General features: G+C 69.5%; 53 protein-coding genes (2 of these 53 running past the window's edge). 15 read left to right on the forward strand and 38 right to left on the reverse strand.

The window, feature by feature from the left end; genetic code table 11:
• The 3 genes from OJF58_RS01500 to OJF58_RS01510 form a co-directional block, all read left to right on the forward strand.
• Positions 1-489, forward strand: partial view of an SDR family oxidoreductase gene (locus tag OJF58_RS01500; protein WP_300781307.1) — the 3' portion only. It extends 291 nt beyond the left edge of the window; only the last 489 of its 780 coding nucleotides appear in the window; the start codon falls outside the window, past its left edge; the stop codon is at positions 487-489.
• A 154-nt stretch (positions 490-643) separates the two neighbouring features.
• Positions 644-1,243 (forward strand): PadR family transcriptional regulator, encoded by a 600-nt coding sequence (locus tag OJF58_RS01505; RefSeq protein ID WP_300781308.1) that lies wholly within the window; start codon positions 644-646, stop codon positions 1,241-1,243.
• Complete coding sequence (locus tag OJF58_RS01510; RefSeq protein WP_300781310.1) at positions 1,240-1,560, forward strand: DUF2218 domain-containing protein; 321 nt, start codon at positions 1,240-1,242, stop codon at positions 1,558-1,560. The genes OJF58_RS01505 and OJF58_RS01510 overlap by 4 nt, the downstream gene beginning before the upstream one ends.
• A 189-nt stretch (positions 1,561-1,749) precedes the next feature.
• On the opposite strand, the gene OJF58_RS01515 is transcribed toward OJF58_RS01510, so the two are convergent.
• Positions 1,750-2,703 carry an IS110 family transposase gene (locus OJF58_RS01515; RefSeq protein ID WP_300781024.1) on the reverse strand — a complete coding sequence of 318 codons (954 nt, stop codon included), beginning with the start codon at positions 2,701-2,703 and terminating at the stop codon, positions 1,750-1,752.
• A gap of 294 nt (positions 2,704-2,997) precedes the next feature.
• Entirely contained in the window at positions 2,998-3,450 is a 453-nt protein-coding gene (locus OJF58_RS01520) for an OsmC family protein (RefSeq protein ID WP_366526807.1), read from the reverse strand.
• Positions 3,451-3,577: 127 nt separating this feature from the next.
• On the opposite strand from OJF58_RS01520, the gene OJF58_RS01525 reads away from it, so the two are divergent.
• Entirely contained in the window at positions 3,578-4,123 is a 546-nt protein-coding gene (locus OJF58_RS01525) for a VOC family protein (RefSeq protein WP_300781312.1), read from the forward strand.
• A gap of 98 nt (positions 4,124-4,221) precedes the next feature.
• Here OJF58_RS01525 and OJF58_RS01530 read toward each other — a convergent pair whose 3' ends face one another.
• Positions 4,222-4,632: a DUF2000 domain-containing protein gene (locus tag OJF58_RS01530; protein WP_300781313.1), complete on the reverse strand. Its 411-nt coding sequence runs from the start codon at positions 4,630-4,632 to the stop codon at positions 4,222-4,224.
• A 60-nt stretch (positions 4,633-4,692) separates the two neighbouring features.
• On the opposite strand from OJF58_RS01530, the gene OJF58_RS01535 reads away from it, so the two are divergent.
• Positions 4,693-5,514: an AraC family transcriptional regulator gene (locus tag OJF58_RS01535; RefSeq protein WP_300781314.1), complete on the forward strand. Its 822-nt coding sequence runs from the start codon at positions 4,693-4,695 to the stop codon at positions 5,512-5,514.
• 63 nt (positions 5,515-5,577) lie between these two features.
• Positions 5,578-5,892, forward strand: coding sequence for a GIY-YIG nuclease family protein (locus OJF58_RS01540; RefSeq protein ID WP_300781315.1), 315 nt, complete (start codon positions 5,578-5,580; stop codon positions 5,890-5,892).
• Positions 5,893-5,952: 60 nt separating this feature from the next.
• Here the strand turns inward: OJF58_RS01540 and OJF58_RS01545 are convergent, their stop codons facing one another.
• The 6 genes from OJF58_RS01545 to OJF58_RS01570 all read right to left on the reverse strand — a co-directional run bounded on the left by OJF58_RS01545 (position 5,953) and on the right by OJF58_RS01570 (position 11,629).
• Complete coding sequence (locus OJF58_RS01545) at positions 5,953-6,777, reverse strand: SDR family NAD(P)-dependent oxidoreductase (RefSeq protein ID WP_300781316.1); 825 nt, start codon at positions 6,775-6,777, stop codon at positions 5,953-5,955.
• Positions 6,778-6,857: 80 nt separating this feature from the next.
• Positions 6,858-7,280: a MaoC family dehydratase gene (locus OJF58_RS01550; RefSeq protein ID WP_300781317.1), complete on the reverse strand. Its 423-nt coding sequence runs from the start codon at positions 7,278-7,280 to the stop codon at positions 6,858-6,860.
• A gap of 11 nt (positions 7,281-7,291) precedes the next feature.
• Complete coding sequence (locus OJF58_RS01555; RefSeq protein WP_300781318.1) at positions 7,292-7,753, reverse strand: MaoC family dehydratase N-terminal domain-containing protein; 462 nt, start codon at positions 7,751-7,753, stop codon at positions 7,292-7,294.
• Positions 7,754-7,885: 132 nt separating this feature from the next.
• Positions 7,886-9,085, reverse strand: coding sequence for an acetyl-CoA acetyltransferase (locus tag OJF58_RS01560; RefSeq protein ID WP_300781319.1), 1,200 nt, complete (start codon positions 9,083-9,085; stop codon positions 7,886-7,888).
• A 131-nt stretch (positions 9,086-9,216) separates the two neighbouring features.
• Positions 9,217-10,662: an OB-fold domain-containing protein gene (locus OJF58_RS01565; protein WP_300781320.1), complete on the reverse strand. Its 1,446-nt coding sequence runs from the start codon at positions 10,660-10,662 to the stop codon at positions 9,217-9,219.
• 124 nt (positions 10,663-10,786) lie between these two features.
• Positions 10,787-11,629: an NUDIX hydrolase gene (locus OJF58_RS01570; protein WP_300781321.1), complete on the reverse strand. Its 843-nt coding sequence runs from the start codon at positions 11,627-11,629 to the stop codon at positions 10,787-10,789.
• Between the two features lie 86 nt (positions 11,630-11,715).
• Here OJF58_RS01570 and OJF58_RS01575 point away from each other — a divergent pair, with 86 nt between their 5' ends.
• A complete protein-coding gene (locus OJF58_RS01575) occupies positions 11,716-12,291 on the forward strand; it encodes an HdeD family acid-resistance protein (protein WP_300781322.1) in 576 nt (191 codons plus the stop codon).
• A 71-nt stretch (positions 12,292-12,362) separates the two neighbouring features.
• On the opposite strand, the gene OJF58_RS01580 is transcribed toward OJF58_RS01575, so the two are convergent.
• Entirely contained in the window at positions 12,363-13,463 is a 1,101-nt protein-coding gene (locus OJF58_RS01580; RefSeq protein ID WP_300781323.1) for an FUSC family protein, read from the reverse strand.
• Positions 13,464-13,607: 144 nt separating this feature from the next.
• Between OJF58_RS01580 and OJF58_RS01585 the strand changes: the two genes are divergently transcribed.
• The gene (locus tag OJF58_RS01585) at positions 13,608-14,333 is read left to right on the forward strand and encodes an alpha/beta hydrolase (RefSeq protein ID WP_300781324.1); all 726 of its coding nucleotides are present in this window, start codon (positions 13,608-13,610) and stop codon (positions 14,331-14,333) included.
• A gap of 74 nt (positions 14,334-14,407) precedes the next feature.
• Here the strand turns inward: OJF58_RS01585 and OJF58_RS01590 are convergent, their stop codons facing one another.
• Positions 14,408-15,433 carry an NADP-dependent oxidoreductase gene (locus tag OJF58_RS01590; protein ID WP_300781325.1) on the reverse strand — a complete coding sequence of 342 codons (1,026 nt, stop codon included), beginning with the start codon at positions 15,431-15,433 and terminating at the stop codon, positions 14,408-14,410.
• Positions 15,434-15,648: 215 nt separating this feature from the next.
• On the opposite strand from OJF58_RS01590, the gene OJF58_RS01595 reads away from it, so the two are divergent.
• The 3 genes from OJF58_RS01595 to OJF58_RS01605 all read left to right on the forward strand — a co-directional run bounded on the left by OJF58_RS01595 (position 15,649) and on the right by OJF58_RS01605 (position 18,234).
• Positions 15,649-16,164 carry a thioesterase family protein gene (locus OJF58_RS01595; RefSeq protein ID WP_300781326.1) on the forward strand — a complete coding sequence of 172 codons (516 nt, stop codon included), beginning with the start codon at positions 15,649-15,651 and terminating at the stop codon, positions 16,162-16,164.
• A gap of 5 nt (positions 16,165-16,169) precedes the next feature.
• Positions 16,170-16,685 carry a thioesterase family protein gene (locus OJF58_RS01600; RefSeq protein WP_300781327.1) on the forward strand — a complete coding sequence of 172 codons (516 nt, stop codon included), beginning with the start codon at positions 16,170-16,172 and terminating at the stop codon, positions 16,683-16,685.
• Between the two features lie 160 nt (positions 16,686-16,845).
• Positions 16,846-18,234 carry an MFS transporter gene (locus OJF58_RS01605; RefSeq protein WP_300781328.1) on the forward strand — a complete coding sequence of 463 codons (1,389 nt, stop codon included), beginning with the start codon at positions 16,846-16,848 and terminating at the stop codon, positions 18,232-18,234.
• Here the strand turns inward: OJF58_RS01605 and OJF58_RS01610 are convergent.
• The 4 genes from OJF58_RS01610 to OJF58_RS01625 form a co-directional block, all read right to left on the reverse strand.
• Positions 18,155-18,646, reverse strand: coding sequence for a GNAT family N-acetyltransferase (locus tag OJF58_RS01610; RefSeq protein ID WP_300781329.1), 492 nt, complete (start codon positions 18,644-18,646; stop codon positions 18,155-18,157). The genes OJF58_RS01605 and OJF58_RS01610 overlap by 80 nt on opposite strands.
• Positions 18,636-19,397: a glucose 1-dehydrogenase gene (locus tag OJF58_RS01615; RefSeq protein ID WP_300781330.1), complete on the reverse strand. Its 762-nt coding sequence runs from the start codon at positions 19,395-19,397 to the stop codon at positions 18,636-18,638. Before OJF58_RS01615 ends, OJF58_RS01610 begins: the two co-directional genes overlap by 11 nt.
• On the reverse strand, positions 19,394-20,365 hold the full coding sequence (locus tag OJF58_RS01620; RefSeq protein ID WP_300781331.1) for an MBL fold metallo-hydrolase: 972 nt from the start codon (positions 20,363-20,365) through the stop codon (positions 19,394-19,396). Before OJF58_RS01620 ends, OJF58_RS01615 begins: the two co-directional genes overlap by 4 nt.
• A gap of 231 nt (positions 20,366-20,596) precedes the next feature.
• The gene (locus OJF58_RS01625) at positions 20,597-21,601 is read right to left on the reverse strand and encodes a S1C family serine protease (protein ID WP_300781332.1); all 1,005 of its coding nucleotides are present in this window, start codon (positions 21,599-21,601) and stop codon (positions 20,597-20,599) included.
• 74 nt (positions 21,602-21,675) lie between these two features.
• Between OJF58_RS01625 and OJF58_RS01630 the strand changes: the two genes are divergently transcribed.
• Both OJF58_RS01630 and OJF58_RS01635 read left to right on the forward strand, forming a co-directional pair.
• A complete protein-coding gene (locus tag OJF58_RS01630; RefSeq protein ID WP_300781333.1) occupies positions 21,676-23,991 on the forward strand; it encodes a UvrD-helicase domain-containing protein in 2,316 nt (771 codons plus the stop codon).
• Complete coding sequence (locus OJF58_RS01635) at positions 23,988-24,839, forward strand: 50S ribosomal protein L11 methyltransferase (RefSeq protein WP_300781334.1); 852 nt, start codon at positions 23,988-23,990, stop codon at positions 24,837-24,839. Before OJF58_RS01630 ends, OJF58_RS01635 begins: the two co-directional genes overlap by 4 nt.
• Before the next feature lie 29 nt (positions 24,840-24,868).
• On the opposite strand, the gene OJF58_RS01640 is transcribed toward OJF58_RS01635, so the two are convergent.
• The 3 genes from OJF58_RS01640 to OJF58_RS27055 all read right to left on the reverse strand — a co-directional run bounded on the left by OJF58_RS01640 (position 24,869) and on the right by OJF58_RS27055 (position 26,002).
• On the reverse strand, positions 24,869-25,318 hold the full coding sequence (locus OJF58_RS01640; protein ID WP_300781335.1) for a PIN domain-containing protein: 450 nt from the start codon (positions 25,316-25,318) through the stop codon (positions 24,869-24,871).
• Entirely contained in the window at positions 25,309-25,539 is a 231-nt protein-coding gene (locus OJF58_RS01645; protein ID WP_300781336.1) for a hypothetical protein, read from the reverse strand. The genes OJF58_RS01640 and OJF58_RS01645 overlap by 10 nt, the downstream gene beginning before the upstream one ends.
• Positions 25,540-25,663: 124 nt before the next feature.
• Positions 25,664-26,002, reverse strand: a complete 339-nt coding sequence (locus tag OJF58_RS27055; protein ID WP_366526808.1) for a DUF1127 domain-containing protein — start codon at positions 26,000-26,002, stop codon at positions 25,664-25,666.
• A gap of 211 nt (positions 26,003-26,213) precedes the next feature.
• Here OJF58_RS27055 and OJF58_RS01655 point away from each other — a divergent pair, with 211 nt between their 5' ends.
• The gene (locus OJF58_RS01655) at positions 26,214-28,223 is read left to right on the forward strand and encodes an aminopeptidase P family protein (RefSeq protein ID WP_300781337.1); all 2,010 of its coding nucleotides are present in this window, start codon (positions 26,214-26,216) and stop codon (positions 28,221-28,223) included.
• Positions 28,224-28,352: 129 nt separating this feature from the next.
• The gene (locus OJF58_RS01660; protein WP_300781338.1) at positions 28,353-29,585 is read left to right on the forward strand and encodes a threonine synthase; all 1,233 of its coding nucleotides are present in this window, start codon (positions 28,353-28,355) and stop codon (positions 29,583-29,585) included.
• A 108-nt stretch (positions 29,586-29,693) separates the two neighbouring features.
• Here OJF58_RS01660 and OJF58_RS01665 read toward each other — a convergent pair whose 3' ends face one another.
• From OJF58_RS01665 to OJF58_RS01760, 20 genes are all read right to left on the reverse strand, one after another.
• A complete protein-coding gene (locus tag OJF58_RS01665; protein ID WP_300781339.1) occupies positions 29,694-31,001 on the reverse strand; it encodes a TRAP transporter large permease in 1,308 nt (435 codons plus the stop codon).
• Positions 30,998-31,558 carry a TRAP transporter small permease gene (locus OJF58_RS01670; RefSeq protein WP_300781340.1) on the reverse strand — a complete coding sequence of 187 codons (561 nt, stop codon included), beginning with the start codon at positions 31,556-31,558 and terminating at the stop codon, positions 30,998-31,000. Before OJF58_RS01670 ends, OJF58_RS01665 begins: the two co-directional genes overlap by 4 nt.
• A 6-nt stretch (positions 31,559-31,564) precedes the next feature.
• Complete coding sequence (locus OJF58_RS01675; protein WP_300781341.1) at positions 31,565-32,560, reverse strand: TRAP transporter substrate-binding protein; 996 nt, start codon at positions 32,558-32,560, stop codon at positions 31,565-31,567.
• Between the two features lie 458 nt (positions 32,561-33,018).
• Positions 33,019-35,178 carry an NAD-dependent DNA ligase LigA gene (gene ligA / locus OJF58_RS01680; protein WP_300781342.1) on the reverse strand — a complete coding sequence of 720 codons (2,160 nt, stop codon included), beginning with the start codon at positions 35,176-35,178 and terminating at the stop codon, positions 33,019-33,021.
• A gap of 98 nt (positions 35,179-35,276) precedes the next feature.
• Complete coding sequence (gene recN / locus OJF58_RS01685) at positions 35,277-36,965, reverse strand: DNA repair protein RecN (protein WP_300781343.1); 1,689 nt, start codon at positions 36,963-36,965, stop codon at positions 35,277-35,279.
• 10 nt (positions 36,966-36,975) lie between these two features.
• Positions 36,976-37,797: an outer membrane protein assembly factor BamD gene (locus tag OJF58_RS01690; protein ID WP_300781344.1), complete on the reverse strand. Its 822-nt coding sequence runs from the start codon at positions 37,795-37,797 to the stop codon at positions 36,976-36,978.
• A 197-nt stretch (positions 37,798-37,994) separates the two neighbouring features.
• A complete protein-coding gene (gene ftsZ, locus OJF58_RS01695) occupies positions 37,995-39,800 on the reverse strand; it encodes a cell division protein FtsZ (protein ID WP_300781345.1) in 1,806 nt (601 codons plus the stop codon).
• 144 nt (positions 39,801-39,944) lie between these two features.
• Positions 39,945-41,180: a cell division protein FtsA gene (gene ftsA, locus OJF58_RS01700; protein ID WP_300781346.1), complete on the reverse strand. Its 1,236-nt coding sequence runs from the start codon at positions 41,178-41,180 to the stop codon at positions 39,945-39,947.
• A 21-nt stretch (positions 41,181-41,201) separates the two neighbouring features.
• The gene (locus OJF58_RS01705) at positions 41,202-42,116 is read right to left on the reverse strand and encodes an FtsQ-type POTRA domain-containing protein (RefSeq protein ID WP_300781347.1); all 915 of its coding nucleotides are present in this window, start codon (positions 42,114-42,116) and stop codon (positions 41,202-41,204) included.
• Positions 42,113-43,042, reverse strand: a complete 930-nt coding sequence (locus OJF58_RS01710) for a D-alanine--D-alanine ligase (RefSeq protein WP_300781348.1) — start codon at positions 43,040-43,042, stop codon at positions 42,113-42,115. The genes OJF58_RS01705 and OJF58_RS01710 overlap by 4 nt, the downstream gene beginning before the upstream one ends.
• Positions 43,039-43,983, reverse strand: a complete 945-nt coding sequence (gene murB / locus OJF58_RS01715; RefSeq protein WP_300781349.1) for a UDP-N-acetylmuramate dehydrogenase — start codon at positions 43,981-43,983, stop codon at positions 43,039-43,041. The genes OJF58_RS01710 and murB overlap by 4 nt, the downstream gene beginning before the upstream one ends.
• Positions 43,980-45,458, reverse strand: coding sequence for a UDP-N-acetylmuramate--L-alanine ligase (gene murC, locus OJF58_RS01720; protein WP_300781350.1), 1,479 nt, complete (start codon positions 45,456-45,458; stop codon positions 43,980-43,982). Before murC ends, murB begins: the two co-directional genes overlap by 4 nt.
• On the reverse strand, positions 45,455-46,576 hold the full coding sequence (gene murG, locus OJF58_RS01725; protein ID WP_300781351.1) for an undecaprenyldiphospho-muramoylpentapeptide beta-N-acetylglucosaminyltransferase: 1,122 nt from the start codon (positions 46,574-46,576) through the stop codon (positions 45,455-45,457). Before murG ends, murC begins: the two co-directional genes overlap by 4 nt.
• Complete coding sequence (locus OJF58_RS01730) at positions 46,576-47,703, reverse strand: putative peptidoglycan glycosyltransferase FtsW (RefSeq protein ID WP_300781352.1); 1,128 nt, start codon at positions 47,701-47,703, stop codon at positions 46,576-46,578. The genes murG and OJF58_RS01730 overlap by 1 nt, the downstream gene beginning before the upstream one ends.
• Positions 47,700-49,091, reverse strand: a complete 1,392-nt coding sequence (murD, locus tag OJF58_RS01735; RefSeq protein WP_300781353.1) for a UDP-N-acetylmuramoyl-L-alanine--D-glutamate ligase — start codon at positions 49,089-49,091, stop codon at positions 47,700-47,702. The genes OJF58_RS01730 and murD overlap by 4 nt, the downstream gene beginning before the upstream one ends.
• 3 nt (positions 49,092-49,094) lie before the next feature.
• The gene (gene mraY / locus OJF58_RS01740) at positions 49,095-50,186 is read right to left on the reverse strand and encodes a phospho-N-acetylmuramoyl-pentapeptide-transferase (RefSeq protein ID WP_300781354.1); all 1,092 of its coding nucleotides are present in this window, start codon (positions 50,184-50,186) and stop codon (positions 49,095-49,097) included.
• A 1-nt stretch (position 50,187) separates the two neighbouring features.
• Complete coding sequence (locus OJF58_RS01745; RefSeq protein WP_300781355.1) at positions 50,188-51,597, reverse strand: UDP-N-acetylmuramoylalanyl-D-glutamyl-2,6-diaminopimelate--D-alanyl-D-alanine ligase; 1,410 nt, start codon at positions 51,595-51,597, stop codon at positions 50,188-50,190.
• Complete coding sequence (locus OJF58_RS01750; RefSeq protein ID WP_300781356.1) at positions 51,594-53,081, reverse strand: UDP-N-acetylmuramoyl-L-alanyl-D-glutamate--2,6-diaminopimelate ligase; 1,488 nt, start codon at positions 53,079-53,081, stop codon at positions 51,594-51,596. The genes OJF58_RS01745 and OJF58_RS01750 overlap by 4 nt, the downstream gene beginning before the upstream one ends.
• Positions 53,065-54,915 (reverse strand): penicillin-binding protein 2, encoded by a 1,851-nt coding sequence (locus OJF58_RS01755; protein WP_300781357.1) that lies wholly within the window; start codon positions 54,913-54,915, stop codon positions 53,065-53,067. Before OJF58_RS01755 ends, OJF58_RS01750 begins: the two co-directional genes overlap by 17 nt.
• A protein-coding gene (locus tag OJF58_RS01760) for a hypothetical protein (RefSeq protein ID WP_300781358.1) crosses the window boundary here: on the reverse strand, positions 54,912-55,452 show its 3' portion. 14 nt of this gene lie beyond the right edge of the window; the window shows 541 of its 555 coding nt (coding positions 15-555); its start codon lies off the right edge, out of view — the gene reads right to left on this strand; it ends in the stop codon at positions 54,912-54,914. Before OJF58_RS01760 ends, OJF58_RS01755 begins: the two co-directional genes overlap by 4 nt.

Genomic DNA, 55,452 nt, shown 5'->3' on the forward strand with positions numbered 1-55,452 from the left:
GTCGAGGGCATCGACATGGCCGACTTCGCGACCGCGGTCGACCTCAACCTGCGCTCCCAGCTCGTCACCACCGAGGCGGCGCTGCCCGAGCTGCGCGCCCGCGGCGGCGGCAGCCTGCTCTACACCGCCTCGACCTCGGGCCTGCAGGGCTCGATCTTCAGCCCAGTCTATTCGGCGGTGAAGTTCGGCGTCGTGGGCTTCGCCCGGGCGCTGGCCAAGCGCGTCGCCAAGGACGGCATCCGCGTCAACGTGATCTGCCCCGGCGCCACCGACACGCCGATGCTGCGCGTGTTCGTGAACCGCCCCGACCAGCAGAGCACCCGTGGCCGCGATTCAGAGGAGCTGGTGAAGCAGCGCGCCGGCCAGAACCCGATGGGCCGCCCCGCCCGGCCCGAGGAGATCGCCAATGCCGCCCTCTTCCTCCTCTCGGACGAGGCCTCCTTCGTCACCGGCGCCGCCCTGCCCGTCGACGGCGGCACGACGGCCTGAGCCTCATCGGAGCGCGCTGCTCCGGTTGCGCTCATAAGCCACTGAAATAAAGAGGAAAATATCGGTCGAACGCAAACCCTCCGCATTCGGCTCTTGCATCTTCGATAATTCAAGATATATCTTGATCATGTCGAAACGTACAGGAGCACGACACGTGCATCATCATCAGGAACACGACCCACGGCCGCATCGCTTCGGCCACAGGCACCACGCCGGACCCGGCCGCTTCGGCCACCATGGCTACGGTCGCGGCTGGGGAGGCGAACCGGGCGAAGGCCATGGCCGACGCCGGCGGCGGGTCTTCGATTCGGGCGAGCTGCGGCTCGTCCTGCTCAAGCTGATCGCCGACCAGCCGCGCCACGGCTACGAGCTGATCCGCGCGATCGAGGAGCTGTCGGGCGGGTCCTATGTCCCGAGCCCGGGCGTCGTCTATCCCACGCTCACCCTGCTGCAGGACATGGGCCAGATCGAGGAGGCGCTGTCGGAAGGCCCGCGCAAGGCCTTCGCCGCCACCGCCGACGGCACCGCCGAGCTCGCGGCGAGGAAGGACGAGGTCGAGGCGCTGTTCGCGCGGCTCGCCCAGCTCGCGGGCGCCCGCGGCCGCACCGACGCCGCCCCGATCCGCCGCGCCATGGCCAACCTGCGCACGGTGCTGATGTATCGCCTCGACCGCGAGCAGGTGCGGCCCGAGGCGCTGCACGAGATCGCCGCCATCCTCGACGAGGCGGCGCAGAAGATCGAGCGGCTGCCATGACCGTCGCCAGCACCGTCCGCGTGCCGACGGCCAAAGGCAGCCGCTACCTCCAGCGGCTCTGCAAGCACTGGAGCCACAATCTCGCGGTCGAGTTCAGCGAGACCGAGGGCAAGGTGGTCTTCCCGCGCAATGCCCGCGGCGCCGACTGGCCGGGCGACGGCGTTCTTACGATGCAGGCGCATGGCGACGGCCTCGACTGCCGCCTCGAGGCGAGCGCGCCGGGCCAGCTCGAGGCGCTGAAGGGCGCCGTCGCCCGCCATCTCGACCGCTTCGCCTTCCGCGAGGCCCCGCTCGCCTTCGACTGGCGGGACGGCTGAGAAACGAATCGCAACAGGCTGTGTCATCCCGAGCACAGCGAGCAACTGTGATGTTGAGGTAGCCCGGTGATCGTTCGGGCTCAAGGCAGGCGCTATGCGCCTCCGCCTTCGGCGGCTGCGGCCTTGACCCCGCCCGCTCACCGGGCTGATCGGCTTTCAGGCCGTCGGCGCGGAGCGCCGACGGCGGGCTCAGGCGATGGCGTGTTTGACTGGGTCCCATGTCTGGGAGCGCTGCAGCATGGTGTTGAGGATGCCGATCAGCTTGCGCATGCAGGCGATCAAGGCGACCTTGGGCTTCTTGCCCCTGGCGCGCAGCCGCTGGTAGTGGGCCTTGAGCACCGGATTGTGCTGGATGGCGCTGAGGATCGGCATGTACAGCAGCGTGCGCAGCTTGCGACGCCCGCCCTGAATATGGCGTTGGCCGCGCCGCTCACCGCTGTCGTCGGCGAAGGGCGCCACCCCGAGCAAGGCGGCCGCGGCCTGGCGGTCGACGCGGCCGAGCTCGGGCAGCAAGGCGATCAGGCCGGCAACCGCCGCGTCGCCCAGCCCCGGCACGCTGTGGAGGATCTCGGCCTGCCGCGCGAAGCGCTCGACCGTGGCGATCCTGGCGGCGATGACGGCCTCGAGCTTGGCCAGCTGAGCGCCCACCGCCTCGAGCAGCGCCTGATGGATCTTGCGCACCGCCTTGGGCTGCTCGTGCTCATTCCAGCTCTCGATCTGCCCCTTCAGCCGCACCATGCCGAGACGGGCCGTGACCAGCTGGTCGAGTTCCTGGCGCTCCTCGTCCCGGGCCTGGCCGGTAAGATCCTCGAATACCTCGCCGAACCAGGCGATCATGCGGGCGTCGATGGCATCGGTCTTGGCCCGCTGTCCGGCCGACCGGGCGAAGTGGCGCACCCGCTGGGGGTCGACGATCACCACTGCCAGCCCAGCCTCGCGCAACAGGCCGGCCCAGCTCCTCTCGTAGCCGCCGCTGGCCTCCATCACCGCCGTGGCGACGCCATGTTCGGCCAGCCACTCCAGCAGCCGCCGACGCCCCGCGGCGTCATGGGCGAACGACGCTTCCGCGCCCGCCGACCGGATCGCCGCATCGATCTTTCCCTTGGCAATGTCGAGGCCGACAAGCGTCCGCTTCTGTGTCATCCTCCGTCTCCCTTCCTTGCTCGTCCGGGCTTCGCGCCCAGGCAACTGTTCGGGTTTAAGGAAGACACCGGCCCTGGCCCTCGCTCGCTGGCAGGCTCTTGCCTTAGGGATCTCCGGGCTCAGGGCCGGCGACGGGCGGCTGCTCAAACGGCCGCCCGTTCGCTTATTCTCGCAAATCACAAAGACACAAGGGATCTTTGGCTGGCGCCGATCGAGGATCCCTCGCGTTCGCTCGGGATGGCACGACGCTGGGCATCTGCTCTTGTTTGTTGTCAGTTGCGCCCGCCGCTCGGGCTAGGCAAGCCGCGTCGGAATGAAAATCTCGGAGCTCAGCGTGCGGTGGACCGGGCACCGGTTGGCGATCTCCAGCAGGCGCTGACGCTGCTCGTCGCTCAACGGGCCTTCGAGTGCGATCAGCCGCTCGATGCGGTCGATCTTTCCTTCCCTGGTCTCGCATTCCGCACAATCCGTGGCGTGGATCTTGTCGTGCTTCAGCCGCACCGTGACCTTGAGCAACGGCCATTTCTTGAGGCGCGCGTACATGCGCAGCGTCATCGCCGTGCAGGAACCGAGCGCCGCGAGCAGATAGTCGTAGGGACCCGGCCCGGTATCGTTGCCGCCGGCCGCCACCGGCTCGTCGGCCCGCAGCACGTGGACGCCGCTGCGGATCGTCTCCGCAAGCGGCCCGGCGTCGCTGTCCTCGACGATCACGACGCCCGGGAGAATCGCTTCCGCGACAGCATTCATGGCCGATTTCCTTTCCGCGGCCCCGCCGCATCGCGCATTCTAGGCGTCGAATGCGCGTTGGAACCAGCCCGGCCGGTCGCTCGACCATGTCGGGCGTAGAGAGGACAAGAGAGAGGAGGAAGCCGTCATGACCGACCCTGCTCCCGCGCTGCCGTTGCGGCTGCATCACAACGCCTATGTCTGCGCCGACCAGGAACGGACGCGGCATTTCTACGAGGACATCCTCGGCCTGCCGCTGGTGGCGACCTGGATCGAGGAGGCGGAGTTCCCCGAGTTCCCCGGCCGCCGGCTTTCCTACAGCCACACCTTCTACGGCATCGGCGACGGCGGCGCGCTCGCCTTCTTCGCCTTCGCCGATGCCGACGCCGCGGCCGCCTACACGGCGAAGAAGCAGCCGCTGTTCGTGCATATCGCGCTCGCCGTCAGCGAGGCGACGCAGGATGGCATCAAGCAGCGTCTTGCGGCGGCGGACCTGCCGGTGCGCGAGCGCGACCACGGCTACTGCAAGTCGATCTACGTGCAGGACCCGGACGGGCTGATCGTGGAGTTCACCTCCGACCCGCCCGATGCCGGAGACATCGCCGCGCGACAACGCGCCAGCGCGCACGAGACGCTGCGCCGCTGGCAGGCCGGCGACCGCCGCGTCAACAACACCATCCGCCCGCACTGGTAGCGCCGCAATGGAAAGATTCCTCGCTATGCTCGGGATGACACGACTTCTTTGATTCAAAAAACAGTGTCATCCCGAGGCGAAGCCGAGGGATCTTTCCGCTACGCCAAGAACTTCAGTCCCTGGATCACCTTGTCGATGGTCTTGCGCGGGCCGTGGACCGCCACGCCGACCAGATCGAGCGCGTCGGCGGGCGCGGCGGCGAAGGCGGCGCGGTTGTCGATGTCGTTGCTGGTCTCGAACATGCGCTCGATGTAGATCGCGGGCCGGAGCGAGCGCGCCAGCGCGCGCTGGTGGGTGCGGCGCAATTCGTCGAGCGTCCCGCCATAGACGAACACCGGCTCGCGCACGAGCGCGGAGTGGAAGCGGCCGGCCGAGTCGCAGTAGGGCTCGCCGATCATTTCGGGCGTCGTGCCGGCCAGCCCGCCGGCCAGGAAGGCGGCCACATTGGCGAGCCGCCAGCCGGCGAGGTCGGTGCGCAGGACGAGCGCGGTCTTGGTGTCGTAGATCATGCTCCCCATATCGGGCACGATGGCGCCCCGGTCTTGAACGTTCGTGCGAGCGCGACCCGAATGACCCGATCCGACGAGATCCGCTTCGACGCGCCGCGCGACGGGCTGCAGCGCCTGTCCGCGCAGTTCGCCGGCCATGCCTACGACCTGCACCGCCACGAGACCTACGGCGTCGGGCTCACCCTGTCGGGCGCGCAGTCCTTCCACTATCGCGGCGCGCTCAGGACCAGCCGCGCCGGCCAGGTGATGGTGCTGCATCCCGACGAGACGCATGACGGCCACGCCGGCGTCCCCGACGGTTTCGCCTACCGCATGCTCTATGTCGAGCCGGCCGCCGTCGGGCGCGCGCTCGCCGGTGCCGCCGTGCCCTACGTGCCCGATGTCGTCGCCGACGATGCCGGCATGGCGCTGATCCTGCGCGAGGCCTTCACCGATTTCCCGCGCCCGCTCGAGCCGCTCGCCGTCGATGCGATCGTCGCGCGCCTCGCCGAGCTGCTGGCCGCGCGCAGCGATGCGCCGCCTCCGCCGCGAAAGACGGCCACCGCGCGCAGGGCGGTCGAGCGCGCCCGCGATTTCCTGATCGCCGAGGCGCCGCGCATCGTGGCGTCGGAGGAGCTGGAATCGGTGACCGGGCTCGATCGCTTCGCGCTGGCCCGCCACTTCCGCGCCGCCTACGCCACCTCGCCGCACCGCTTCCAGGTCGGCCGCCGCCTCGCCCGCGCACAGACCCTGATCGCGCGCGGCCAGCCCTTGTCGGAAGTGGCCGCCGCCACCGGCTTCGCCGACCAGAGCCACCTCACCCGCCACTTCTCCAGCCGCTTCGGCCTCACCCCCGGCCGCTGGGCCGCGCTGACGAAAGATTCCTCGCTGCGCTCGGAATGACACGATGTTGTTGACGAAAAAGATGGTGTCATCCCGAGCGTAAGCGAGGGATCTTCGGCGACGATGCCCAGCTACTACGTTTACATTCTGACCAACGCCAGCCGACAGGTCATGTATGTCGGCGTAACCAACAATCTCGAGAATCGGGTTGCCGAGCATCGCGAGGGCAAAGGCGGCGACTTCACCCGGAGGTACCGCGTCGGCACGTTGGTCTACGCCGAGGACTACAAATACGTCGAGGACGCGATCGCTCGTGAGAAGGAAATCAAGGGCTGGCGGCGATCGAAGAAGGATGCGCTCGTCGAAGCAGTGAATCCGAGCTGGGCGGACCTGCTTGAGGTCAGCATCCTCAAGGATTCCTCGCTACGCTCGGAATGACACGGTTCTTTGCGGTCAACAAAGTCGTGTCATCCCGAGCGACAGCGAGGGATCTTTAGCTCACAGCCCGCCGTTCACCACGAGGCACTGGCCGCTGACATAGTCGCTGTCGGGGCTGCAGAAGAGGTAGACCGAGCCCGCGGCCTCCTCGGGCAGGCCGCCGCGGCCGAGCGGGATCATCTGGTTCATGGCGGCGATGCGGCCGCCCTGCACGCCGATCTTGACCTTGCGGCCCTGGACCTCGATCTCGCCCGCGTCGCCCTGGCTCAGGGGCTTGGTGAGGCGCGTCTGGATGTAGCCGAAGGCGACCGCGTTCACCGTCACGTCGTAGCGGCCGAACTCCTTGGCCAGCGTCTTGGTGAGGCCGACGATGCCCGCCTTGCCGGCCGAGTAGTTCGACTGGCCGGCGTTGCCGTTCACGCCCGAGGTCGAGGAGATGTTCACCACCTTGCGCACGATGCGCTTGCCCTCGGCGCGCTCCTTCTCGACCGCGCCCTTGAAGTGCTGCTGGAAGGCGCGAAGGATGCGGAACGGCGCGGTGAGATGCACGTCGAGGATGGCGTACCACTGCTCGTCGGTCATCTTCTGGATCACCGAATCCCAGGTGTAGCCGGCGTTGTTCACCACGACATGGCAGCCGCCGAAGGCGTCGACGGCGGTCTTGACGATGCGGTCGCCGAAGTCGGGCTTGGCGACGTCGCCGTTGCAGGCCACCGCCTTGCCGCCCATCTTCTCGATCGCGGCGATGGTCTCCTTCGCCGGCGCCTCGTCGATGTCGTTGATCACCACCCTGGCGCCGTCGCGCACCAGCCGGAGCGCGATCTCGCGCCCGATGCCGCGCCCCGACCCGGTGACGATCGCGACCTTGCCGTCCATCTGACCCATTTGCCTCTTCTCCTTCTTTCTTCCGGACCGCGCGCATCTTGCGCGCTCATGAGCGAACTGGATGCTCGCGGTCCACCTGACTAGTTGAGCGCCACCGTTGCGTTGCCCTGCAGCGTGTCCTGGCCGTTCTGGTTGGTGCACCTGACCTCGAGGTCGACCAGCTTCTGGCCGCCCTCCTCGCGCTTGCCCGTGACCTTGCCGCTGACGGTGATCACGTCGCCCACCCAGGTGATCGAGGTGAAGCGCGTGCCGAGGCTGCGCACCTGCGTCTGCGGCACCCACGAGGTGACCAGCCGGCCGAGGAAGGCCATCGACAGCATGCCGTGGGCGAACACGTCCTTGAAGCCGAACTTCTTCGCGAAGTCGATGTCGACATGGATCGGGTTGTGGTCGCCCGAGCCGCCGCAATAGAGCGCGAGCTGGTGGCGGCTGATCGGCGGCAGCTTCAATGGCGGCAGCGCGTCGCCGACCTTGACCTGATCGAACCTGGGAGCGGTCGTCATCTTCTCCTCCCTCACTTCTTCGCCGCGTCGGGGTTGCGCACGACGGTGATGCCCTTCGCCTTGGCGACCGGCTTGCCGTCCTGGCCCTTGAGCTCGGTCTCCGACACCACGAACCAGAGCGCGCCGCCCTTCTTGTCGTAGATGTCGACCACCTTCTGCTGGCAGGTGATCCGGTCGCCGACATGGACCGGCGCGAGATACTCGTAGTGCTGCTCGCCGTGCAGGATCAGGCCGATATCGACGTTCAGGAGCCGCAGCAGCCCGCCCTTGTCGGGATCGTCGTTGGTGACGGCGGTGAGGAACGTGGGCGGCACGGGAATGGCGCGATAGCCCGCCTTCTTCGCCGCCGCCTCGTCGGTATAGATCGGATCGTCCTCGCCGATGGCCTTGCAGAACAGCCGCACCTTGCCGGCCTCGACCGTGGTGGTGAACGGCTTGAACGCGTGGCCGATGAGTTTCCTGTCGAGCTGCATGAGCCCGTTCCCTCCTCCTCGAAATCTGAAAGAAGCGCCCTCGCCCGAGCCGGGAGAGGGCGCAACGGTTCATTGGACCGCGGGCTTCCAGCCCGCTCATGAGGCGAGCTGGAAGCTCGCGGTCCGCCTGAGCTACTCGAACCGGCCGACGATCGCCACGCTCGACACGTTCTCGCGCGGCGCGCCGCCGAGGTTGTGCGTCATGCCGATCCTGGGGTCCTTGAGCTGGCGCTTGCCGGCGCGGCCCTGGAACTGCAGGTACATCTCGTAGAGCATGCGCAGGCCCGAGGCCCCGATCGGATGGCCGAAGCACTTCAGGCCGCCGTCGATCTGGCACGGGATCTTGCCGTCGGCGTCGTAGAAGCCGTCGAGCACGTCCTTCCAGCCCTTGCCGGTCTCGGAGATGTGCAGGTCCTCCATGGTGACGAGCTCGGTCACCGAGAAGCAGTCGTGCACCTCGAACATCGAGACCTCGTCGCGCGGGTTCTTGATGCCGGCCTCCTCGTAGGCCTTCTTCGAGGCGATGCGGGTGGTGTGGAAGTAGCTGCCGTCCCACGAGTTGTGGCCCGATTCAGAGCCGTTGGAGACGGAGAGCTGCAGCGCCTTCACGCTCACGATGTTGCTCTTGCCGAGCGACTTGGCGATCTCCGGCGTGGTCACGATCGCGGCCGCCGCGCCGTCGGAGACGCCGCAGCAGTCGAACAGGCCGAGCGGCGAGGCGATCATCGGCGCGTTCAGGATGGTGTCCATCTCGACCGCCTTCTGCAGATGCGCCTTGGGGTTCTTGGCGCCGTTCTGGTGGCTCTTCCACGAGACGTGACCGATCGCCTTCTTGAGGTCCTCGCCCGACACGCCGTGCGCGGCCATGTAGGCGGTGGCGAGCTGGGCGAAGTTGCCCGGCGCCGTGCCGTTGGCGCTCCACAGCGCCTGCAGCGGGCCGCCGCGGCCGCCCGGCAGGCCGCCGTAGCCGGTGTCCTTCAGCTTCTCGACGCCGAGCGCCAGCGCGAAGTCGGCGGCGCCGGAGGCGACCGCATAGCAGGCACCGCGGAACGCCTCGGTGCCCGACGCGCACATGTTCTCGACATGCGTCACCGGAATGTTGGGCAGGCGCAGCGTGGTCGAGAGCGGGATGCCCGACTTGCCGACATGGACCTCGTCGATCGCGGTCGAGAACCAGGCGGCGTTGATCTGCTTGGAATCGATGCCGGCGTCGGCGACGCATTCCTTGTACGCCTCGAGCATCAGCTCCTCGGCGCCGCTGTCCCAGCGTTCGCCGAACTTGGAGCAGCCCATGCCGAGAATGGCGACCTTGTCCTTGATACCACGAGCCATTGCAGGTCTCCTTGGTGAGGGTGGAACGTTTGACTCTAAGAACTCTCTAGCCGTGTCATCCTGAGCGAAGCGAAGGATCTTTCATCGACGTCGCCAAAGATCCCTCGCTGCGCTCGGGATGACACCGTTTGTCACACCGGCGCGGCCTTCCAGAAGTAGCGCTTGAAGCCGCCGCGCATCGTGTCGTTGTCGCGGATGCGGAAGGTCATGCGCATCTTGGTGCCGACCTTCACCTGTTCCTTGTCGCTGTCCGTGAAGTCGGCCATGAAGCGGCCGCCCTCGGGGAAGGTGATCATGCCGTAGTAGGCCGGCGGATCGGGCGAGTAGGTGAGCGAGTCGGCGGTGAACGACATCACCGACGCCTCGAGCCCCGCCATCGCGTACGGCTCCTGGCTGTCGACGGCGTGGCAGTTGGGATTGACGCAGACCTGGCTGCGCGGGAACTGCACGGTGCCGCACACCTTGCACTTGCCGCCGACCAGGCCGTAGATCATGTCGCGCTTGCGCCACAGGACCGAGAGCGCGGTCTTCTTGTCGAACTCGGCGCGCATGCCCTTCTCGATCGGCAGCATCTCGTTGAAGGCGAGGAACTTCATGTAGTTCTTCTCCTCCTTGCGCCGCGCCATCCAGCCCGACAGGCCCTTGCGCTTGGGCAGCCTGGCGTTCTCCGCCGTCACCTCGAACACCAGCACGTCGACGCCCTGGCCGAACGCCACGACCATGATCTTGTCGCCGGCCTTCGCGGTCTCCAGCGCATCGACCAGCATCACCAGCGCATGGGCCGCGCCGGTGTCGCCGAGGTTGGCGTTCAGCAGATCGCGCACCGCGCCCTCGCCGATGCCGCAGATCTTGGCCATCTGCTTGGGCACCGCCGGCATCAGGCTCGGCATGATGAAATGGGTGACCTCGGCGCCCTTGAGCTTGCAGGCGGCCAGCGCCGCCTTGATCGCGGGCGGCACGATCTTGGAGTAGCCCTCGTCGCGGATCCAGCGCTCCTCCCAGCCGTAGTCGAACTCCGCCTCCTCGCCGCGGAAATGGTCGACGAAGTCCATCGACACCGAGTGGTGGCCGACCAGCTTGGCGATCACGTTCTCGGTGCCGCAGAGCAGCGCTGCCGCGCCGTCGCCGTAGTTCAGCTCCTGCGACGAGGCGACCTTGGCGAGCCGCTTGTCGGCCGCCGCGACCAGCGCCGGGCCGCCGCCGTTCTTGGAGGCGTTGAGGCCGGCGATCAGGGCCGAGGTGCCGGCCTTCTGCGAGCCGCCGACGTCGGACGCCAGCAGGTTCTGCTCGATCGAGAGCGCTGTGCCGACCACGCCCGCATTCTGGCGGTCCTTGAAGGGATGGGTGGTCGAGGCGAAGTAGAGCGAGCGAACGTCCTCGGCCTTGTGGCTGGTCAGGCAGTCGCGCGCCGCCTCGACCGCCATGGTGATGGAGTCCTCGTCCCAGTTGGCCATCGAGCGCTCGCCCTTGGCGAGACCGCGCAGGCCGCCGGCGAACCACTTGTTGGCGTCGTACACCGCCTGACGGCTGAGCCGCAGGCGCGGCACATAGGCTCCATAGGCCACGATTCCGACCATTCCCTATCTTCCTCCAGCTGGCCGGCCGAGGAAGCCGGCTCCATGAACGGTTGTTCATTCGGTCTTAGCGCGCCGGCCCGCCAGGCGCGAGCCGGTTTTGGACATGGCTGCCCAGAAAACGAAACTATCTTCCGGCTTGCGGAACCGCTTCCTGAGGCGGCATCTCGCGCACGAGGTTGCGGTAGCCCGCTCCTTCGGGAATGTGCAGGAAGCGCTTGCCGTCGCGCGTCTCGACCCAGGGCTGCACGGTGACGATCTTGCGCTCGGTGGCTTGCGAGATCGCGCCCACCACGGTGCGGCCCTCGGCCAGCAGCTCGAGGTTCTTCAGCGTGGCATGCACCAGCGTGCGCTTGCCGGCCTTCGCTTCCGCGATTGCCTCCGACGCGCCGATCCAGACCGAATCCACGGACTCCGAGCCGTCGTGCAGCGCCACCTGGTCCTGCGGCGCCTCGGCGAGGAAGAACCAGGTGTCGAAGCGCTTGGGCGCGAAGGTGGGCGTGATCCAGTGCGCGAACGGCGTCATGAGATCGGTCGCGAGCTCGAGCGTCTCGGCCTCCACGAGATCGACGATGCTCGCCTCGTCCTTCGCGAGCTTCGCGCGCCAGCGCGCCTCGATGCCCCCGAGATCGGCGGCGCCGACCAGCGCGCGCTGGCCGGGCTTGCGGGCGAGCAGGATGCCGCACTCCTCGAACGCCTCGCGCACGCCGGCGACCCGGAACTTCAGCTCCTCGTCGCTGATGCCGCCGGCGCCGCCGCACCGGTTGCGCAGCCGCGGATCGCCGTCGGCCGCCTCGAGCTTGCCGCCCGGAAAGACCAGCGCGCCGGAGAAGGAATCGATCTGGTGATGGCGCACCACCATGAACACCTCGAGCGGCGAGGCGGCATTGCCGGCCTCGGACGGACGCAGCAGCAGCACGGTTGTGGCAGGACGCGGTGGCGGCGGCTCGTTATGCGGCGTATCCTTCATGCCGTCATTGTCACACAGCCGGTGGAACTGTGCCATCGGCGCAGGCGTAAACTTCCCGCGGCCGTTCCGCACTGAGGAGGGCGACCATGGCAGCGACCGACAATACCGGCACCGGCCCGCACAGCCTGGGCGAAGGCATGCGCGCGCTGCGCGACAAGTGGGGCTGGATCGTGGCCTTCGGCGTGATCGCGCTGATCGCCGGCATCATCGCGCTGGGCAGCGTCGTGGTGGCGACCGCGTCGGCGGTCATCATCGTCGGCTTCATGATGCTGATGGTGGGCGCGGTCGAGATCGTCTCGGCCTTCAACGTGCGAAGCTGGGGCCGCTTCGCCTTCTGGCTGCTGATCGGCATCCTCTACGTGATCGCCGGTTTCATCTGCCTGCAGAACCCGTTCGCCGCCGCCACCATCCTGACCCTGCTGCTGGGCATCGCGCTGATCGTGTCCGGCCTGCTGCGCATCTTCCTCGCGACCCAGATGAAGCAGGGCACGCCGTGGGGCTGGGTCGTGTTCTCGGGGCTCATCAGCTTCTTCCTCGGCCTGATCATCGTCGCCCACTGGCCGGTCTCGAGCTTCTACGTGCTCGGCCTCTTCCTCGGCATCGACCTCGTCTTCATCGGCAGCGGCTGGATCGCCATGGGCCTCGCGCTCAGGCGAAGGTGACCTTTCTATTGTGTCATCCCGAGCGTGGCGAGCGAGGGATCTTTGGTCGGCGCTGCCAAAAGATTCCTCACTCACTTCGTTCGGGATGACACCGTCTTTTGCGGCTCGTCCTTGCGCGACGGCGCCACGATGTGCCACGCGACCAGCACCGGCTCCATCAGGGCGCTGCCGATCAGGATGCCGATCAGCCGGTGCAGGCCGGGATCGATGGCGGCGGCGGCGTAGCTGTCGGGCACCAGCGTCACCAGGATCGCGAGGGTGAACTGCGTGCCGGCATAGGCGACCGGCCCGCGGCCGTTCTCGATGTGGCGGCCGATCATCACGCCCGCCGCCGTCGCCGCGATCAGCACCGGCGCATGGCCGTGCGCGGCGAGCAGGATCAGCGCCGCCACGGCGCCGCCCGCGAGGCAGCCCGCGGCGCGATGCAGCACCCGTTGCGTCACCAGCCACAGGCTGTTCACGCCGAGCGTCGACACCGGCACGATCATCACCGCCATGATGGTGATGGCGCTCTGCGCGAGATCGCCGATCCCGAACAGCGTCGAGATCGGCGGCAGCAGGACGAGCGCGACCGCCGCCTGCGCGGCATGGCGCGCCGCCCCCGCATGCCAGCCGAGGCTCGGCGCCGGCGGCGTCGGCGGCGCGGGCCAGCGCCGTCGTGCGGTGAGGCTCGAAGCGGCGCTCACCACGACGCAGGCGACGGTGCCGGCGATCACCTCGAGCAGGCGCGTCTCGGCGAAGTCGACGACGGCGAGGCCGGGATGGGCGAGCTTGTCCAGCATCACCATCTCGAACGTGAGGCCGACGAACAGCCAGCCATAGGCGCGGCGGCTGGTCAGCGCGCCGTAGAGCGAGAGGCCGCCGATCGCGGCGCCCGCCAGCGACGAGGCGGCGAGCGACGGCAGCAGCACCGGCACCAGCAGCAGCGCGAGCGCCGCGCCGGCGGTCGTGCCGGCGATGCGCAGCGCGCCGCGCAGCAGGCTCTCCGAGAGATGGCCGCGCATCACCATGTAGCCCGAGAACGCCGCCCACGAGACGTTGCGGACATCCAGCGCGTGGGCGAACACGATCGCCAGCAGCACCGACGCCACGCACTCGAGCTCGTCGACCAGCCGCGGCCCGGGCTCGACGAACGTCTTTGCTTCGACGCGAAGGCGCCTTCCCCACTCCATGCGCGGGAAGGATACCCCCTCCCCGGCTCCGCTGGGGAGGTATCGCGTCATACGCGACGAAGGGGTCGGAAGCGTCGCGACGGTTACCCATGACCTTCCGGCCTTCGGCCACCTCCCTACGCGTCGCGTGGGGAGGAACCGGATGTGCTAAGAACCCGCCGCATGCGGACCTATGTCTGTCTTCCCGGCGCGTGGATGGGCGCCTGGTCGTGGCAATTCGTGCTCGGGAAGCTGCGCGCGGCCGGCCACGACGCCCGCGCGCTGCCCTTTCGCGGCGTCGGCGAGCGCGCGGCCGAGCTGTCGCCCGAGATCGACAACGACCTGCTGCTCGCCGACACGCTGGCGACGCTGGAGAAGGACGACCTGCGCGACGTCGTGCTGGTGGGCCACAGCTTCGGCAGCCTGATCGCGGGCATGGTCACGGACCGCGCGCCCGAGCGCATCGCCCATCTCGTGATCATCGACGGCGGGCTGCCGCAGGACGGCCAGTCGATCTTCGGCCGCATCCCGCCCGAGATCGCGGCCAAGCGGAAGAAGCTGGTGAAGATCGTGAACGGCACCGAGGTGCTGCCCTTCGCGCCGGTGGGCAGCCTGATCATCGACGATCCCGCGCTCGCCGCCTGGACGCACCGCCAGCTCACGCCGCATCCGCTCGCCTGCTACACGAGGCCGATCCGGCTCCATCATCCGGCCGGCAACGGAAGGCCGATGACCTACATCGCCTGCACCAGGCCGCGCTATCCCGTCTCCGCCGGCATGCACGAGAAGGTGCAGGCCCTGCCGCACGTCCGCTTCCGGCCGATCGAGGCCGGCCACAACTGCATCATCTCCGCGCCCGATCTGGTGGCCCAGGAGCTGCTGGCTGTGTGACGTGATCTTGTGGACCGCGCGCATCCTGCGCGCTCATGACCTCGAGCGCGCAGGATGCGCGCGGTCCAGGAGAGCTACTTCCGCGTCGGATCGTCCGACACCTGCACGAGCAGCTTGCCGAAGTTGCGGCCCTTGAGCAGGCCGATGAACGCCTCGGGCGCGTTCTCGAGGCCCTGCACGATGTCCTCGCGATACTTGATCCTGCCTGCCTTCACCGCCGGCGGCACTTCCTTCCGGAAGCCCTCCATCTCGCCGAAGTGGTCCGACACGATGAAGCCCTGCACCGTGACCCGGCGCACCAGCAGCAGCCGCCAGTCGGGTCCGGGCGACATCTGCATCTCGTTGTACTGCGAGACCAGGCCGCAGAGGGGCACGCGTGCGAAGTCGTTGAGTTGCGGCAGGACCGCCGCCTGCACCGCGCCGCCGACATTCTCGAAATAGACGTCGATGCCCTTGGGCGCCGCGGCGCGCAGCTCCCTGAACAGGTCCTTGCCGGCGGCGCGATAGTCGACGCAGGCGTCGAAGCCAAGCTCCTTCACGACGTAGTCGCACTTCGCCTTGCCGCCGGCGATGCCGACCGCGCGGCAGCCGTGCAGCCTGGCGAGCTGGCCGACGACGGAGCCGACGGCGCCCGAGGCCGCCGAGACCACGACCGTCTCGCCGGCCTTCGGCTTGCCGATCTGCATCAGGCCCCACCAGGCCGTCATGCCCGGCATGCCGAGCACCGAGAGCGCGGCCGAGAGCGGCGCGGCGTTCGGGTCGAGCTTCGTCACGCCTGCGCCGGTCGACACCGCGTAGCTCTGCCAGCCCGACTGCTCGACCACGAAGTCGCCTTCCTTGAAGCCGGGATTACGCGACTTCACCACCTGCCCGACCGTGCCGCCCACCATCGGATCGCCGAGCTCGACGTTGCTGGCGTAGCCGCGCGCCTCCGACATGCGGCCGCGCATATAGGGATCGAGCGACAGCCAGATCGTGCGCGAGAGGTACTCGCCCTCCTTCGGCTCCGGGATCGGCGCCTCGACGAGGTCGAAGTTGGCCGGCGTCGGCTCCCCCTGCGGACGCGATTTCAGCAGCACACGGCGGTTCGATGCGGACATGAGGACCTCCTGCTCGATGAATTGAAAGATCCCTCGCTCACGCTCGGGACGACACATCCTTTTGCCGTGTCATCCCGGGCGAAGCGAGGGATCTTTGCGCCCGGCGCCCACGCCCGGGATCGATGCTTTCGGTTTCTTGGCCATGTCCGCTCCTCGACAGAAGATGTGGGCGGGAACTTGCGGCGGAGGGCGGGGCTTCGCTACGGTCCGCCCGCATGAAACTGCCTCCCTACCCCATGATCGAACCCGATCTCGGCGCGCCGCTCGACATCCACCGCGCCAGGGTCCTGCCCGAATGGATCGACTGGAACGGCCACATGAACGTGGGCTTCTACGTCGTGGCCTTCGACAAGGCGACCGATACGCTCTGCAACCAGCTCGGCGTGAGCTGGGAGTACACGCGTGAGAAGATCGGCATGACCTTCGTGCTCGAGGCGCACGTCACCTACGACCGCGAGGTAAAGGAGGGCGATCCGCTGCGCATCACCACACAGCTCCTCGACCATGACCAAAAGCGCCTGCACTACATCCACATGATGTATCACGAGAGCGAGGGCTGGCTCGCCGCCACCAACGAGCTGATGCTGATGAACATCGACTATGCGACCCGTCGCGCCGCGCCGTGGCCCGACTGGGCGATGGAGCGCATCGAGAAGCTCGCCGCCCTCCACGCCACGCTCCCCCGCCCGCCCCAGGCCGGCCGCCTTATCGGCATCAAGAGGAATCAATAGACACCATGCTCGTCACGCTTCCCTATCAAATGCCGGCCCTGGTCACGCGCGCGCCGCTCGACATCCATCGCGCAGCCGTGCTGCCCGAATGGGTCGACTGGAACGGCCACATGAACGTCGCCTTCTACGTCGCGGCCTTCGACCAGGCGTCGGGCGCCTTCATGCGCAACATGGGACTCGGCCGCAATTACGTCGACAGCAAGCTCGGCATGACCTTCGTGCTGGAGACCCACGTCACCTACGACCGCGAGATGAAGGGCGGCGCACCGATGCGCTTCACGACGCAGCTGCTCGACTGCGACGCCAAGCGGGTCCATCTGTTCCACGAGATGCACCACGAGGAGGAGGACTACCTCGCCGCCACCAACGAGGTGATCGTGATGAACATCGACTACGCCTCGCGCCGCTCCGCACCCTGGCCGATGCAGGCCGCCGAGCGGCTGGAGGCGGTGTGGGCCGAGCACCGGCGCCTGCCGCGCCCGGCGAAGGCGGGACGCGTGATGGGGCTGGGGAAGAGGTAAGACTTCGGCCGGCCTGTAAAGATCCCTCGCTGCGCTCGGGATGACACCGTCCTTTGTGTCATCCCGAGCGCAGCGAGGGATCTTTCGTCGGCCTGCGCAACCGGCGACGCTTCGTCCCTTTCCGAAGCATCGTGCGGCGATGCCGTGCGTTGTTTGTCGCGTGACCCGCGACCGGCATCCCCTCACCCTCGCGACGCTCTGCCTCGCCGTGCTGGTGGCGCAGCTCGACACCGCCGTCGTCAACCTCGCGACACGGCCGATCGGCGCGCACTTCCACGCCGGCGTCGATGCGCTGCAGTGGGTGCTCGACAGCTACAACCTCGTCTATGCGGTGCTGCTGCTGAGCGGCGGCCTGCTGGCCGACCTTTATGGCCGACGGCGCGTCTTCATGGCGGGCCTCGCGATCTTCGTCGCCGCGTCGCTGGTCTGCGCCGCCGCGCCCGACATCGGCGTGCTGATCGCCGGCCGGGCCGGCACCGGCCTCGGCGCGGCGCTGCTGGTGCCGGCGTCGCTCGCCGTCATCCGCGTCGCCTGGCGCGACGAGACGGCGCGCGGCCGCGCGCTCGGCGTGTGGGCCGCCTGCAACGGGCTCGCGATGGCGATCGGTCCGACGCTGGGCGGGCTGCTGATCCACGCCTTCGGCTGGCGCAGCATCTTCCTGGTGGTGATCCCGGTCGGCGTGGCGGCGCTCGCACTGGCGCCGCGCGCGATCGAGGAAACGGCCGATCCGCGCGGCCGCAGCTTCGACGCGCCGGCGCAGGTGCTGGGCGCGGTTGCGCTGGGCGGGCTCGCGCTGGCCGCCATCGAATCGCATGGCCGTCCGGTGGTCGCGGCGATCGCCGCAATTGCCGCCCTGGTCGCGCTCGTCCTGTTCCTGCGCGTCGAGCGCCGGCAGGGCGACGCAGCGCTGGTGCCGCTCGGGATCTTCCACGCCGACGCTTTCCGCGGCGCCATCGCCGCCACGACGGCCATGACCTTCGGCATGTACGGCGTGCTGTTCCTGTTGCCGCTCAGCTGGCAGGGCAGCGGTGCGCTGTCGGCCATCCAGGCCGGCCTCGCCCTGATGCCGATGGCGCTGGTCTTCGTGCTGCTCTCGCCCGTCTCGGGCCGGCTGACCGAAACGGTCGGGCTGCGCGTCACGACCGCTGGCGGCGTGGCCGTGATCGGCCTCGGCCTGCTGGTGATCGCACTCGGCGCCGACCGCAGCTCCATCGCCGTCGACGAGATCGGCCTGGTGCTGACCGGGCTCGGCATGGGCATCGCCACCGGCCCGCTGATGGCGGCGGCCGTCGGCGCTGTCGGCCATGCGCGCTCGGGCACCGCCTCGGCGCTGATCAATGTCGCGCGCATGGCGGGCGCCACGATCGGCGTCGCCGTGCTGGGCGCGGCCTATGCGCTGGCCGGCGGCGGCGCGGACGGGCTCGCGCTCGCCATGCTGGCGGGCGGCGCGGTGCAGCTCGCCGGCGCCGCTACCGCCTGGACGGCGATGCGAGAGCGGCGAGCGCCGCGCCGGCCAGCCGGTAGGGCAGCCAGGTCCGGATCCACCTGAAGCCGAGCTTCTCGTAGAAGCCGCGCGCCGGATTCCAGTCGAGCACGTTGAGGTCGATGCGCCTGAAGCCCTTGGCGGCGCACTCCTTCGCAAGCGCCGTCATCAGGGCGCGCGCGACGCCGCCGCGCCGCTCCTCCGGCACGACCCAGATATCCTCGACGAAGATGCCGCGCGCCGCCGTCCAGACCGAGTAGTTGAAGGTGTAGAGCGCAAAGCCCACCGGCTTGCCGGCGCGCTCGGCGATCAGCGCGGCGAACTGCGGGTCCCTGCCGAAGCCGTCGCGCGCCAGCGTCTGCGGCGTGGCGGTGACGGCCTCCGGCGCGTCCTCGTAGGTCGCGAGATCGATCGAGAAGCGATGCAGCAGCTCGACGTCGTCGACGGTGGCGGCGCGCACGGTGACCTCAGACGCCAAGGTAGCCCCCGTCGACCGGCAGGATGGCGCCGGTGATGTAGCTCGCCGCATCGGAGCACAGGAACACGACCGGCCCCACCAGCTCCTCGGGCTGGCCGACGCGCTTCATCGGCACGTGGGCGAGGAAGGCGTCGAGCCGCTTGGGGTCGGCGCGCGTGGCTTCGGTCATGGCGGTGGCGATGATACCGGGCGCCAGCGCATTCACCCGCACGCCCTCGGGCGCCAGCTCCGAAGCCAGCGCGCGCGTGAACTGGGCCAGCGCGCCCTTGGACACCGGATAGGCGCCGCTGCCGGCGGGAGCGATGAAGGAGTTGATCGAGGCGATGTTCACGATCGCGCCGCGCGTGCGCCTGAGCTGGTCGGCGAAGGCGGTGGTGACGTTGAAGGCGCCCTCGACGTTCACCGCCATGGTCCTGGCCCAGCGCGCGCGCCCGTCCTCGGCCAGCAGGTTGCCGCGGAGGAAGATGCCGGCGTTGTTCACCAGGATGCGGATCGGCCCGACCAGCAGCGACACGTCCTGCGCCAGCTTGCGGCAGCCCTCCTCGTCGGTGACGTCGAGCATGAAGCCGCGCGCCTTGCCGCCCTCCCTGGCGATCGAATCGGCGATGGCGCGCGCGGCGTCGCGGTCGATGTCGGTCACGATGACCTCGGCGCCGGCGGCGCCGAGGCCGCGCGCGATCGCCGCGCCGTTGCCACGGCCCGCGCCCGTCACCAGGGCCAGCCGTCCGGCGAGCGCGTCCTTCGCGATCACGATGGCGGCTCCGGCGGGGGCGGCTCCAGCAGGTTCCAGGTCTCGAGGTCGCGCTCGGCAGTCCAGATCCTCGGATGGTCGAGCCCCTTGGCTTCGTCGTAAGCGCGCGCCACGCCGAAGGGCAGGCCGTGATCGAACAGCATGCGCTTGCCGTAGCGCGGCTCGAGCGCCGCGCGCGCCTTGTCGTAGGCCTGCTTCAGCGTCTCGTCCGCCGCGGCCGCCGCCGCGACCACGCGATGGAGCTCTTCGACGAAGGCCTGCGTGTCGGCGATCCCCTGCGCGATCGCCTCGGGACCGGCCAGCGGATCGCCGCGGCCGGGCAGCAGCGCCTCGGGATGGAGGTCGGCGAGCTTCCGCAGCGTCGCCGGCCAGTCCGCGAGATGCGCGTCCCCGGCGTATGGCGCTGCCTGCGAGACCACGAGGGCGCCGGCGAAAAGCGTGCGCTCGCCCGGCAGCCAGACGATCGTGTCGCCCTTGGTATGGCCGCGACCGATCTGGACGATCTCGACCTGCAGGCCGCCCAGCCAGAGCGTCATGCGCTCCTTGAAGGTGAGCGTGGGCATCGTGAGGCCGGGAATGGTGTCGGCCGCCTTGAAAAGCCGCGGCAAGCGCTGCAGCTCGGACTTGTAGTCGTGCGCGCCGCGCTCGACGATCATCTCGCGCGTGGCCTCGCTGCAGATCACCTGGTCGGCGCCATAGGCCGAGGCGCCGAGGGTGCGCAGCGCATGGTAGTTCGAGAGCACCACGTGCCGGATCGGCTTGTCGGTGACGCTTCTCACGCGCTCGATCACCGCCTGCGCCGCCTTGGGCGTCGCCTGGGCGTCGATCACCATCACCGCGTTGTCGCCGATCACCACGCCGCTGTTGGGATCGCCCTCCGCCGTGAAGGCGTAGGCGTGCTCGCTGAGCCGGCTGAAAGTGACGTTTCTCTCCGCCTGATCCGCCTGCGAGGCGAAGGCTCTGCCCATCGACCTGTTCTCCCGAGCATCCGTGCGCTGCGGCGACCCTAGCCCGCCTTGCCATTTCGTGTCATCCGGCACGAACCGGTGTCGTCTCGCGCTTCGGTGTCATTCCGAGCGGGGCGAGGAATCTTTCGCAGTGCTTGAAACAAGGATCCCTCGCATTCGCTCGGGATGACACGCACATCGTTGTCTCGGAGGAGCGCGCCACTCCAGTGGCGCAATCATGCATGCCGACGATCAGCCCGAGCCGTACTTGTGATAGCGCGCGCGGTCGCCGGTGCGGACGGTGACCTCGAAGGAATCGTTGTCGCGTTCGAGACGCAGCGTGACGGCGGTGCCGGCCGGCCCGCTCGCCCAGAGCTTGCGGTAGAAATCGGCGATGTCGTCGAGCACCTCGCCGTCGAGCGCCTGCAGGATGTCGCCGCGCTTCAGCCCGGCGCGATCGGCCGGGCCGCCGTCGGAAATGCCGCCGACCACGAGCTGGCCCATATGCTCGACCGTGAGGACGCCGAGCCAGGGCCGCGCCGGCTTGTCGAGCCGGCCGTTCTCCACCAGCTCGCGGAAGATCGGCTTCAGCCGGTTGATCGGCACGTACATGTTGCCGGGAAAGGCCGGCGAGCCCGGGCCCAGCGCCTCCTGCACCAAGAGCGAGCCGATGCCCAGCAGCGTGCCGTCGCGGCCCATCAGCGCCGAGCCGCCCCACAGCGGATAGGCCGGCACGGTGAAGATCGCGTTGTCGAGCAGGTACTCCCAGTAGCCGGCGAACTCGCGGCGGCCGGCGACCTTGACCTTGAGCGTCGCCTTCTCGCCGCCCACGCCCGCGACATAGGCCTCGCTGCGCAGCGCGAGCTGGTCGGAATCGCCGAACGGCATCGGCTTCACCGGCAGCGGCACGGCGGTGCGCACCAGGCCGAAGCCGCTTTCGTAGTCGTAGCCCACCAGGCCCGCGGGGAACTCGCGGCCGTCGGCGTCCTTGATGGTGACGGTGTCGGCTTCCATGATCAGGTAGCCGATGGTGACGATCAGGCCTTCGTCGTCGATCACCACGCCATGGCCCTCGCGCTCCGAGCCCAGGGTCTGGGCCGAGCGCCGGTTCTCCGGGATGGTCGTGTGCAGGCCCACCACCGCCGGCAGGACCTCGACGACGTCGGGCGGCAGGCTGCCCTCGTTCCCGGGCGTCCGCGCCTCGACCACGCCCTCGCCGCCGAGCCAGCGGGTCGAGCCGTTCGTGGATCCGTTCACCCCTCGGGCCATTTCCACCTCCGAGTCCTGCCGGAAAGATAGGCGTCTGAGCCCGCGATTGCTATATGAGGCTGATGGCGCCCCCCGCCGATCCGTTCGAAATCACAGACGACCCCGTGCCGACGCCCGAGACGCCGGCGCGCCGCGCTGTCACGCCGATGACGCATCTCGAGGGGCTGAACGAGGAACAGCGCAAGGCCGTCGTGCACGGGGACGGGCCGCTGCTGGTGCTGGCCGGCGCCGGCACCGGCAAGACGCGCGTGCTCACGACACGCATCGCGCATCTTCTGATCACCGGCCGCGCCCGGCCGTCGCAGGTGCTGGCCGTCACCTTCACCAACAAGGCCGCGCGCGAGATGCTCGACCGCGTGGCGCAGCTCATCGGCGCCTCGGCCGACGGCATGTGGCTCGGCACGTTCCATTCCATGGGCGTGCGCATTCTGCGCCGTCACGCCGAGCTGGTCGGCCTCAAGAGCAACTTCACCATCCTCGACACCGATGACCAGACGCGGCTCGTCAAGCAGCTCCTGCAGGCCGAGAACATCGACGACAAGAAATGGCCGGCGCGCATTCTCGCCGGCATCATCCAGCGCTGGAAGGACCGCGCGCTGACGCCCGACAAGGTCGCGGCCGACGATGCCGGCGACTTCGCCAACGGCCGCGCCGTCGACATCTACCGGCAATACCAGGCCCGGCTCGCCGAGGTGAACGCGGTCGATTTCGGCGACCTGCTGATGCATTGCGTGAGCCTGTGGCAGCAGCATCCGGACGTGCTCGAGCAGTATCACCGCCGGTTCCGCCATATCCTGGTGGACGAGTACCAGGACACCAACGTCGCGCAGTATCTCTGGCTGCGGCTCCTGGCGCAGGGCACGCGCGACGTCTGCTGTGTGGGCGACGACGACCAGTCGATCTACGGCTGGCGCGGCGCCGAGGTCGGCAACATCCTGCGCTTCGAGCGGGATTTCCCCGGCGCCGAGATCGTCCGGCTGGAGCGCAACTACCGCTCGACGCCGCACATCCTCGCCGCCGCCTCGCATCTCATCTCGCACAACGAGGGCCGGCTCGGGAAGACGCTGTGGACCGACCTCCCGGAGGGCGAGCGCATCTCGCTGCGCGGCGTGTGGGACGGCGACGAGGAGGCGCGCACGATCGGCGAGGAGATCGAGGCCTTGCAGCGCGACAAGCATCCGCTCGGCCAGATCGCCATCCTGGTGCGCGCCGGCTTCCAGACCCGCGAGTTCGAGGAACGCTTCATCACCATGGGCCTGCCCTATCGCGTGATCGGCGGGCCGCGCTTCTACGAGCGCCAGGAGATCCGCGACGCGCTGGCCTATTGCCGCGTCACCGTGCAGCCCGACGACGATCTCGCCTTCGAGCGCATCTACAACACGCCGCGCCGCGGGCTGGGCGAGTCGGCGCTGCGCACGCTGCGCCTCGTCCAGCGCGCCCAGAAGGTCTCGCTGTTCGAGGCGGCGCGGCGGGCCATCGAGACCGACGAGCTGAAGGCGCGGCCGCGCAAGGTGCTGGGCGACCTCGTCAGGAGCTTCGAGCGCTGGCGCGGCATGCTGGACGGCATGCACCATGTCGAGGTGGTCGAGACCATGCTCGACGAATCGGGCTACACCGACATGCTGCGCGCCGACCGCTCGCCCGAGGCCGAGGGGCGGCTCGAGAACCTGAAGGAGCTCACCAACGCCCTGCAGGAGTTCGACACGCTGCCCGCCTTCCTGGAGCACGTGGCGCTGCTCACCGACAATGCCGAGAACGCCGCCGGCGACATGGTGAGCGTCATGACCCTGCATGCCGCCAAGGGGCTGGAGTTCGACACCGTCTTCCTGCCCGGCTGGGAGGAAGGCCTGTTCCCCAACCAGCGCGCGCTCGACGACAAGGGCGTGGCCGGGCTCGAGGAGGAGCGGCGGCTGGCCTATGTCGGGCTGACGCGCGCGCGCAAGCGGGCCTATGTCTCCTTCGCCGCCAACCGCCGCGTCTTCAACCAGTGGCAGGCCGCCATCCCGTCGCGCTTCCTGCGCGAGCTGCCGGCCGATCGCCTCGCCGAGAGCAGCGACGCCGGTCTCTACGCCACCTATTCCGCCGGCCATCATGCCGGCCTGCGCGAGCAGGCGAGCGGCTTCGACTACGAGAGTCTCGGCGTGACCGGTCGGTCGGGGTTCGGGGGCGGTCGGGCGCGCACGCGCTGGCGCGACGAGACCTTCGACGACCGCCGCGCCGTCGAGGGCAACAAGGCCGACCTCGCCGTCGGCCAGCGCGTGTTCCACCAGAAGTTCGGCTACGGCCGCATCGTGGCGATGGACGGCAACAAGCTCGACATCGAGTTCGAGAAGGCCGGAGCCAAGAAGGTGCTGGACAGCTTCATAGAGGCGGCGTGAGCGCCTGGAAGGCGTGGCGCGACGTCCCGGCCGCCGAACGGCTGAAGCGCGAGCAGGCACTCGAGCCCCTGTCGGAGAACGGCTTCGTCGTGACCAGCCGCGAGCTCTCGCGCGACGGACCGTGGCGCATCGAAATCTTCGGCGAGGGCGACAGGCGGCCGGTCGAGGCGCTGATCGACCGCCACTGGCGCTGGGAGGCGCTGCCCGAGATCGACTGGGTGGCCGAGAACCAGCGCTCCTTCACACCGTTCGCCGTGGGACCGTTCTGGATCCATCCCTCGCACGCGGCGGGCGGCGCGCCGGCCGGCCTGCTGCCGATCGAGATCGATGCCGGCCTCGCCTTCGGCACCGGCACGCATGCCACGACGCGCGGCTGCCTGGAGATGCTGGCGACACTCGACCCGGCCGAGACCGTGAACGCGGTCGATGTCGGCTGCGGCAGCGGCATCCTCGCCATCGCCATGGCCAGACTCTGGAAGCGGCCCGTGCTGGCCGGCGACAACGATCCCGATGCGGTCGTGGTGGCGCGCGAGAACGCGGCGCGCAACGGCATCGGCCCGCTCTGCCGCTTCCACCATGCCGCCGGGCTCGATGCACCGGCGCTCGCCGACGCCCGGCCCTACGACCTGATCGTCGCCAACATCCTGGCCGGCCCGCTGATCGAGCTCTCCGACGCCTTCGCCGCTTCCCTGCGTCCCGGCGGCCGTGCCTTGCTGAGCGGCCTCCTGGCCGAGCAGGCCGCCTCCGTCGTCGACGCCTACGCTCGCCGCGGCCTCATCCTCGTCCGCCACCTCGACCTCGCCACCAACGACACCACCTGGCGCACCCTCCTCCTGCGCAAGGCCTGAGGACGATTGCGTCACCGGAGTGGCGCTTGTCAGCGCAGACGAACATAGTCGCTCAGTTGCACGATCCGCAGCCCCGGCAAAGTCGGAAGACGCCGATCGTTCGTGACAAAAGCCGAGCAACGACTCGAGAGGGCGGCGGCGAGCTGCAGAGCATCCGGAGTTGCGATGTTGGTCGCCGCTCGCAATTGCGCCGCCAGACGAAAGTGCTCCCGCGTGAGGTCAATCAACCGTATACCGCGACTGCGCGTCAGCACGGCCTCATAGCGAGCGGCCAGCTCCACGTTGCCGGCGCGGTACGGGACGACAAGCACTTCCAACAGCGTAAGCGCGGACGCCACAAGCTCCACTTTGCCTGCGTCCGCTGCCGCGAACAGCGGTGCGACTGGCGGGAGGAACCTTTCATGCTCCTCGATGAAATAGATGAAGGCCGCCGTATCGATACCGATCGGACCAGTGCCGAGATCGTCGATCAGCGCCACGCCTCACGCTCGCGCTCGACATGGGAACCGCCATCGATTCCGCGCCACAGCCCCTTCCCGAGACCACGCAGCTCCAGAATCGAAAGCGGTGTGGCGGGCTCCAGCGCCTGCTCCAGCAGGACCGTGACTTCCTGCGCCACAGACCGGCGCTCGCGCTTGGCGCGCGCCTTCAGCTTGCGATAGAGCACGTCCGGCAGGTTCTTGACATTGAGAGTGGCCATTGCTCCTCCATCATTCCTCCATTTTGGAACCATATGGCGCAAAAGAAAAGGGCCGGTGGTGGCCGGCCCCTCCCTACTCTACGCTTACGCTACAAGACTTACATGGTGTCGGCTGCGCCTCGCGCTAGGCAGCGATATGACGCAGGTTCTCGTTGGCGGCCTGCGCGGCGGCGGTAGTGCGGCCGATGGTCGGGGCGTCACCCGCCACCGTCTCGGCGCCGCGGCGGACGGCGAACGGGATGTCGCTGCGGCTGAGGCCGACGTCGGCCAGCTCGCGGTCGGACATGCGAAACAGCTCGGCCTCGGCGGCGCGCAGCCGGAAATCGGCCTTCACCGACTCGACCAGGCGCTTGAACGGCGCGCGAAGCCGCGCAGCGAAGCCGGTCTTGGTGTTCGTGTTCCCCCCGGCCGGCGTGGTCTCGCTGGTCAGATTCTGGAATGTCTGAATCGGCTGGGTCATCATGGATATCTCCTTCCATTGTGCGGCGCAGTGCAAATGCTGCGCTGCACAGACGCAATATAGGAGCTTGAGCTAGAACAACAAAATATGGCTTCGCGACCTCTGCTATGCGTCTTGCGCATGGGGTAGAATATTGCTGCATTTCGCACCTGCAAAAGAACGAAAATTGCTTTATTTGCCTCGTCTTGGCGCCGCGCGTAGGGTCTGCGGCATCATGAGTTCTGCTCCGGACGATGTCCTTCATCTGTTGCGCCAGCGCGGCCGGCCGGCCGAGCCGGACGACCTGGAAGCGCTGATGCGCGGCGTCGCGGCGGCCCCGGAAGGTCTCGCCGGTCCCGAATGGGTCGAGCTGATCGCCCCGGACGCCGATGCCGACCTCACCCGGGCGCTGGCCGCGTGGCGCGCCGAGCTCGCGCGCAACGACGGCGGCCTCGACGTCTCGCCCGCCCCGTCCGAGCGCCTGGCGGCGCTGCGCGCCGAGCTCGCCCGCCGCGGCCTCGACGGCTTCGTCGTGCCGCGTGCCGACGAGCACCAGGGCGAGTACGTGCCACGCCGCTCCCAGCGGCTCGCCTGGCTCACCGGGTTCGCCGGCTCGGCCGGGCTCGCGATCGTGCTGGCCGACCGCGCGGCGATCTTCGTCGACGGCCGCTATACCCTCGCCGTGCGCCAGCAGGTCGATGTCGAGGCCTTCGTGCCGCACCAGATTCCCGAGCAGTCGCCCGAGGCCTGGATCGCGGCGAACCTGCCGAAGGGCGGCCGGCTGGGCTTCGATCCCTGGCTGCAGACGGTCGACGGCCACGACCGCTTCGCGCGCGCCACCGAGCGGGCCGGCGGCAGCTTCGTGCCGGTGGAGCAGAACCCGATCGACGCAGTCTGGCGCGACCGGCCGGCCGCGCCGCTGGCGCCGGTCGTGCCGCAGCCGGAGGAGTTTTCCGGCGAGACCAGCGCGTCGCGGCGCAAGCGCATCGGCGAGATCGTCGCCGCGCGCGGCGCCGACGTGGCGCTGCTGACCGCGCCGGACTCCATCGCCTGGCTGCTGAACGTGCGCGGCGGCGACGTGCCGCGCACGCCCTTCCCGCTGGGCTTCGCGCTGCTGCACAGCGACGGCCATGTCGATCTCTACATGGACCGCCGCAAGATCCCGGCGCGCACCGTGGCGTGGCTCGGCAATGCGGTGACGCTCGCGCCGCCCGAGGAGCTCGGGCCCGCGCTCGACACGCTCGGCAAGTCGGGCCGGCGCGTGCTGATCGAGACCTCGACCGCTCCCTGGTGGGCGGCGACACGGCTGAAGGCGGCGGGCGTGGCGATGGTGCGCGACGCCGATCCGGTGGCGCTGCCCAAGGCGTGCAAGAACGCGGTCGAGCTGGAGGGCATCCGCGTCGCCCACCGCCGCGACGGCGCGGCGGTAAGCCGCTTCCTCGCCTGGCTCGCGCGCGAGTCGGTCGGCGGCCGGCTGCGCGAGATCGAGGTGTCGGACCGGCTGCAGCAGATGCGCCTGGAGACCGGCAAGCTGCGCGACCTCTCCTTCGACACGATCTCGGGCGCCGGGCCAAACGGCGCGGTCGTGCACTATCACGCCTCGCCCGCGACCGAACGCACGCTGGAGCCGGGGTCGCTCTATCTCGTCGATTCGGGCGGGCAGTATCGCGACGGCACCACCGACGTCACGCGCACCGTCGCGATCGGCACGCCGAGCGTGGAGATGCGCGACCGCTTCACGCGCGTGCTGAAGGGCCATATCGCGCTCGCCATGGCGCGCTTTCCCGCCGGCACCACCGGGTCGCAGCTCGATACGCTGGCCCGCTACGCGCTCTGGCAGGCGGGCCTCGACTACGACCACGGCACCGGCCACGGCGTCGGCGCCTATCTCTCGGTCCACGAAGGCCCGCAGCGCATCTCCAAGGTCGCGAGCAACATCGCGCTGCAGCCCGGCATGATCGTGAGCAACGAGCCCGGCTACTACAAGGCCGGCGCCTACGGCATCCGCATCGAGAACCTGCTGGCCGTGCGCGAGGCGAAGATCGAGGGCGCCGACCGGCGCTACCTCGAGTTCGAGACCCTGACACTCGCCCCGATCGACCTCGCCTGCGTCGAGCCGGCGCTGCTCACCGGCGCCGAGCGCGCCTGGCTCGACGCCTACCACCGCCGCGTCCGCGACACGATCGCCCCGCAGGTCGACGAGGCCACGCGCCGCTGGCTGGAAGGGGCTACCCGCGCGATTTAGCCGCTGCCGAAAGATCCCTCGGCTTCGCCTCGGGATGACACGGTTCCCCGGGCCGACAATGACGTGTCATCCCGAGCGCGAGCGAGGGATCTTTGGTTCCACTTCCTGCTCAACAACGAAAGCGAGACGATGACGACCTTCCCCGATCTGCCGACCTTCGTGACGCATCTCGAATGCGCGATGACCGGCGAGAGGCTGCCGGCGGACACGCCGCACAACCTGTCGCCGGCCGGCTATCCGATCCTGGTGCGATACGATCTCGCCGGCGTCAAGAAGGCCCTGACCAAGAGAAAGCTTGCCGGCCGTTCGCCGGACTGGTGGCGCTATCGCGAGCTTCTGCCGGTGCGCAAGGCCGAGAACATCGTCTCCCTCGGCGAGGTGATGACGCCGCTCATCCCGATGCCGCGCTTCGCGCGATCGCTCGGCGCCACGGGCGAGGTCATCGTCAAGGACGAGGGCCGGCTGCCGACGGGATCGTTCAAGGCGCGCGGCCTCGCGCTGGCCGTCTGCATGGCCAGGGAGTTCGGCATCCGCAAGATGGCGATGCCGACCAACGGCAATGCCGGTGCGGCGCTGGCCGCCTATGCCAGCCGCGCCGGCATCGAGACGGTGGTGTTCTGCCCGGACGACACGCCGGTCGTGAACGTGAACGAGATCGCCGAATGCGGCGCGCGTGTCTACAAGGTGAACGGCCTCATCAACGACTGCGGCAAGCTGGTGGGCGCCGGCGTCAAGCAGGCCGGCTGGTTCGACACCTCGACCCTGAAGGAGCCTTATCGCATCGAGGGCAAGAAGACGATGGGGCTGGAGCTCGCCGAGCAGCTCGGCTGGAAACTGCCCGACGCGATCTTCTATCCGACCGGCGGCGGGACCGGCCTGATCGGCATGTGGAAGGCGTTCGCCGAGCTGGAGGCGATCGGCTTCATCGGCAGGAAGCGGCCGAAGATGATCGCCGTGCAGGCCGCGGGCTGCGCGCCGATCGTGCGCGCCTTCGAGAACAACAGCCGCCATGCCGAGCTGTGGCAGGATGCGCACACCGTCGCGGCCGGGATCCGCGTGCCGGTGGCCATCGGCGACTTCCTCATCCTCGACGCGGTGCGCGAATCCCGCGGCTTCGCCATCGCCGTCGAGGACAGCGCCATCACCGCGACGCTCGACGAGATCGCCCGGCAGGACGGCGTGCTGCTCTGCCCCGAGGGCGCCGCGACCGCCGCCGCCTACAAGCAGGCGCTGGCCGACGGCCGGGTGAAGAAGACCGACAGGGTCGTGCTGTTCAACTGCGCGACCGGGCTCAAGTATCCCATGGCCGACGGCGGCCGCCCCCTCGACCGCAACGCCCCCGTCGACTACACGGCGCTTTGAACCGCGAAGGATCCCTCGGCCCTGCCTCGGGATGACACGGCCTTTTTGCTCCAAGAACCGTGTCATCCCGAGCGCAGCGGAGGATCCTTCATCGGAACGGCGCCACGCTCACGGCCGGATCGTCATGTGCGACGGCAGCCACAGAGCGAGGTCGGGCAGGAGCACGAGCAGCACCAGCAGGACGAACATGATGATATGGAACGGGATGGTTCCCATCACCACGTCGCTCAGCTTGCCCGACCACGTGCTCTGGATGACGAAGAGATTGATGCCGATCGGCGGCGAGATCTGCCCGAGCTCGATGAACACGACGAGGATGACGCCGGCCCAGATCGGGTCGATGCCGTATTGCACGAGCACCGGATAGAGCAGCGGCACGGTGATGACGATCATGCCAAGGCTTTCGATCAGGCAGCCGAGGATCGTGTAGAGCACGAACAGGGCGCCGAAGAATTCCGGCCGGTTGAGATGGAGGCCGACGACGTAGTTCGTCACCTGCTCGCCCACGCCGGCGAAGCTGATGGCGTAGGAAAAGACGAAAGCGGCGTAGATGATGAACAGGATGTTGCCGCACACGCTGATCGTCTGGCGCATCGCCGCAAGGAAGACGGACCAGGAGAAATCGCCCCACAGGGCAGAGATCACGATCGCCATGATGCAGCCGACGGCGGCCGCTTCCGTGGGCGTCACGAGGCCGAGATAGATCGCGCCCATGGTGAGGCCGATCAGCACCACGAACGGCACCACGTCGATCAGGGCGGCGATGCATTCGGCGATCGAGGCCGGACCGCGCTCCGTGGCGGCGATCGTGGATCCCACCTTCGAGCGGACGCCGATATAGAGCATGAACATCGCGGTGAGCAGGATGCCCGGCACCACGCCGGCCATGAACAGCTTGGCGACGGACGTCTCGGTGAACGTGCCGTAGACGATCATGGCGATCGAGGGCGGGATGAGGATGCCGAGCGTCCCGCCGGCGGCGATCGAGCCGGCCGACAGCGGCTTGTCGTAGTTGCGCCGCAGCAGCTCGGGAAGCGCCACGCGCCCGATCGAGGCGGCGGTGACGACGCTCGATCCGCTGATCGCGGCGAACAGGGCGCAGCCGGCGATGTTGGTCTGCAGAAGGCCGCCGGGGATCGAGGCGACGAGCTTGGACAGCCCGCGATAGACCCGCAGGCTCAGCCGGCTCTCCTGCATGATCTCCGCCATCAGGATGAAGAGCGGGATCGCGGTGAGCGTGAAGCTGTCCATGCTGCCCCAGCTCACGAGGCCGATCCCCTTGAGCGCGAACGTCCCGCCATGCAGCACGAGATAGAGCAGCGCCGGCAGGGTTATGGCGAACGGCACCGCCATGCCGGCGACCAGCAGCCCGAGGAACACGGTGACGACGATGGCGACTTCCAGGCCGGGCGTCATGGCGCCCTTCCTTCCCGCGTCGCCGGGCCCAGCAGGAGCCGTGCCTTGCGAACGATCGAGCGGGCAATGGCGACGCAGAACAGCGCCGCGCCGATCGGCATCACGAGCTGCGGCAGCCAGAGCGGCGTGCCGAGCGGCGTCGCCGCCGTGTCGCCCGTCTGCCAGGAGTTCATCTCCAAGTCGACGAGCTGCCAGGTGATGATCGCGCAGGCGCCGAGCGACAGGAGATCGAAGACGAAGCCGCTCAGCAGGCGCCCGCGTACCGTCAGCTTGCCCTGGACGAGCTCGACGTGATGAAAGGCGCCGCGCGACTGGGCGACCGACAGGCTCAAGAACGAGACCGCGACCAGGAGATAGCCGCCGACCTCGTCCGTGACCTGGAGCGAGAACCCGAGGAGGTTGCGGGTGATCGCCTCGGCGCCGATCAGCACGATCATCGTGACGAGGGCGATGCCGCACAGGATCTCGCAGCAGCGGTCGACGAGGCCGAGGCGCGGTGGCGAGGCGGGCTCCTCGTCGTGCGGGGAAACCATCCCGCCTTCAACGGCCGATGTCATGTCCCGTCACCGGCCGAGCGCGGCGCGCACCTTCTTCAGGGCCTCGACGGCCTCCGGGCCCTTCTCCTTTGCCCAACTGTCCCAATAGGATGCGACCAGCTTCTCCGCGGTGGTGACATCCTCGGGCTTTTGCGGCGTCACGATCATGCCGCCCGCCGCCATCTTTTGCGTCAGATCCTCTTCCTCCTTCGCCATCGCCGCGGTGATCGACGGCGTGAGATCGGTGACGGTCTTTCGCACCTTGGCCTGCACCTCCGGCGCGAGCTTCTCGAACGCCGCCTTGTTCACCACGATCAGCGAATCGAAATAGTTGATGCCGATGCGGTAGTTGTACTTGAGCAGATCCCGCCAGGTGTTCCCGCCGCCCGAGCTGGCGGTGAGGACGCCGTCGACGACGCCGCGATCGAGCGCCGACGGAACTTCGGGGGCGCCGAGCGTCACCGGCGCCCCGCCCAGCATCTGGATGAAGGCGCCCTGCTCCGGCGAGGTGACGCGGATCTTCTGCCCCTTGATGTCGGCGAGGTCCGTCAGCTTCTTGCGCGAGAACGGCACCTGGAACGGATAGACATAGGTCCCCAGCACGACGACGCCCTTCTTCGCGAACGCCTTGTCGATATAGGGCTGCATGATGGCCTCGGCCTTCTTGAACTCCTCCGGCGTGCGGATGAGCATGGGCAGGCGCAGGACGCCGCCGATCGGCACGTTGCCGAGGAAATAGCCGTCGTCGCCCATCTGGACGATGCCCTGGGAGACCGCCTGGGTGATGTTCGTCGTCTTGATGGGCAGCGATCCGCCGAGATGCAGCCGGATCGTCAGCGCGCCGTTCGTCTCCTTCTCGATTTCCGCGATGATCCTGTTGATGCCCTTGACGGCGGACACCGTCGCCACGGGATTGTAGACGTACATGTCCCAGTTCGTGGCCGCCTCGGCCGAGGTGCCGCTGCCCGCGGCAATCGTGGCGATGATCGCGAGCAGGCCAAGGGCGTGCGACCGACGTTTCATGACGTTCTCCCCGTATTCTCTTGGGTGTTTGGCTGAGAGCGTCATCATAGCCGGCGCCGACGCGGCTTCCATTCATCCGACGAAACGGAACCGCGTCGCGATTGCTGGAACACAGATAAATTCTGGCCGCGCCGTCATCGTTCCGCAGCATGAGCGGAGGCCGGCGTCGGCAATCGAAAAAGATCCCTCGCTCACGCTCGGGATGACACGGCTTTCCTGTGCATCATCCCGAGGGATCTTGGTACCGCGAGCCTCCGGCTCGCATCGTGAGCGGGCTGGAAGCCCGCGGTCCGAAAGAGCATGAGCGCCGCTGGAGTTGGCCGCCGGCGGGCAAGGCTGTGTCATCCCGAGCGCAGCGAGGGATCCTTTGTCGGCGCCACGCAAGATCCCTCGCTCACGCTCGGGATGACACGACACTGGTTGGATGCCTGATCTTGATTCTTGCCAGTGGCGCGCTCCTACGAGGCCGCGAGCTTCAGCCACTCCTCCTCGGTCATCGTCCGGATGCCGAGCTCGGCGGCCTTGCGGGCCTTGGAGCCGGCGTTCTCGCCGACGACGACGAGGCTGGTCTTCTTCGAGACCGAGTCGGTCACTTTGGCGCCCAGCTCCTCGGCGCGCGCCTTGGCGGCCTCGCGCGTCATGGCCGAGAGTTCGCCGGTGAAGACCACGGTCTTGTCCTTGAGCGGCGCGTCGGCCGCGATCACACGGCGCGTCACGCCCTCGACGGTGAGCTGCTTCCTGAGGTCGCGGATGATCTCGACCGTGTGCAGCTCGGTGAAGAAGCCGCACATGGCGTCGGCGGTGGTGACGCCGATCTGCTCGACGTTGCAGAGCCTGCCGTAGCTCGGCCCGACCTCGGCCGCGGCCTTCTCCTTCTTCACCTCGTCCGGCCGCTTCCGCCGCTCTTTCGCCGCCGCCAGCATCTCCTCCAGCCAGGCGTCCACGTCGCCGTATTCCTGTGCCAGGATCTTGGCCGTCGCCTCGCCGATCAGCGGGATGCCGATCGCATTGATGAAGCGGTCGAGCGAGATGGTGCGGCGCGCCTCGATGGCGGCGATCAGGTTGCGCACCGAGGTCTCGCCCCAGCCCTCGCGCTTCCTGATCTCGTCGGCGCGCTGCGGCAGGCGGAAGATGTCGCCTGGAATCTTCAGGAGCCCGTCGTTGAAGAAGTTCTCGATGTGCGTGCCGCCCAGTCCCTCGATGTCGAAGCAGTTGCGCGACACGAAGTAGCGCAGCCGCTCGACCTGCTGGAACGGGCATTCGAGCCCGCCGCTGCAGCGGCGCACCACGCCGCCCTCCTCGCTCCTCACCTCGGTCCTGAGCGGACAGGGGCAGCGCGTGGGGAAACGGAACTTCTCGGTCCTCTTCGGCCGCTCCTCGGGCACGTAGCCCAGCACCTGCGGAATGACGTCGCCGGCGCGCTGCACCACCACCATGTCGCCCACGCGCACGTCCAGCCGCTCGATCTCGTCGGCATTGTGCAGCGTGGCGCGCGCCACCATGACGCCGCCGACATTGACCGGCTCGAGCTCCGCCACCGGCGTCAGCGCGCCGGTGCGGCCGACCTGGATCAGGATGCCGTTCAGCCGCGTTCGCGCCTGCTCGGCCGGGAACTTGTGGGCGATCGCCCAGCGCGGCGCGCGGCTCACGAAGCCCAGCCGTTCCTGCCAGTCGATACGGTCGACCTTGTAGACGACGCCGTCAATGTCGTAGGGCAGCGACGGCCGCTCGACGCCCATCTGGCGGTAGAAGGCGCGCACCTCCTCCGGCGTGCGGCAGAGCTGCGACAGCGGATTGACGCGAAAGCCCCAGCTCCTCAGCAGCTTCAGGTACTCGCTGTGCGTCTTCCACGAGCGCGGCTCGGCCTCGCCCCAGGCATAGGCGAAGAAGCGCAGCGGCCGCGTCGCCGTGATCGCGGGATCGAGCTGGCGCAGCGAGCCGGCGGCGGCGTTGCGCGGATTGGCGAAGGTCTTCTCGCCCGCCGCCTCCTGGCGCCGGTTCATCTCCTGGAAAGCGCGGCGCTCCATGTAGACCTCGCCGCGCACGTCGAGCACCCTGGGCGCCTTGCCCTTCAGCTCGTGCGGGATGTCCTTCACCGTCCGGAGGTTGGGCGTCACGTCCTCGCCGGTCGTGCCGTCGCCGCGCGTCGCGCCGATCGCGAACGCGCCGTCGAGATAGCGCAGGCTGATCGACAGGCCGTCGATCTTGGGCTCGCAGTTGAAGACGATCTCGTCGTCGGGCTTGAGATCCGTCTCGCGCTCCAGCCCGCGGCGCACGCGGTCGAAGAAGCCCTGCAGCTCCTCGTCGGTGAAGGCATTGTCGAGCGACAGCATCGGCCGCGCATGGCGGACCTTGGCGAAGGCGGTGGTCGGCGTCGGCGCCACGCGCTGCGTCGGGCTTTCCCTGTCGACGAGCTGCGGGAAGCGCGCCTCGATCGCCTTCAGCCGCTGGCGCAGCTTGTCGTACTCGGCGTCCGAGATCTCCGGGGCATCCTTCACGTGATAGAGCTCGTCGTGATGCGCGATCGCCTCGGCCAGGCGCCTGTGCTCGGCCCGCGCCTGCCGCTCGGTCATCTCCTCGACGGCCAGCCCGGCCTTGAACTTCGCCGCACGCGACATCGCCTTAACTCCTCTTTTCTCCTCTCCCCCGCAGGGGGAGAGGTTGGGTGAGGGGGTGACGCACGAGCCTCGACCGCCCCCTCACCTAGCCTCTCCCCCTAGCGGGGGCGAGGAACGTGAGCCAGCAGCCGGTCGGCCGCTGCGCGCGCTTCGGCGGTCACCTCGGCGCCGGAGAGCATGCGGGCGATCTCCTCGCGGCGGCCCCCGGCGTCGAGCGCCAGCACGTCGGTGCTGGCGGCGCTCCGGGTCGTCGTCTTGCGGATCAGCCAGTGGCGATCGGCCACCGCCGCGACCTGCGGCGAATGGGTGACGACCAGCACCTGCACCTCCTTCGCCAGCCGTTTCAGCCGCTCGCCCACCGCCGCCGCCGTGGCGCCGCCGATGCCCGAATCGACCTCGTCGAACACGATCGTGGCGGCGTCGCCCACCCGGGCGAGGCAGACCTTCAGCGCCAGCAGGAAACGCGACAGCTCGCCGCCGGATGCGATCTTCGCGATCGGCGCCGGCGGTGAGCCGGGATTGGTGGCGACGGTGAACTGCACGCGGTCGATGCCCGCCTCCGACCAGTCCGCCTCTGGCAGCGCCGCGATCTCGGTCACGAACTTCGCCTTCTCGAGCTTGAGCGGCGCGAGCTCGGCCGCGACCGCCTTGTCGAGCCGCGCCGCGCCCTTGCGCCGCGCCGCCGCCTGCGCCTCCGCTGCCGCGACATAGGCCGCGCGCGCCGCCCTGGCCGCGGCGGCGAGTTTCTTGAGGCCGGCCTCGCCGTCGTCGAGCGCGGCGAGCTGCGCCGTCATCTTCTCGGCCAGCGGCGCCAGCTCGGCCACGGTGACGCCGTGCTTGCGCGCCGCCGCGCGCAGAGCGAACAGGCGCTCCTCGATCTTGTCCAGTCTGCTCGGGTCGAACTCCAGCGCGTCGCGCGCCGCCTCGAGCTGCGCCTCGGCCTCGGTCGCCTCGCTCAGCGCCCGGTCGAGCGCGGCGAGCGCCGCATCGAGCCGGCCGGCCGCCTTGTCGGCATTGCGCTCGATCAGCCGATGCGCGGCGCGCAGCGCAGCCGCCGCGCCACGACCGTGCGTCAGCTCGGCCAGCGCCTGCGCCACCGCCTCGCCGATCGCGCTGCCGGCGCGCAGCATCTGGCGCTCGGCCGCCAGCGTCTCCTCGTCGTCGGCCCTGGGCGCCAGCGTCTCCAGCTCCTTCACCGCGTGGCGCAGGAAATCCTCGTCGCGGCGCGCCGCGGTCGCCGCCGCCTCGGCCTCGGCGCGCGCCTGCTCGGCGGCGCGCCAGTCGCGCCAGGCGCGGCGCACCGCCTCCGCCTGCTTCTCCAGGCCCGCGAAGGCGTCGAGCGCGGCGCGGTGGGTGGCGATATCGAGCAGGCCGTGCTGCTCCATCTGGCCCTGGATCTCGACCAGCGTCTCGCCCAGCCGCCGCAACAGCGCCACCGACGCCGGCTGGTCGTTGACGAAGGCGCGCCCACGGCCGTCGGCGCCCACCGTGCGGCGCAGCGTAAGCACGTCCTCGGCATCGAGCCCCTGCTCGGCGAGGATGGCATGCGCCGCATGCCCCTTCGGCAGATCGAAAGCGGCGGCGACGGAAGCCTGCGCCGCGCCGCGCCGGACCGCACCCGAATCGGCGCGCGCGCCGAGCGCCAGGCCCAGCGCATCGATCAGGATCGACTTGCCCGCGCCCGTCTCGCCGGTCAGCGCGCCCAGCCCGCGATCGGGACCGCGCGCGAAGGTGAGATCGAGCTTTTCGATCAGGACGAAGTCGCGGATCGAAAGCGAGACCAGCATCGATGTCCGGCTAGAACAACCCGAGGAATCCGTGGCTCGACTCGGAGTCGGCCGGCTTGCCCTCGCCGGTCATCAGGTAATAGGTGTCCTGATACCAGTCGCTGCCCGGGAAGTTGTAGCCCAGCACCGCCGCGGTCTCCTTGGCCTCGCTCTTGACGCCCAGCGCCAGGTAGCATTCGACCAGGCGATGCAGCGCCTCGGGCACGTGGGTGGTCGTCTGGTAGCGCTCGATCACCGTGCGGAAGCGGTTGATGGCGCCGACATACTGCTGGTGCAGCTCGTAGTAGCGGCCGATATCCATCTCCTTGCCGGCGAGATGGTCGATGCAGAGCTCGACCTTGAGGCGGGCGTCGCGTGCGTAGGGCGTGTCGGGGAAGCGCTTGGCGACGTCGGACAGGGCATCGAGCGCCTGCTGCGTCACGTGCTGGTCGCGGCGCACGTCGGAGATCTGCTCGTAGTAGCAGATGCCCTTGAGATAGTAGGCGTAGGGGATGTCCTTGTGCCCGGGATGAAGCTGGATGAAGCGGTCGAGCGCGATGATCGCGTCGTCGTACTTGTTGCTCTGGTAGTAGGCGAAGGCGGCCATGATCTCCGCCTTGGTCGCCCACACCGAATAGGGATGCTGGCGGTCGACTTCCTCGAAGCCCTTGGCGGCGGCCTTGTAGTCCTGCTGGCCGAGAGCGTCGAGCGCGCGGTTGTAGAGCACCTCGACCGGCTGCTCGCGGTAGTTCGTGTCGTCGTCCGAGGAATCGCCGCAACCGGTCAGCGCCACGGCCGCGATGCCCGCCGCGCCGAGCGTCATCAAGGTCCTGATCTTCAACGCCTTCGCCATATCCCGTCCGTTTCTTCGTGCCGCGGCGGTTATATCACGCCAAATCACGAATCCACACCGCAGCCCGCCGCGCGTCGCTCGGGGTGAACACACGAGTGTTGTTGGCGGCGCGCTCCCTCGAAATGAAAAAAGAGGGGCCGGCAAGGGCCCCTCGGAAGTGTGCGTGGAAAGTTGCGCGGTGCGCGTGAGATGCGCCGTCAGTTGGCCTGGCGGCGCAGGAAGGCGGGGATCTGCAGATCGTCGTCGTCGCGCGCCGGCTTGGCCCGCTCGGTGACGTCGATCGAGGTCTGCACCGGCGCCGACCGGACCACCGGCTTGGGCGCAGGAACGACATTGTCCGGCGCCGGCCGCGACGCGGTCGGCTCGACATGAGCCGGCGCGGCAGGCGCCGCCGGCTTGGCCGTGGCGAAGGCGCCGGTGATGCGCTGGAAGAGGTTGGGCACACGGTTCTCGCTCGCCGCGGGGCGGGCGACGACCGGGCGTGTTCCGTGCTCGCTCGCGCGCACCGCCGGCCGCAGCGGCGGCGACGGGCGGGTGACGCGCCAGTCGTCCTCGCCGACCATTGGCTTCTGCTGCGGCGTCGGTGTCGGAGCCGGCGTGGGTGCAGGCGCTGGTGCGGCGGCGGCCGGTGCCGGAGCCGGCACGGGCGCTGGCGCCACGGGCGGGGCGACGGGCGCGGGCGCCGGCTGGACCGCGACCGGCGCCGGCGCAACGGCCGGCGCTTCGGGTGCCGCCGGCGTCACCTGCACAGGAGGCGCTTCGACGACCGGAGCCGGCGGTGCCTGCATGACGGCAGGCGCCGGAGCCGGTGCGACCGACGGCGCAGACGCTGCCGCCGCGATCGACGGCGCGACCGGAGTGATCGCCGGAGCCGACGGCGGGACCGGCGCGACGGGAGCCGGCGCTGCCGCCGCAGCCGGCATCACGACCCGGCCGACCGGCGGCGCCGGCGGACGGCTCAACGCCGGCTGGCCGGTCTGTGCCGGACGGTTCATGTCGAGGCTGAGATAGTTCGGCGTCGGCTGCTGGGCGGCCAGGGCGGCAATGCCGGTCGCCACGACCGACACCCGCATGCGGCCCTGCATGGTGGCGTCGAAGGTCGAGCCGAAGATGATGTTGGCGTCGGGGTCGACTTCCTCGCGGATGCGGTTGGCCGCCTCGTCGACCTCGTGCAGCGTCATGTCGAGGCCGCCGGTGATGTTGATGAGCACGCCCCTGGCGCCCTTCATCGAATGGTCCTCAAGCAGCGGGTTGGAGATCGCGCTCTCGGCCGCGACGCGGCTGCGATCCTGGCCCTCGGCCTCGCCGGTGCCCATCATCGCCTTGCCCATCTCGCCCATCACGGTGCGGATGTCGGCGAAGTCGAGATTGATCAGGCCCGGCATCACCATCAGGTCGGTGACGCCGCGCACGCCCATGTGCAGCACGTCGTCCGCCATCTTGAAGGCGTCGGCGAAGGTGGTCTTCTCGTTGGCGATCTTGAACAGGTTCTGGTTGGGGATGACGATCAGCGTGTCCACCACCTTCTCGAGCTCGGTGATGCCCTGATCGGCCGCCTGCATGCGGCGGCGCCCCTCGAAGTGGAACGGCTTGGTGACGACGCCGATGGTCAGGATGCCCTGCTCGCGCGCCGCCGCGGCGATCACGGGCGCCGCGCCGGTGCCGGTGCCGCCGCCCATGCCGGCGGTGACGAACACCATGTTGGCGCCGTCGAGAAGCTGCAGGATCTCGGGCAGCGCCTCCTCGGCCGCCTGGCGGCCGACCTCGGGCCGCGCCCCGGCGCCCAGGCCCTGGGTCACCGTGATGCCGAGCTGCACGCGGCGGTCGGCGAGCGACTGGCCCAGCGCCTGCGCGTCGGTGTTGGCGACGATGAACTCGACGCCCTCCAGCGAGGCGCTGATCATGTTGTTGACGGCGTTTCCGCCCGCGCCACCGATGCCGATCACGGTGATACGCGGCTTAATCTCCGACTCCTTCTGAGGGAGACTGAGGTTGATGGTCATACGGCTTTCTCCACGCAAACGAGAGGGTAATCTGCTCGGAGCGGCAGGTTGGACCCCTCTTGCGGGAAGCCCTTACCCTGCCACCGACTTATTCTTTCTTATCAACATCTCTTGGGGACAGTTTCGTCCCATACAACATATTGCCTAAAAGTTTTCCCTAATCCAACTGCCAATCCGGCCGATTCGAGTCGACGGCGGCTCGACGACCGCCGGTTGCGACTGCGCCGGCGCGTGATGCAGGAGCGCGTAGGAGAGAAGGCCGGCGGCCGCGGAAAAGGCCGGCCCGCCGGTCGAATCCGCCAGTCCCGCGAGCCTGAGCGGGGCGCCGATGCGCACCTTCTTGTTGAGGATCGCCGACGCCACCTCGCCCACACCGTCGAGCTGGCAGGCGCCGCCGACCAGGACGGCGCGTCCGCCGGCCAACTTATCCACACCGCTGGCCTCGAGCCGGCTGCGCACCAGCTCGAACGTCTCCTCGATGCGCGGGCGGATGATGCCGACCAGGATCGAGCGCGGGATGTGGTTGGGCTGCGTGCGGTCCTCCTCGCCGATCAGCGGCACGTCGACGATGTCGTACTCGTCGTTGGGCTTGGCGACGGCGCGGCCGATCTGGGTCTTCATGCGCTCGGCATGGGCCAGCGGCGTGGCGAGCCCGCGGGCGATGTCGCGCGTGACATGGTCGCCGCCCACCGGGATCGAATCGACGTGCACGAGATTGCCCTCGTAGAACACGGCGATCGAGGTCGTGCCGCCGCCCATGTCGATCAGCGTGACGCCCAGGTCGCGCTCGTCGGCCACCAGCGAGCTCAGGCCGGCGGCGTGGCTCGCCACCACCCGGTCGGCGATCTCGAGATGGGCGCGGCGCACGCAGACCTGCAGGTTGCGCATCGAGCCGCTGGCCGCCGTCACGAGATGGACGTCGACGCCCAGCCGCTCGCCGAACATGCCGCGCGCGTCGCGCACCGACGTGCCGTCGACGGTATAGCCGATCGCCTCGGAATGGATGATGTCGCGGTCCGCCGTCTCGGCCGGCAGGTGGATGTGCTGCTGCACGCGGCGCACGTCGCGCTCGCCGATCTCGTGATGGCCGATGCCGACTTCCAGCGTCTGGGTATGCGAGGCCGGCGAGCCGCCGCTCACGCCGACGATCACCTCGCGCACCTGCTCGCCGCACATCTCCTCGGCGGTCGAGACTGCCGTCGAGATGGCCCGCGTCGCCGCCTCCATGTCGATGATGTTGCCGGTGCGCATGCCGAGGGCGGGCTGATGGCCGATACCGACGACCCGCAGCCCCTGCCCGTCGACCCGCGCCACGAAGCAGACGACCTTGCTGGTTCCGATATCGAGCGCCGCGATGACGCCGTTCCTTGTCTTGGCCACGATTGTCCCCCGTGCTTCACGCTACACTTTCGACTGCGCCTGCTTGCCCGTCGCCGCCGCCGGCGGATCGTCGGCCGAGCCGCGCTTCCTGAGATAGAGCTTGTCCGGCAGGCGAAGATCGATCACGCCGAACTCGCGCGACAACAGCCTGTAGTCCTGGTCGAGCTTGGCCAGCCGCTGCAGGGCGGCGACCGCATCCTCCTCCGGCAGCTTGACCTCGACCTCGTTCTTCAGGATCAGGTTCCAGCGCCGCTGGCCGACCCAGACGGCCGAGCGCACCTGCTTGGCGATCTGCGGCTCGTAGGCGAGCAGCAGCAGGAGATCGCCGACATGCTCCGGCGCGCCGGTCCCGCCCAGCAGCAGCAGCCGGTCGGCACCGGGCGGCAGGCGGCTCGCGCGCACGGTGCGACCGTTCTGGTCGATCAGCGTGTATTCGTTGCCGTTCTGCCAGATCGCGACGGCGCGGCGTTCCTTCAACGTCACGTAGAGCGTATCGGGCAGCCGCCGCTCGACCGTGGCGCTCGCCACCCAGTCGATCGCCTCGAGCCGGTGCCGCGCCGCCTCGAGGTCGATGCCCAGCAGCGAATCGCCCGCCTTGACGTTGAGCGCGGCGAGGATCGCCTCGCGCGTGACATAGTCGCGGCCCTCCACCGTCACGTCGGCGAGCTTGAAGGGCGTGATCGCGCGCAGCACGTGATGCGTGACCTCGGCGACGTGCGCCTGGGCTTCGGCGACCCAGCCCTGGCGCCAGGCGACCCAGCCGCCGCTGCCGCCCAGCCCCAGCAGAAGCACGACGAGGCCGAGCAGCACCGGCCGGCGCCAGATCGGCCGGCTCGGCTTGCGCGGCGTGGCGCGCTTCCTCTTGCGCCGCCGGTCGTAGTCGCGCTTGCGCGGCACGCCGCCGGACGAGGTCGGGTTGCGCGTCGGCGCCTTCATGCCGGCCGCCTCGCGTGATCGACCATCCAGGTCATGAGCTCGGACCACGAGATGCCCGCCCACTTCGCCTGCTCGGGCGCGAGCGAGAGCGGCGTCATGCCGGGCTGGGTGTTGAGCTCCAGCATCACCAGCCCCGTGGTGCCGGGCTTGCTGTCGTCCCAGCGCAGGTCGGCACGGCTCAGCCCGTCGCAGCGCAGCGCCTGGTGCGCCATCAGCGCCCACTGCCGCGCCTGCTCGTAGACCTCGGCCGGGATCGGCGCGGGGATCAGATGCTCGGTGATGCCGTCGGTGTACTTGGCCTCGTAGTCGTAGAAGCGCGTGCGCGGGCGCAGCTCGGTGACCGCCACCGCCTTGTCGCCCATCACCGCCACGGTGAGCTCGCGGCCCGCCACGTACTTCTCGATCAGCACGCGCTCGCCGAACGCCGCCTCGGCCGCCTCGACCGCGGCGAGGTTGTCGCCCTCGCGCACGATATGGACGCCGACGCTGGAGCCCTGGTCGATCGGCTTCACGACATAGGGACGCGGCATGGGATCGCCCGACACCAGCGCGCGCCGCTCGACCACCCTGCCCTCGGCGACACGGATGCCGATCGAGGTGAAGACGTGCCGCGACATCGGCTTGTCCATGGCGATGGCCGAGGCCAGCACGCCGGAATGGGTGTAGGGCACGGCCAGGATCTCGAGCACGCCCTGGATGCAGCCGTCCTCGCCGTACCTGCCGTGCAGGGCGTTGAACACGACATCCGGACCGCCGCCGTCCGCCGGCCGCAGGAAGTCGACCAGCGCCCGGAGGTCGCGCTTCACGTCGTACTCGATCACCGTGTGGCCGCCCTCGCGCAGACCCGCGGCGCAGGCCTTGCCGCTCACCAGCGACACCTCGCGCTCGGGCGACCAGCCGCCCATCAGGACCGCGACCGTGCTCATGCCGGCGCTCCCGCCTCCACTCTCGCCTTGGCCTCGCCGATGCGGCGGATCTCCCACTCGAGCCGGATGCCGCTGTGCTCCAGCACGCGGCGGCGCACCTCCTCGCCCAGCGCCTCGATGTCGGCGGCCGTCGCGGCGCCGAGATTGACCAGGAAGTTGCAATGCTTGTCCGACACCTGCGCGTCGCCGATCCGAAGCCCGCGGCAGCCGGCGCGGTCGATCAGCTCCCACGCCTTGTGGCCGGACGGATTGGTGAAGGTCGAGCCGCCGGTGCGGCTGCGCGGCTGGGACTCGGTGCGGGCGCTGTCGATCTCGGCGATGCGGCGCGCGATCGTCATCTGGTCGCCGGGCCTGCCGCGCAAGGTCGCCGAAGTGAAGATCCAGTCGGACGGTGCATCGCTGTGACGATAGCGAAAACCGAGCTTCGCCGGGAGAACATCGTGCAGCGCGCCGCCGCGATCGACCGCTTGCGCCCCAACCAGCACATCGGCCAGCTCGCCGCCATAGGCGCCGGCATTCATGCGCAGCGCGCCGCCGATCGTGCCGGGAATGCCACTCAGGAACTCCAGCCCTTCGAGCGCATGGTCGCGCGCGGTGAGGGCGACGTTGAGATCGAGCGCGCCCGCGCCCGCCGTCACCTCGTCGCCCTCGACCGCCACGCCGGCGAAGCCGCGCATCAGGCGGATCACCACGCCGCCCACGCCGCCGTCGCGCACCAGCAGGTTCGAGCCCACGCCCAGCACGGTGACCGGCACGTCGGCCGGCAGCGCCGCGAGGAAGCTCGCCAGATCCTCGGTGTCGGCCGGACGGAACAGCACCTCGGCCGGCCCGCCGGTGCGGAACCAGGTCTGCGGACCGATCGGCGCGTCGGCCGTCAGCCGGCCGCGCGGCCTGGGGAGCCGGTCGATCAGATGGCTGCGGGAGGCCGCGAGCGCCGTCATGCCGCCGACCCGCTGTTGAAGGGGCCCGGATCGTTGGCGATGGCGCGCGGGCCCGCCTGCTCGGCCGCGATCTGGCGGAGCTGGCCCGGCAGGGCGTGCGCCCACGAGGTGATGTTGCCGGCACCCAGGCACACCACCACGTCGCCCGGCCGCGCGATCTGCCAGACGAGCGCCGGCAGGTCGCCCGGCGCGTCGAGCGGCATGACCTCGCGATGGCCGGCGCGTCTCACGAGGCTCACCAGCATGTCGCGGTTGACACCGGCGATCGGCATCTCGCCGGCGGCATAGACGTCGGCGATGATCACGGTGTCGGCATCGGCGAAGCAGGTCGCGAACTCGTCGCGCAGCGAGGCGAGCCGCGTGTAGCGGTGCGGCTGCATCACCGCGATCACGCGGCCCGAGCCGCCATAGGCCTGGCGCGCCGCGCGCAGGACGGCGGCGATCTCCACCGGATGGTGGCCGTAGTCGTCGATCACGGTGATGCCGTGCGCCTCGCCTGTCCGGGTGAAGCGCCGCTTGACGCCCGAGAACGAGCCCAGCGCGCGGCGGATCACCTCGTCGGGCAGCCCCATCTCCTGCGCCACCGCGATGGCGGCGAGCGCGTTCTGCACGTTGTGCTGCCCGAACATCGGCAGCCTGAGCCCCTCGATCGAGCGCGATTCGTTGGTGACGCGGTTGGCGATCAGCACGTCGAAGTCCGCCCCGGTGCGATCGAGCCGCAGGTTCGTCCCGCGCACGTCGGCATTGACGCCAAGGCCGTAGGTGACGATCCGCCGGTCGGCGATGCGCGGGATCAGCGCCTGCACCTCGGGATGGTCGGCGCACAGCACGGCGAAGCCGTAGAACGGCAGGTTCTCGACGAAGCGCACGAAGGCGTCGCGCAGCGCGTCGAAGGTGCCGTAGTGGTCGAGATGCTCGGGATCGACGTTGGTGACGATGGCGATGGTGGCGGGCAGGCGCAGGAACGAGCCGTCCGACTCGTCGGATTCGACCACCATCCAGTCGCCGGCGCCGATGCGGGCGTTGGTGCCGTAGGCGTTGATGATGCCGCCGTTGATCACGGTCGGATCGAGCCCGCCGGCGTCGAGCATCGAGGCGACCATCGAGGTGGTCGTGGTCTTGCCGTGCGTGCCGCCGACCGCGATCGACCATTTGAGCCGCATCAGCTCGCCCAGCATCTCGGCGCGCCGCACCACCGGCACCAGCCGCGCCCGCGCCGCCAGCACCTCGGGATTGTCCTTCTTGACCGCGCTCGAGACCACCACGACCTGGGCGTTGCCGAGATTGTCGGCACGATGGCCGATCGCGACCCTGATGCCGAGCTCGGCCAGCCGGCGCGTGTTGGCGCCCTCGGCCACGTCGCTGCCCTGCACCTTGTAGCCGAGGTTGTGCAGCACCTCGGCGATGCCCGACATGCCGATGCCGCCGATGCCGACGAAATGAATGAGACCGATATCGAGCGGCAGCGCCCTCATACGACGACTCCTGACGGCGTAAGGGTGGGAGAGATCAGCTCGCCGACGACGTCGGCCAGCCGTGCCGCGGCATCCGGCCGGCCGGCAGCATGCGCGGCGCGCGCCATCTCGTCGAGGCGGTGCGGCGCCGCAACGAGCGCGGCGAGCTGCGCGGCGAGCGTGGCCGGGATGAAGTCGGCCTGCGGGATCACGATGCAGGCGCCGGCGGCCTCGAAAGCGCGGGCATTGGCCATCTGGTGGTCGTCGGCGGCGTAAGGATAGGGGATCAGGATCGAGGGCCGGCCGATGGCGGCCAGCTCGGCCACGGTCGAGGCGCCGGAACGGCCGATCACCAGATGCGCCGAGGCGAGGCGCTGCGGCAGGTCGGGAAAGAAGGGCGCGAGATCGGCGACGATGCGCGCCTGCGCGTAGAGCCGGCGCACGCCTTCGATATCCTCGGGCCGGCACTGCTGGACGAGCCTCAGTCTCGCGCGCAGCTCGGGCGGCAGGGACAGGATCGCCTCGGGCACGACCTGGCTGAACGAGGCGGCGCCCTGGCTGCCGCCGAAGATCAGGATGTCGACCACCCGCCCCGGCCCGGGCGCGCGGTAGGTCGCGCCCCTGAGCGCCCGCACCGGCTCGCGCACCGGATTGCCGACGAGGCGCGTGCGGGCATCGCCGGCGGCCAGATGGCGGGTGCGCGCGAAGGAGGTCGCCACGCGCACCGCGCCGCCCAGCACCAGCCGGTTGGCCTTGCCCAGCACCGCGTTCTGCTCGTGCAGCATCGCCGGCATGCGGCGCAGCCGGGCGGCCAGCATGGTCGGCACCGAGGCGTAGCCGCCGAAGCCCACGACCGCCGACGGACCGATGCGGCCGAGCGCCCGCCAGGCATCGAACAGCCCGGCGCCCAGCAGCAGCAATGCAACCAGGCGCGCGCTCAGCGAGCCGCTGGGGCTCGCCGAGTGGATATAGTGGATCGGCCGGTGCGCCAGCGCGCCCTGCCACTGCCGGCCGCGCGCGTCGGTCACCAGCGCGAACGGCACGCCGCGCGCCTCGAGCTCGCCGGCCAGCGCCTCGGCCGGGAACACGTGCCCGCCGGTGCCGCCGGTCGCGAGGACGACGGGGCGCGGTCCCGCCATCAGACGATCTCCCTCAGGCCGGCATGCTCGCGCGTCAGCGCCAGCATCATGCCGACGCAGATCGCCATCGAAAGCGCCGACGAGCCGCCGTAGGAGATGAACGGCAAGGTCATGCCCTTGGCCGGGATGAGCTGCACCGTCGAGGCCATGTTGATGGCGGCCTGCAGGCCGAACTGCACGGCGAGCCCGGTCGCGGCCAGCGTGATGAAGAGGCTGGTCTCCTTGGTGGCCCGCTGGAGCGCACGCAGGGTCACGAAGACGAACAGCAACAGGATGATCAGGCAGACGATCAGGCCGAACTCCTCGCCGCACACCGCCATCACGAAATCGGTGTGCGCGTCGGGAAGTTGCGCCTTCACCGTGCCCTCGCCCGGCCCGCGCCCGAACAGCGAGCCGTTCATGAAGGCCTCGAGCGCGGTGTTGACCTGGTAGTTGTCGCCCGACGAGGGATCGAGGAAGCGGTCGAAGCGGCTGCGCACATGGGCGAAGGCGAAGTAGGCACCGACCAGGCTCGCCGCGCCGCCAACCACGCCGAAGCCCGCGACCCACATCGGCAGGCCGACAACGAAGAGCTGGGCCGCCCACACCGCCGCCACCACGATGCTCATGCCGAGGTCGGGCTGCATGATCAGGAGCGCCAGCACGATGCCGACCAGCAGGGTCGAGAGGATGTAGCCCGGCGCGGTCCGCTCGGCGCGGCTCTGCGCCAGCAGCCAGGCCGAGATCACGGCGAGGCTCGGCTTCACGAACTCCGACGGCTGGATGCCCGAGAGGCCCGGCACCGCGATCCAGCGCCGCGCGCCCTTGATCTCGACGCCGATCACGAAGGTCAGCGCCAGCAGCACGACGCTGGCCACGAACACGATCAGCGACAGCCGCCGCACATGGCGCGGCGAGGCGAGCGAGATGGCGAGCATCAGCGCCAGCGCCATCGGCAGGAACACGAACTGGCGCTTGGCGAACATGAAGGAGTCGGCGCCGATGCGCTCGGCGGCGGGCGGCGAGGCGGCGAGCGTGAGCAGCACCCCGAAGGCCATGATGGCCAGAACGGCGCCGAGCGCCCAGCGGTCGACCGTCCACCACCATTGGCCGATGACGCTGCGGTCGTCGCGCGGAACCTGGATCATGCCGCCTCCCCCAAACTCTGTGCCCCCGGCAGCGCCCGCGCCATGGCGCGGAAGGCGTCGCCGCGATGCTCGTAGCTCCGCCACTGGTCCCACGAGGCGCAGGCCGGCGACAGCAGCACGACGGCCTTGCCCGCGCCGCTCTCGCGCCGGCTGAGCGCGTAGGCCGCGTCGAGCGCGGACTTGAGATCGCCGCAGCGGCTGAACGGCAGCTTGCCTTCGAGCTGGCCGGCGAACAGCTCGGTCGCCTCGCCGATCAGGAAGGCGTGGCGCACGCGGTCGAACCAGGGCGCGAGCGGCGCCACGCCGCCCTCCTTCGCCTGGCCGCCCAGGATCCAGTAGATGTCGCGATAGGACGAGAGCGCCCGCGCCGCGGCGTCGGCGTTGGTCGCCTTGCTGTCGTTGACATAGACGACGCCGCCGACCGCCGCGACGCGCTCCTGGCGATGCGGCAGGCCGGGATAGCCGCGCAGGCCCTCGACGATCGCCTCGCGCGGCACGCCGAGCCAGCGGCAGGCCGCCCAGGCGCAGGCCGCGTTCTGCGCATTGTGCGCGCCCGGCAATGTCGGCACGTCGGAAAAGTCGACCGTGTAGCCATCCGCATCGACCAGCATGCCGGCGCGGAAGGAGACGCCGCCCGCGATCGGCCGGTCGAGCGCCACCGGAACGACGGCAGCGCCGCCGCGGGCGGCGAGCGTCTCGCGCATGGCGCGCGAGAAATCGTCGTCGACGCCGATCACCGCGCAGTCGCCGGTCTGCTGGCGGTCGAAGATGTGCGCCTTGGCCGCGACGTAGCCCGCCATGTCGCCGTGGCGGTCGATATGGTCGGGCGTGATGTTGAGCCAGACCGCGACATGGGCGTGGAAGGTGTCGAGCAGCTCAAGCTGGTAGGAGGAAAGCTCGAGCACGTACAGGCCCTCGGCGCCGAGCGGGGCGAGATCGAGCGCGCCGCGGCCGATATTGCCGCCGACCTCGCAGGCAAGCCCCGCGCTCTTCAGGATGTGGCCGATCAGCGCCGTCGTGGTCGACTTGCCGTTGGTGCCGGTCACGGCGACGTAGCGTGCGGCGGTGCGGGCGCGCGCCAGCAGCTCGACGTCGCAGATCAGCGGCTTGCCGGCCGCCCGCGCCGCCGCCGCGACCGGATGCGGCCTGGGCAGGCGGTTGGGGATGCCGGGGCTGATGACCAGCGCGCTGATCCCCGGCCACTCGATCCGGTCGGGCTCGACGAGGCGGGCGCCGATCGCCGCCGCGGCGTCGCGCGAGGGTGCGTCGTCGTCCCAGGCGACGCAGTCGATGCCCGACGCCTTCAGGGCGCGCACGGTCGCCAGGCCCGAGCGCGCGAGCCCCAGGACGGCGAAAGACGAGCCCTTGAGGACGCCGAGATCGATCATGCGCTACCTGAGCTTCAGCGTGGCGAGACCGACCATCGAGAGGATGGCGGCAATGATCCAGAAGCGGAAAACGATGGTCGGCTCGGCCCAGCCCTTCTGCTCGAAATGATGATGCAGCGGCGCCATGCGGAAGATGCGCCGGCCGGTCCATTTGTACGACAGCACCTGCACGATCACCGACACGGTCTCGAGCACGAACAGCCCGCCCACGATCGCCAGCACGATCTCGTGCTTGGTGACAACGGCGACCGCGCCCAGCGCGCCGCCGATCGCGAGCGACCCGGTGTCGCCCATGAACACCATGGCGGGCGGCGCGTTGAACCACAGGAAGCCGAGGCCGGCGCCGACCAGTGCCGAGAGCACGACCGAAAGCTCGCCCGAGCGCGGGATGTGATGCAGGTAGAGATAGTTGGTGTAGACCAGGTTGCCGACCACGTAGGCGATCAGCCCGAACACGATCGAGGCCATGATCACCGGCCCGATCGCGAGGCCGTCGAGCCCGTCGGTCAGATTGACGGCGTTGGAGGTGCCGACGATCACCAGCACGGCGAAGACGAGGAATCCGACGAGGCCGAGCGGCACCAGCACGTCCTTCAGGAACGGCAGCGCGAGCGTGTAGCGCAGCGCCGGCGGCGAGGCCTGCCCGATGAAGTAGGCCGCCACCGCCGCCACGGCGATCGAGAGGCCGAGCTTCACCTTGCCCGGTACGCCCTTGGGATTCTTCTTGGTGACCTTGAGATAGTCGTCCCACAGGCCGACCGCGCCGAAGGCCACGGTGATGCCGAGCACGATCCAGACATAGCGGTTGGTGAGATCGGCCCACAGGAGCGTGGCCACCGAGAGCGAGATCAGGATCAGCAGCCCGCCCATGGTGGGCGTGCCCTTCTTGCCCATGACGTGGCTCGCGGGACCGTCCTCGCGGATCGGCTGGCCCTGCTTCTGCTTGCTGCGCAGCCAGCGGATCAGCCGGCCGCCGATCAGGAAGCTCAGCACCAGCGCGGTCAGGAAGGCCGCGATCGACCGGAAGGTCAGGTAGCGGAACAGGTTGAAGGGCGAGAACAGATCCGCCAGGGGGTAGAGAAAGTTGTAGATCATCTCAGCGTTCCGTTTGGCCGCCGCTGGCGGCGAGGACCGCATCGACGACAATCTTCATCTTCGAGCCCAGCGAACCCTTCACCGCAATCACGTCCCCGGCGCGCAAGGCGGCCGCGACGTCCGGCGCGAGCGCCGCCGAATCGGGCCGGTGCACGCCGCGCCGCTCCGCCGGCAGGCGCTGCCACAGCGCCTTCATGTGCGGACCGCACAGGAAGACCTGCGCCGCGCCGCTCGCCGCCACCGCCTCGGCGAGACCGGCATGGTAGCAATCCGCCTTCTCGCCGAGCTCGCGCATGTCGCCCAGCGCCAGCAGCCGCCGGCCGCCCGAAGCGGGCTCGGTTCGCGCCAGCACCGCCAGCATGGCGCGCATCGACGCGGGATTGGCGTTGTAGCTCTCGTCGATGAGCTCCACCGTGCCCGGGCCGAAGGCGAGACGCCGCCGCGCGCCGCGACCCGGGGAGGCCTCGACCCCGGCCAGCGCAGCCGCCGCCCGGTCGAAATCCGCGCCCAGCGCCTCGACGGCGGCCAGTGCCGCCAGGCTGTTCAGGACCCAGTGCTCGCCCGCCGCGCCCAGCCGATACTCGATCCGGCGGCCATGGATCAAGGCGACAACGTCGCTGCCGCGATCGTGCAGGGAGCACGCGAGGAGGCGCGCGTCGGCCGCCTCGCTGCGGCCGAAGCCCACGATGCGCGAAACGCCGAGCCGGCGCGCCCTGGCGGCCAGCCGCTCGAAATGGCGGTTGTCGCGATTGAGCACCGCGACCGCGCCGTCGCGCATGCCGGCGAACAGGCAGGCCTTCTCGTCGGCGATCGCTTCCTCCGAGCCCATGTGGCCGATATGGACCGGTTCGACATTGGTGACGATGCCGACATGCGCCTCGACCAGCCGCGCCAGCGGCTCGATCTCGCCGGGATGGTTCATGCCGATCTCGAACACGCCGTAGCGCGCCTCGCGCGACAGGCGGGCGAGGCTGATCGGCACGCCGACATGGTTGTTGAAGCTGGCGGCGCTGGCCGCGGTCGGCGCCTGGGCCGAAAGCATCGCCCGCAGCGCATCCTTGGTGCTGGTCTTGCCGGCCGAGCCGGTGACGCTTGCCACCTTTGCCGCGCTGCGCTGCCGGCCGGCGCGCCCGAGAGCGACCAGCGCCTGCATCGTGTCCGGCACGCGCACCAGCCTGCCCTGCCCTTCCGGCAGGTCGCGCGACACGACGGCGGCTGCGGCGCCGCGATCCAGCGCCTCGGCGACGAAGGCGTGGCCGTCGCTCGTCTCGCCGGCGAGCGCGAAGAAAAGATCGCCCTTGCCGACCGCGCGGCTGTCGAAGGTGACGCCGACCGCCTCGAACGGCGCCGCCGGCATGGCGACGGGCGACAGGGCGCGCGCGATCTCGCCGGAGGTCCAGAGCGCCGTCATGCGCCGCTCCGCACCAGCGCGCGCGCCACCTCGGCATCGTCGAAGGGATGGGTGACGCCGGCGATGGTCTGGCCGGTCTCGTGGCCCTTGCCGGCGATCAGCAGCAGATCGTCGGACGAGCGGAGCGCGGCGAGGCCCTGCGCGATGGCGGCGCGGCGGCCCTCGCGCACCTCGGCCCAGTTCGTCCGCTCGGCCGGAATGCCGCGGCAAATCTCGGCGCGGATCGCCTCGGGCGATTCGGAGCGCGGATTGTCGTCGGTCACCAGCGTGAGGTCGGCGAGACGGGTCGCGATCTCGCCCATTACCGGCCGCTTGCCGCGGTCGCGATCGCCGCCGCAGCCGAACACCACGACCAGCTTGCCCTTCGCGAAAGGCCGCAGCGTCGCCAGCACCGTCTCCAGCGCCTCGGGCTTGTGGGCGTAGTCGACATAGACCGGCGCACCGCTTTCATGCCGCGCGACGAGCTGCAGCCGGCCGGGCGCACCGCAGAGCGTCGCGAGCGCCGCCACGGCGCGCGCGGCATCGCCGCCCGTCGCCACGACGAGACCGAGGGCGGCCAGCGCGTTCGAGGCCTGGAAGCCGCCGACCAGCGGCAGCTCGACCTCGTGCCGGGTGCCCAGCACCTCGATCGCGAGATGCTGGCCGACTGCCGTCGGTCCGTCGTCGAGCAGCCTGAGCTCGCGGCCCTTGCGGCCGTAGGTCCAGAAGCGCAGGCCGCGGCGCGCGGCGACCTGCGCCAGTGCCTCGGCGCGCGGGCTGTCGGCGTTGACGACGGCAGTGCCGCCCGGCGGCAGCAGCTCCTCGAACAGCCGCGCCTTGGCGGCGAAATACGCCTCCATGGTCGGATGATAGTCGAGATGCTCGTGGGTCAGGTTGGTGAAGGCCGCGGCCGAGAGCTTCAGCCCGTCGAGCCGATGCTGGTCGAGGCCGTGGCTCGACGCCTCGATGGCGAGATGCGTCACGCCCTCGCGCGCCAGCGTGGCGAGATCGGCGTGGAGCTGCACCGGATCGGGGGTCGTGAGGCCCGCTTCGCGCGTGAAGCCCGGCGAGGCGATGCCGAGCGTGCCCACGCTCGCCGCGCGGAGGCCGAGCGCGCTCCAGAGGTGGCGCACGAAATGGACGGTCGAGGATTTGCCGTTGGTGCCGGTGACGGCGGCGATCGTCGCCGGCTGCAGGCCGGCGAAGGCCGCCGCCATCAGCGCGATGCGCCGGCGCGGGTTGGGATCGCGCACGACGGCGATCCCTGGGCCGAGCGGCGGCAGGGCCGACTCCGGCGCGGCCAGGATCGCAACCGCGCCCCTCTTCACCGCATCGGCGACGAAGCGGGCGCCGTCGGCGTGGGTGCCCGCCAGGGCCGCGAACAGGAAACCCGGCCGGACCTGGCGCGAGTCGAGGGTGAGACCGGCGAGGACGGGATCGCGCGGCAGCGCGCCGACGGCCCGCTTGTCGGCGCTCTCCCGCATCAGCTCACTCAACCGAGGCACGACGCGCTCCCGGAGGCGCCGCCAACTGCTCGCCGGGTCGCAGGGGCAGCGCCCTGTGCTCGTTCCTCTGCCCGCGCGCCGAGACCGGCACCGCGCGCACGACGCTGGTCTCGGGGATCGGACGCGATCCGATCTCGAGCGAGGCCGGCCGATCGTTCCAGTCGCCGGGCAGGATGCCGTAGAGGGACACGATGTCCTCGATGATGACCTTCACGCTGGGGGCGGCGACCATGCCGCCGGTCGCGTAGCCGCCGGTCTCCTTCGTTCCCTTCGGCTCGTCAAGCGAGACCAGGACCACGAACTTGGGATCGCTCATCGGAAAGGCGCCGACGAAGGAGCTGAACAGCGCCTTCCGGGCGTAGCCGCCGTGCGCCACCTTTTCCGCCGTGCCGGTCTTGCCGCCGACCTCGTAGCCGGCGAGGTTGGCCTTCTTGCCGGTACCCTCGACCGCGTTCAGCCGCATGAGCTGGCGCATCGTCATCGAGGTCTTGGCCTGGATGACGCGGTGGCCGCTGTCGCGCACCGAGTTGCGCTTGAGGAAGGTCGGCCAGAACTCGATGCCGCCGTTGATCATCGCCGCCACCCCCATGACCACGTGCAGCGGCGTCACCGACATGCCGTGGCCGAAGGCGATGGTCATGGTGTTGATCTTCGCCCAGTGCCGCGGATAGAGCGGCGTGCCGAGCTCCATCAGCTCGGTGTGCAGCGGCTTCAGGAAGCCCAGCTTGTCGAAGAAGGCGCGCTGCGCGTCGGTGCCGACCTCGACCGCCATCTTGGCCGAGCCGATGTTGGACGAGTACTTGAAGATCTCCGGCACCGACAGCACGCGGTGCGGCACGTCGGGATCGTCGTGGATGTAGAAGCGGTCGATCTTGATCGGCGAGCTGGCGTCGAACTTGTCGCCGAGCGAGACCTTGCCGCTGTCGAGGGCGAGCGCGGTGTTGAACACCTTGAACATCGAGCCCTGCTCGTAGACGCCGAGCGTGGCGCGGTTGAACAGGGCCTCGTTGGTGATGGTGCGCGCCTTGTTGGCGTCGTAGGTGGGCAGCGACGCGAGCGCCAGGATCTCGCCGTTGGTGACGTCCATCACGATCGCCTGCGCGCCGATCGCCGAGAACTTCTGCACCGCGTGCGCGATCTCGTCCTCGACCATGCGCTGCAGCCGCAGATCGATGGAAAGCTGCACGGTCTGGCCGCTCTGGAGCTGCTGGTCGAAGTAGCGCTCGATGCCGCCCAGGCCGGCATTGTCGATGTTGGTGTAGCCCACGACGTGCGCCGCGGTCGAACCTTGCGGATAGATGCGCCGCTCCTCGGCCTGGAACTCCAGCCCGGGAATGCCGAGCCGGTTCACGAGGTCGTTCTCGCGCGGGCTGAGCGCGCGCTTGATCCAGACGAAGGTCTTGTCGGACTCGAGCTTGGCCTTCACCTCGTCGTACTTGAGGTCGGGCAACACCGAGACGATCTTGCGCGCCGCGTCGGGCGCGTCGATCACGAGGTGCGGATTGACGAACGCCGACATGACCGGCAGCGAGGTGGCGAGCACGATGCCGTTGCGGTCGACGATGTCGGCGCGCTCGGACTGGATCGCGCCGCCCTGCGCGGCCACGCGCTGCGTCGGCTCGCCGCCGTCGCGCAGCAGCGACACGTACGACATGCGCATGGCGATCGCCGTGAAGGCGACCACCAGAAGCGCCCCGGTGACGACCAGCCGCTGCCGGGCAGTCTCCTGCACATCGCCCTTGTAGCGCTCCTTGGGCGAGGCGTAACGCGCGCCGGCCGCCGCGGGGGACGCGGCGGCCGGTTCGGGCGGACCTTTCTTGCGCCACAGACTCACCGACGCTCCCCTTCGTTTCGCGCGAGGATGTCGTCGATGGTCAAGGCGGCGCCGCGGTCCACCTTTGCCGGACCCGAGGGGGCCGGCGCTTCAGCGAGAGCCGGTCGAGGGGGCGTCGTGGGTCCGGAGAAACGCCCTGGATGGGGTGCGGAGGCCGGCGAGGGGCTGCCGGCCTCCGCTGCGACGCGACCGCCACCGGGCAAAGTCGACGAGGGGACGTCGTTGCCCGTTCGTGGGGGGGAAGGGAGTGGCGTATCGCGTCGCGGGGGGACAGATGACGGGTTCTTGAGCGAGTCGAGGCGCACGACCTGCTTGATCGAGGCCTGCTCGAGCTGGAGATGGGCGTTGGCCAGATGCTCGATGCGCTCGGCCTCGTTGAGATGCGCCCACTCGATCTTGAGGATGTGCGTTGCCTGCTGGCTTTCGACGATCTTCTGGTTGGTGCGGTCGATCCTCTCCTCGAGGTCCTGCACCTTGTATTTGACGGCGAACAGCCCGATCGCCGTGGCGACCGCGACCACCGACCAGAACAGGAGC

It is taken from the genome of Enhydrobacter sp., from assembly GCF_030246845.1.
GTDB lineage: Bacteria > Pseudomonadota > Alphaproteobacteria > Reyranellales > Reyranellaceae > Reyranella.

Excerpts from the sequence above, each read along its gene's own strand:
- OJF58_RS01630 (WP_300781333.1), top strand. The coding sequence starts at position 21,676 with ATGGCGCCCCCCGCCGATCCGTTCGAAATCACAGACGACCCCGTGCCG.
- OJF58_RS01645 (WP_300781336.1), bottom strand. The coding sequence starts at position 25,539 with ATGGCCACTCTCAATGTCAAGAACCTGCCGGACGTGCTCTATCGCAAG.
- murC (WP_300781350.1), bottom strand. The coding sequence starts at position 45,458 with ATGAGGGCGCTGCCGCTCGATATCGGTCTCATTCATTTCGTCGGCATC.
- OJF58_RS01670 (WP_300781340.1), bottom strand. The coding sequence starts at position 31,558 with ATGACATCGGCCGTTGAAGGCGGGATGGTTTCCCCGCACGACGAGGAG.
- OJF58_RS01520 (WP_366526807.1), bottom strand. The coding sequence starts at position 3,450 with ATGAATGCTGTCGCGGAAGCGATTCTCCCGGGCGTCGTGATCGTCGAG.
- OJF58_RS01590 (WP_300781325.1), bottom strand. The coding sequence starts at position 15,433 with ATGTCCGCATCGAACCGCCGTGTGCTGCTGAAATCGCGTCCGCAGGGG.
- OJF58_RS01730 (WP_300781352.1), bottom strand. The coding sequence starts at position 47,703 with ATGATCCAGGTTCCGCGCGACGACCGCAGCGTCATCGGCCAATGGTGG.
- OJF58_RS01580 (WP_300781323.1), bottom strand. The coding sequence starts at position 13,463 with ATGGAGTGGGGAAGGCGCCTTCGCGTCGAAGCAAAGACGTTCGTCGAG.
- murD (WP_300781353.1), bottom strand. The coding sequence starts at position 49,091 with ATGATCGATCTCGGCGTCCTCAAGGGCTCGTCTTTCGCCGTCCTGGGG.
- OJF58_RS01745 (WP_300781355.1), bottom strand. The coding sequence starts at position 51,597 with ATGACGGCGCTCTGGACCTCCGGCGAGATCGCGCGCGCCCTGTCGCCC.
- OJF58_RS01620 (WP_300781331.1), bottom strand. The coding sequence starts at position 20,365 with ATGGGCAGAGCCTTCGCCTCGCAGGCGGATCAGGCGGAGAGAAACGTC.
- ligA (WP_300781342.1), bottom strand. The coding sequence starts at position 35,178 with ATGTCGCGTGCGGCGAAGTTCAAGGCCGGGCTGGCCGTCGAGGAGATG.
- OJF58_RS01550 (WP_300781317.1), bottom strand. The coding sequence starts at position 7,280 with ATGACGACCGCTCCCAGGTTCGATCAGGTCAAGGTCGGCGACGCGCTG.
- murG (WP_300781351.1), bottom strand. The coding sequence starts at position 46,576 with ATGGCGGGACCGCGCCCCGTCGTCCTCGCGACCGGCGGCACCGGCGGG.
- mraY (WP_300781354.1), bottom strand. The coding sequence starts at position 50,186 with ATGATCTACAACTTTCTCTACCCCCTGGCGGATCTGTTCTCGCCCTTC.
- OJF58_RS27055 (WP_366526808.1), bottom strand. The coding sequence starts at position 26,002 with ATGATGACCCAGCCGATTCAGACATTCCAGAATCTGACCAGCGAGACC.
- OJF58_RS01545 (WP_300781316.1), bottom strand. The coding sequence starts at position 6,777 with ATGGGTCAGATGGACGGCAAGGTCGCGATCGTCACCGGGTCGGGGCGC.
- OJF58_RS01525 (WP_300781312.1), top strand. The coding sequence starts at position 3,578 with ATGACCGACCCTGCTCCCGCGCTGCCGTTGCGGCTGCATCACAACGCC.
- OJF58_RS01600 (WP_300781327.1), top strand. The coding sequence starts at position 16,170 with ATGCTCGTCACGCTTCCCTATCAAATGCCGGCCCTGGTCACGCGCGCG.
- OJF58_RS01595 (WP_300781326.1), top strand. The coding sequence starts at position 15,649 with ATGAAACTGCCTCCCTACCCCATGATCGAACCCGATCTCGGCGCGCCG.
- OJF58_RS01515 (WP_300781024.1), bottom strand. The coding sequence starts at position 2,703 with ATGACACAGAAGCGGACGCTTGTCGGCCTCGACATTGCCAAGGGAAAG.
- OJF58_RS01570 (WP_300781321.1), bottom strand. The coding sequence starts at position 11,629 with ATGAAGGATACGCCGCATAACGAGCCGCCGCCACCGCGTCCTGCCACA.
- OJF58_RS01555 (WP_300781318.1), bottom strand. The coding sequence starts at position 7,753 with ATGCAGCTCGACAGGAAACTCATCGGCCACGCGTTCAAGCCGTTCACC.
- OJF58_RS01575 (WP_300781322.1), top strand. The coding sequence starts at position 11,716 with ATGGCAGCGACCGACAATACCGGCACCGGCCCGCACAGCCTGGGCGAA.
- OJF58_RS01665 (WP_300781339.1), bottom strand. The coding sequence starts at position 31,001 with ATGACGCCCGGCCTGGAAGTCGCCATCGTCGTCACCGTGTTCCTCGGG.
- OJF58_RS01675 (WP_300781341.1), bottom strand. The coding sequence starts at position 32,560 with ATGAAACGTCGGTCGCACGCCCTTGGCCTGCTCGCGATCATCGCCACG.
- OJF58_RS01530 (WP_300781313.1), bottom strand. The coding sequence starts at position 4,632 with ATGATCTACGACACCAAGACCGCGCTCGTCCTGCGCACCGACCTCGCC.
- murB (WP_300781349.1), bottom strand. The coding sequence starts at position 43,983 with ATGACGGCGCTCGCGGCCTCCCGCAGCCATCTGATCGACCGGCTCCCC.
- recN (WP_300781343.1), bottom strand. The coding sequence starts at position 36,965 with ATGCTGGTCTCGCTTTCGATCCGCGACTTCGTCCTGATCGAAAAGCTC.
- ftsZ (WP_300781345.1), bottom strand. The coding sequence starts at position 39,800 with ATGACCATCAACCTCAGTCTCCCTCAGAAGGAGTCGGAGATTAAGCCG.
- OJF58_RS01535 (WP_300781314.1), top strand. The coding sequence starts at position 4,693 with ATGACCCGATCCGACGAGATCCGCTTCGACGCGCCGCGCGACGGGCTG.
- OJF58_RS01565 (WP_300781320.1), bottom strand. The coding sequence starts at position 10,662 with ATGGTCGGAATCGTGGCCTATGGAGCCTATGTGCCGCGCCTGCGGCTC.
- OJF58_RS01705 (WP_300781347.1), bottom strand. The coding sequence starts at position 42,116 with ATGAAGGCGCCGACGCGCAACCCGACCTCGTCCGGCGGCGTGCCGCGC.
- OJF58_RS01660 (WP_300781338.1), top strand. The coding sequence starts at position 28,353 with ATGACGACCTTCCCCGATCTGCCGACCTTCGTGACGCATCTCGAATGC.
- OJF58_RS01655 (WP_300781337.1), top strand. The coding sequence starts at position 26,214 with ATGAGTTCTGCTCCGGACGATGTCCTTCATCTGTTGCGCCAGCGCGGC.
- OJF58_RS01510 (WP_300781310.1), top strand. The coding sequence starts at position 1,240 with ATGACCGTCGCCAGCACCGTCCGCGTGCCGACGGCCAAAGGCAGCCGC.
- OJF58_RS01540 (WP_300781315.1), top strand. The coding sequence starts at position 5,578 with ATGCCCAGCTACTACGTTTACATTCTGACCAACGCCAGCCGACAGGTC.
- OJF58_RS01690 (WP_300781344.1), bottom strand. The coding sequence starts at position 37,797 with ATGGCGAAGGCGTTGAAGATCAGGACCTTGATGACGCTCGGCGCGGCG.
- OJF58_RS01710 (WP_300781348.1), bottom strand. The coding sequence starts at position 43,042 with ATGAGCACGGTCGCGGTCCTGATGGGCGGCTGGTCGCCCGAGCGCGAG.
- OJF58_RS01560 (WP_300781319.1), bottom strand. The coding sequence starts at position 9,085 with ATGGCTCGTGGTATCAAGGACAAGGTCGCCATTCTCGGCATGGGCTGC.